Source organism: Kitasatospora sp. NPDC127035 (assembly GCF_042726075.1).
Taxonomy (GTDB): domain Bacteria; phylum Actinomycetota; class Actinomycetes; order Streptomycetales; family Streptomycetaceae; genus Kitasatospora.
Genome location: NZ_JBHXDN010000023.1, coordinates 24,068 through 81,738 on the forward strand (window position 1 = coordinate 24,068; position 57,671 = coordinate 81,738).

The window sequence follows — 57,671 nt, forward strand, 5'->3', positions numbered from 1 at the left end:
GGGCGGGGGGGGGCGCCCGCGGCGGGGGGGGGCGGGGCGGCCCGGGCGGGGGGCCCCGCCCCCGCCCGGGGTGGTCAGTGGCGGTGGTGGTTGTCGGGTTGGGCGGGATCGCCGGGGTGTTCGAGGCCGGGGACGAGGGTGAGGCGGGTGGCACGGGCGTGGTCGAGCCAGCGGACGAAGGCCGCGCGACGGACGGCCGCGAGGACGGTGGCGGCCGGATCGGGGCGGTCGGGGCGGTCGGGCTGGTCGGGGCGGTCGGTGGGCGGGTCGGGCGGCGTGGTCCGGCGGGCGGCGGTCCAGCCTCCGGCGGTGACCCACGTGTCCGGGGCCGCCGTGCGGAGGGCCTCCGCCAGGGCGAGCGGCAGGGTGGCGGGGTCGGCCTCGCACGTGCCGCCGTCGGGGAAGGCGAGGTGCCAGACGGTGGGGGTTGCCGCCGGTCGGGTCATGGCGAAGTAGTGGGCGACCTCCTCCGCGGTCGGGGCGACGGCGGCGGTGACGGCCTCGTGGACGGCCCGCACCGCCGCGCTGCCCTCGTAGGCGGCGGCGGTGACGGAGCCGAGTTCGACGGCCGCCTGCTGGTCCAGGCGGTCATGGGCGGCCTCGGGGAGGACGGACAGGCCGCGTTCGGCGGCGACCGCCTCGCAGAGCGCCTCCGTCAGCAGCACCTGCGCGACCCAGCGGGCCAGTTGGCGGTCCTCCCCGCTGCCGGGCCGCGGCAGGGCGGAGGCGCGCGGGCCGGTGCGGAGCGCCGCGAGGCGGCGGTCGAGGCCGGTGCGCGGGAGGGGCCGGCCGTCGAGGAGTCCGAGCACCGGGGCGTCGGCGGGCGCGGGCGGGATCGCGGTCACGGCCCGACCACCACCGCGACGGTCGGGGCGTACTGGCAGCGGCCGAACCACATCACCTTGGCGAGCGCCCAGTAGGCGCCGGGGTCGGCGTCCTCGGGCGCGGTGAGGGTGAACTCCTCGACCGCCGAGGCCCCGGCCGCGAGGGTGAAGCCGCGGACCGGCGCGCCGACCGCCTCCCAGGTGCCCCAGGGCGAGACGAGCTGGAGTTCGCCGCGGATCTCGCCCCGGGTGCGGTTGACGAGGCGGAGGCCGAGGGCGGCGCCGACGCCGGGGGTCAGCCGGACCGACGCGGTGGCCGCCTCGACGGTCAGGCCGGTGTCACGCCCCTCCACGGACCGGGTGCCCTGGGCGGCGGTCCAGTCCTCGGGGGTGTCGCCGGGCACCGGAAGGATCTCCGGCAGGTCGCCGACGGCCACGGTGACCACGTCCTCGACGTCCTGGCCGTCGTGCGTGAGCCGGACGGCGGCGAAGTACAGGCCGGGGGCGCTACCGGCGGGCGGGGTGAGGGTGACGGGGAAGCGGAGGTGTCCGCCGGCCTCCAGGCGGTAGGGGCGGGCGCCGAGGCTCGCCGCCCACCCGTCGGGCGCGAGGATCCGCGCCGTGCCCTCGACGGCGGCGTCCCGCAGGTGGGAGGAGAGGGCCACCGAGAGCGTGACCGGTTCGCCCGCCGTCCGCAGCAGGCCGGGCGAGGCGCCGACCGAGACCGGGAGGTAGCCGAGCGGCGCCGGGCCCCGGTTGTGCAGCCAGTAGCGGGCGTGCACGGGCTGGGCCGCCTCGGCGACCGGGCCGAGGACCGGGCCGCCGGCCGGCTCCGCCACCGCGGGCCGGGCCAGCACGGTGGCGATCCGGGATCCCGCGAGGTCCGGATCGGCCGGGCCGGTCGGCCGCTCCAGCAGGTCGGCGGCGTGCAGGTCGGTCAGCCCGAGGGCGCCGCCGAGGGTGACGGCCGCGCCGAGGCCGGTGGACTCGACCAGGCGGACGGCGAGTCGGCCGTCCCAGGGGGCGGTCGAGCCGTGCGCGATCGGGTTGCCGGCCGGCTTGAGCGCGCCGAGCAGGGTCCGGCGGGCCGGCTCGACCCGCAGCCAGGAGAGGGTGCCGGGCAGCGGGCCGTCCTGGGCGGGGGCGAGCCGGGCGTACAGCGGATGAGTGAACTCCTGCCCCTGGGCGGGGAGTTCCTGTGCCCGCCAGTCACCCGGTCCGCCGGTCAGCGCGTAGTGGAACTCGTGGGTCCAGTGCTGGAGCTGGAAGGAGGCGCCGTCGGGCAGGGTGCGCCGGGGCGGGTCGATCCAGACGCCCGAGGGCCACCCGGTGCAGGAGCGCATCAGCGAGAGGTGCAGCGCACCGGTGGCATCGACGGCGAAGCCGGGCAGACCGAAGCTCAGCAACGCCGCGGTGTGGTCCACGAGTTGTTCGGTGTCGGGGAGAGGCCCCGGGCAGGAGGCGGCGATCCGGGCGTCGGCGAGGTCGGCGGCGAGCGGGGCCGGGTCGGTGACGACCAGGGCCGGCAGGGCCCTCAGGTCACGCAGGTCCGCGCCGGGCTGCCAGACCTCGGCGAGCGGGGTGCGGGCGGGCACCCAGACGGCGCCGCGCTCCTTCAGGACGGCCGCGTACTCCGCACCCGCCCGGTCGAACAACTCCCGGGTGGCGTCGTTGGTTTCCGGTCCGCCGAGGAGGATCCGGAAGTCCGGCAGGTTGGAGTCCACGTCGAGCCAGCCGTACCGGGCCCAGTCGGCTCCGGAGGTGGTGGCGGTGACTCCGACCCGGGCGAGCGCGACCACCAGCTCCCGCGCGTCGGCGGCCGACGCGAGATCGGGGACGATCACCTCCGCGACGCCGAGCGCGCGTTCGCCCAGCACCGCGCCGGAGACCGGGTCGGCGAGCGTCACCCGGGCCGTGGCGCCGAGACCGAACCAGGTGTTGGCCGGGTTGTCCAGGGTCCAGGGCGCCTCGGCGGAGTCGACGTCGGGCAGGGCGAAGCCGCGTCCGACGACCGCGCCGGCGACCTCGCTGACCGGCAGGGCGCCGGGCAGGTCGACGGGGAAGCGGAGCCGCAACAGCCGGTCGGCGCCCGTGTAGTCGACGACCCTGGTCCGGCAGTCCACCCGGTCGAGGCCGCGCCACAGCGTGACGGTCTGCTCGTACCGGAGGCCCCGGGCCCCGGCACCGGCACCGGCACCGTCATGGGCACCGGCACCGTCATGGGGCGCGGTATCGGTGACGGTGCCGCGGACGACCAGTCGCTCGCCGAGCGGTCCGGTCTCGCGACGGACCTCGGCCGGCCGATCGCCGGAACCGGCCACCGGCCCCCTGGGGACGAGGTGCCAGGGGCCCTCGCCGAAGTCGGGGTGCTGCGGGTACTCCTCGTAGACCCGCAGCTCGTTGCCGATCCGGCCGTCCTGGATCAACTCCCTTCCGTGCAGGAGGTCCTGGACGGAGGAGAGGCCGCCGCCGCGCGCCGGGTCGGCGGTCACCCGGTAGCGGCCGTTGGCGATGGTGAGGCCCTCGGCGACGGACCAGGCCGGGTCGCCGCCGCCGGCCGCCGAAGGGACCAGCCGCCAGGTGCGCCAACCGAGCGCCGGCACGTCCTCGGCCAGGAAGCGCAGGGTGCCGCGGTCGACGGCTCCGGGCACCTCGGCCCCGGTGTCGTCCAGCACGCGGACGCCCGGGCGGCCCTCCCCGTCGACGGTTCCCGGGGGCAGCCGGACGGCCACCAGGTCGGTCCGGTCGAAGGAGAGCGTGTTGGTGACCACCACGGCGTCGCCCTCCCCCGTCGTGGCGATCCGGGCCGCCAGCGCGTCGAGCGCCCGGTCGCGGACGTCCGCCGCCAGGTCGTACGCCTCCCGCCAGCCGCCGAGCAGGTCCAGGTAGACCTGGTCGGACTCGGAGCCGGTGATCGCGTCGTGGTGCGCGCCGTAGGCGAGTTGGCGCCAGACCTTGTCCAGCGCGGCCGACGGGTACTGCCCGAGCCCCTGCACGACGGCGAGGGTGGCGAGCTTCTCGGCGTCGACGGCGGCCACCTCGGCCGCCCGCTGGGCCTGCTTGGTGTCGATGTAGGAGACGTCCTTGCCGGTGTAGACCGGGTTCATGTCGCGGGTCTGCGGGCTGGGCCGGCGACCGGTCTCCGCCAGCTCGGCGCGGACGGCGTCCAGGAAGTCACGCGGGGTCCCGCAGACGAAGCGCGGCCACAGGTACCTGCCCGCCCAGGAGCGGTGGATCTCGGTGACCCACTTGTTGGGCGGGGTGTAGTCGGTGCCGACCGGCAGCAGCAGGTTCCTGGTCGCGCCCACCGGCTTGAGCTTGCGGTACAACTCGTAGACGGCCTGCTCGGCGGTGGCGAGGTCGGCGGAGGAGTCCATCCACCAGCCGGCCGAGTAGTGGTGCGGCATGTAGTGGGTGAGCACGCCGTCGCCCGAGGGCGCGATCCACTCGAACTCGCTGGGGAACTGCATGACCCGCGCGTCGTCCTTGGCCTCGCGGAAGTTCTTCTGGATCGGGCCCCACTGGTGGAACGGGCCGCGCGCCCAGGCGCTCCCGGTGAGCCCGGCGGCGGCGAGGTGGCCGGGGAACTGCGGGTCGTGGCCGAACACGTCGAGCTGCCAGGCCGTCCGAGGGTCGCCGCCGAGGATGTCGCGCTGGTAGCCGATGCCGTGGACGATGTTGCGGATCGTCGTCTCGGCGCCGGTGAGGTTGGTGTTGGGCTCGTTGTAGGTGCCGCCGACGAGCTCGACCTGGCCGCGGTCGAGCAGCAGGCGCAGGCTCGCGCGGCGCTCCGGGTGCTGGTCGAAGTACGGCTTCAGGTAGTCGACTTCGGCGAGCACGAACGTGTAGACCGGGTCGCGCAGCGCGAGGTCCAGGTGGGCGTCGACGAGGGCGAAGCCGTTGCGCTCCCAGAGCGGCCGGGTGGTGGCGTCGGCGGAGAGGAGCTCCCAGGGCGAGGTGTAGGCGGCCTGGGTGTTCCACCACACCGGGTCGTAGTGGAAGTGCGGGACCATGAACATGGTCCAGCCGGGCTCGGCGACCTCGACGACGCCCTCGGCGCGGGCGCCACCGGTCCCGGCGCCGGCGTCGGTCCCGGCGGCGCCGGGGGTCGCGCCGAAGGCCGTGACCTCGACGGCGAGTCGGGCGCCGACGGCGGCACCGGTGATCTCCAGGGGGACTTCGACCAGCCCCGTGCCGGACGCCTCGCCGCGCACGCCCGGGCCGGTGACGGCGATCCGGGCGGGCGGGCCGTCGAGGGTGACCCGCAGCAGCTGCCGCGGGGCCTCCTCGGGTCCGACGAACAGGTCCGTGCTCTCGACGGCGGTGATGGTGACCGGCACGGGGGCGGGTCCTTTCCTCGGTGGGGCGGAGATCCGGGCGTGTCCGACGCCCTACGCGCCCCAGGCCTCGAACTCGTAGATGCGGGCGGCGGGATCGGCGCCCTGGGTCGGCCTGGTGACCACCAGCCGGACGTACCGCGCGGTGGTGCTCACCGGGTGGGTGGTGGTGCCCGCGGTGTTGCCGGTGACGGTGGTGACGGTGGTCCACGGGTCGGTGTCGGCCGAGCGGGCCTGGACCGTGAAGTCGCGGGTGTTGAAGCTCGCGCTCTCGCCGCCGGCCTGGGCGTGCCTGACCACGAACTTCGACAGCGCCTTGGCCGAACCGAGGTCCACCTCAAGCCACTTGCTGCTCCCGGTGGTGCACCACTTGTCGCCGTTGCCGCCGTTCACGGTGCCGTTGACGGCCTTGGCCGGGCCCTCGCCGGTGTTGCACTGGCCGGAGGCGGTGGCCGGGCGGTTGAGCGCGAGGTTGCCGCCGGCCGGTGGGGTGCCGGTCCACGGGACGGTGGTGGTGGCGGCGGTGGAGCGGCCGTACTCGGTGGAGACGGCCTCGACCTCGATCACGGTGTTCGCCTCGGTGCCGGCCCGGTCCAGCCGGTTGACGTAGTAGGCGTCGGAGGGGGTGGCGCCGAGGTAGCCGCGGGTGCCGTCGGCGTTGCGCCGGTACAGCTCGTAGTGGTGCACGGCGCCGCTGGTCGAGGGTGTCCAGGAGAGCCGGAGGGACTGGCTGGCGCCGGCCACCACGTCGCTCGCGCCGAGCACGGTCAGCCCGCCGGGTGCGCCGGGTGCGTCCACCGCGCCGTCGTACAAGGCGAGTTGGCCGATCCTCACGTCGTAGGAGGGGTTCGAGCCGGCCGCCTGGAGGCCGATCTGGGCGATGGTGCGGCCCGCGTAGGCGGAGAGGTCGAGGGTCTTGCGCTCCCATCCGGTACCGGAGTTGCTCCCGAGGTCGAGGGTGGTGAAGGTCGTCGGCGCGTCGGTGAAGGAGATCGCGGCCTTGAGGCCGGTGGCTCCGGCGGCCGGGGTCCTGACCACGACCGAGAGCTTGCTGTCGGCGGCGACCGGGAGCCTGGTCTGGTAGAGCCGGACGGTGTTGACGGCGTTCAGGTTGCCGGTCAGCCGCAGCGAGGAGCCGCCCTCGTAGGCGTCGGTGAAGTCGACCGACGGGGTGAGCCTGGCGCCGGTCGAGGAGACCAGCCACTGGTAGGTGGGCGGGACGTCCTGGAGCGAGAGGTTGTTCCAGCCGCCGGTGGCGACCCGGGTGCCGGCCGCGTTGTGGAAGTCGCCCTCGCCGGAGGAGAAGTTGGTGACGAAGGGCTTCGCGGTGATCGGGGTGGACTCGGCGACGTAGCTCGCGAGGCCCTTCCAGCCGGACGAGGTCGAGGTGTTGGAGGGGTCGTTGTTGGCGCCGACCCAGTAGCGGGCGTCCTTGGCGAGGAAGTCGGCGCGGTCGGCGGCGGACTTCCAGGTCCACTCGGGCCGGTAGAGGCCGAGCGAGGTGGTGTGCGGGCCGTTGGCCGGGAAGAGGCTGTTCCAGTCCACACCCGTGTTGTAGCCGTTGGCCTCGGTGTCGATGCCGGAGTAGAGCTCGTACTCGCTGCGGCCGAGGCCGCGGGCCAGGGTCCGGGAGGAACCGAGCCCTCCGGACGACCAGTTGAAGTTGAGGAACATCGAGTCGGAGGTGCGCCGGGCGCCCTCCTGGAGGAAGGCGTCGTTGGCGGAGGTCAGCGCGTTCTGCCAGTTGACGGGCCCCGACTCGGTCATGGCGTCGTACCACATGAAGTCGGTGGCGGTCTGCGCCCTGGTGTACTGCATGAGGTTGCGGATCTCACCGGCGAGGGCCGAATCGCCGCCGCCGGTCTCCTGGTTGATGAACCATCCGTCGAATCCGTAGTACTGGGCGGCCTGGGCCAGCTTGTCGGCGACGGGGTAGCGGGAGCCGGACTTCTGGACGAAGTCGCGGACCCACTGGAGCTGTCCGCCGTACGCGGCGGGCGGGAAGAAGACGGTGCCGTAGACCTTGACGCCGTTGCGGTGGGCGGCGTCGATGACGGTCGGGTTGGGTGCCAGGATCAGACCTTCGCCGGCCGAACCGCCCCAGAAGACCAGCTTGTCGACGTACTGCCAGTAGCCGAACGCGTAGTAGTGGGGGTCGGCGGACCCCTGGGAGGGGTTGTTGGAGGTGGGGCCGAAGGAGACCAGGGAGGCGATCTTCCCCTCGCCGGCCCGGGCGTTGGGGTTGGCCCTGAGCGCCGGGTCACCGGTGCGCGGCTGGAGGGGGACCCGGGAGCGGTTGAACCGGGCGTCCGGATCGGTGGCCGGGTCCCAGTTCAGCAGGGTGTTCGGGTACCAGGAGGAGGCGTAGGGCTGGGTACCGGCGGCGGCGTTCGCCGCGGCGGGGGCCGCCGGGGAGGGGGCGGCGGGGGTCGGGGCAGCCTGGGACGCGGTGGGTGCGGTGCCCAGGACGGCGGCCCCGAGAGCGGCGCTCAGCAGCAGGGATGTCCGTCGTGACATGCGGTGGCTCCGATCGCGCGGAGGAGGGTGGGGCGGACCGCCCGGAAGGGGGGCGGGCCCGGGGGTGCATGCGTGCGTGGTGATGCCGGTGGTTCCTGTGGCCGGAGGGCGCGCGGCCCTGGGGCGGCGTGAAGGACGCGCGGTTCCAGGTGCGTACGGACCGGCGGAGTGACCGTGGGCGGTTCGGCGGACGCCCGCCCACGGTGGCGCGCCGAGCGGGGGTCGCTCGGCGCAGCGAGGCTAAACCGGTTCAGAGCCGCTGTCAACGGTGCCCGCGAAGGCCACCCCGGAGGGTGAACCTGCCCCCCGCGCCGGGCCGGTCGCGGCCGACGAACCCGCCCCGGGCGGCGAGGTGGACTCGCGGACGGTCAGCCGGGGGGTCGGCATCTGCAGGTCCCGGCCGGGCCCGGCGTCGTCGATCACCGCGAGCAGGCTGCGCGCGACCTGCTCGCCGAGCGCGAAGGTGTCCCGGCTGAGCGCGGTCAGCGGCGGGTGCACGATCCGGGCGAGCACCGAGTCGTCGAACGAGACGATCGACAGCTCGCCGGGCACCGCGACGCCCATCTCGCCGGCCACCCCGAGGCCGGCCACCGCCATGACGTCGCTGTCGTAGACGATCGCGGTGGGGCGTCTGGGCCGGGAGAGCAGGGCGCGGGTGGCGGCGGCCCCCTCGGCGTCGCTGAAGTCGGTCGGCACCGAGAGCGCCTCCTCCAGACCGAGCCGCCGGGAGGCGTCGCGCAGCGCGCGGATCCGCCGCTGGGTGTGCTGGAAGTGCGGCAGCCCGGCCAGGTGGGCGATCCGCCGGTGTCCGAGGGCGGCCAGGTAGTCGACGATGGAGAGCATCGCCTCGCGGTCGTCGGCCCAGATCCGCAGGGGGCCGGCGCCCTTGCCGGGGCCGCCCAGCACGACGGCGGGCAGGCCGAGTTCCTCCAGGACCGCGAGCCGCGGGTCGCGCAGCTGGAGGTCGACCACGATGAAGCCGTCGACGCGGTGCTCGGAGGTCCAGCGCCGGTAGACCTCGATCTCGGCCGCGGTGTCCTCGACCACCATCAGGTGGAGGGCGACGGAGCGGGCGGAGAGCACGGCCTGGAGGCCGGAGAGCAGCTGGCTGAAGAACGGCTCGACGCCGATGGTCCGGGCCGGGCGGGCGATCACCAGCCCCACCGCGTCGGACCTGGCCCCGCCGAGGGCGCGGGCGGCGCTGTGCGGCCGCCAGTTCATCTCCTCGGCGACCCGGAGGATCCGGGCCCTGGTCGCCTCGCTCACCCCGGGGCGCCCGTTGAGCGCGAAGGACACCGCGCCCTTGGAGACACCGGCTTGGCGCGCGATGTCGGCGATCGTCGGTCTGCCCACGGGTTCCGACTCCTCTCTTGACATCCAAGTTTAGGCGGGAGCATAGTCCCTGGCATAGCTAGACCGGTTTAGTAAGACAGGTTCCACAATCCGGCGCAATCCCCGAACCACCCCCAGCACGATCCCCGAAGACGCATCCCCCACCCATTCCCCAGGACCGGGAGACCCTCATGCGAAGAATCTGGGCGGCAGTGACGACGGCGGCGGTGGCCGCCACCGTGCTCACCGGCTGCGGACTGAGCTCCGACGACAGGAGCGACGACACGGCGGCGAAGGTCGCCGCCGCCACCGGCGAGGTCAAGGGCAAGGTCTCGCTCCAGACCTGGGCATTGAAGCCGAAGTTCACCGCCTACGTGCAGGGCGTGATCGACGGCTTCCGGCAGAAGTACCCGGGGGTCGAGGTCGAGTGGCTGGACCAGCCGGGCGACGGCTACTCCGCCAAGGTGCTCAGCCAGGCCGCCGCCGGGACCCTTCCCGACGTGGTCAACCTCCCGCCGGACTTCGCCCTCCCGCTGGCCCGGCAGAGCCTGCTGCTCGACGTGGCCAAGGCCGATCCGAAACTCGCCGAGGAGTACGTGGCCGGCGGTGTCGACGCCTACCGGTTCGCCGGCCAGGACGGCACCTTCGGCTACCCGTGGTACCTCAACACCGATGTCAACTACTGGAATTCGGAACTGCTGAGCAAGAACGGGCTGGACCCGAAGAACCTCCCCGGCACCCTCGACGAACTGATCGCCCAGGCCCGGACCATGAAGGAGAAGTCCGGCGGCTCGACCTACCTGATGAGCCGCAAGCCGGGCCTCGGCGACCTCGTCAACGCGGGCGTCAAGGTGATGGCCGACGACGGCAGGTCGTTCACCTTCAACACCCCCGAGGCCGCCGCGCTACTGGACAAGTACCGCGCCGCGTACAAGGACGGGCTGCTGCCGAACGACGTCCTCACCAACACCTACGCCGGCAACTCCAAGCTCTTCAACGCCGGCACGGCGGCCTGGACCACCGGCGGCGGCAACTTCATCAGCAGCCTCGCCACCGACAACCCGACCCTCGCGCCGAAGATGCTCTCCTCCCCTGCGATGGGCACCCCGCCGCTCTACGTGCAGGGCCTGTCCATCCCGAAGAGCACCAAGAACCCGGCCGCCGCGGTGGCCCTGGCCCGCTGGGTCACCAGTGCGGAGAACCAGGCCAGGTTCGCCCAGCTGACCAGCATCTTCCCGTCCACCAAGGCCTCGGCCGGCGACCCGTTCTTCAGCAGGAGCGACGGCACCAACGCGGGCGACGCCAAGGTCGTCGCGTTCACCTCCCTCGCCAAGGCGAAGATCCTCCAGCCCGTCCAGGTCGACGACGCGATGAGCACCGTCATCAACCAGCAGATCGCCCTGGCGATCAGCGGGGACACGAGCTCCAAGCAGGCCCTGGACACCGCCGTGGAGCGGTGCAACCAGCTGCTCAAGGGCTGATCCCGCACCGGACCGACCAGTACCGGCGGCGCGGCGGCACCCCCGGGCCGCCGCCCGCCGGGAATGACCCGCACCGCTCGCCCCAGGAAGGCATCGGCATGACCCACCGGCGTTGGTTCACCCCCTGGCTGCTCGCCGGGCCCGCGATCATCTGGCTGGCCGTCTTCAACCTCTGGCCGGCGATCAACACGGTGATCCTCTCGTTCACCAATGCCAAGCCCCTGGGCGGCGGGCATTTCACCGGCCTCGACAACTACGAACGCGCGTTCAGCGACGACCAGTTGGCGGACGCCCTGCTCAACAGCACCGTCTACCTGCTGATCTGCCTGCCGCTGCTGACCGTGCTGCCCCTGCTGCTCGCCCTGCTGGTCCAGCGCAAGCTCCCCGGCATCACCGTCTTCCGCACCGCCTTCTACACCCCGGTCGTCGCCTCCGCCGTCGTGGTGGCCCTGATCTGGGGCTGGGTGCTGGACGACCGCGGCCTCGTCAACGGCGTGCTGCGGCAGACCGGGCTGGCCGACTCCCCGGTCCCCTTCCTCACCGACCGCTGGCTGCTGCTCTTCAGCGCGATCGCCCTGACCACCTGGAAGGGCCTCGGCTACTACATGGTGATCTACCTGTCCGCCCTGGCCAACGTCGGCCGCGAGCTGCACGAGGCCGCCGCCGTCGACGGCGCGGGCAGCGTCCGCCGGTTCTGGCACGTCACCCTGCCGGGCGTGCGGCCCACCATGATGCTGGTCTCGGTGCTCATCTCGGTCTCCGCGCTGCGCGTCTTCTCCGAGCTGTACGTGCTCTCCAACGGCACCGGCGGCCCCGGCGGCCGGGACATGTCGGTGGTCATGCTGATCCAGATGTACAGCCGCGGCTTCACCGGCCACCTCGGCTACGCGTCAGCGCTCAGCCTGCTGCTCTTCGTCATCACCCTCGGCCCGATGCTGCTCCTGACGCGCCTGAACCGGAAGGCGGCCTGAACCGTGACCCACACCGCCGCCCCCGTCCCGCCGCCCCGGCCCGCCGCCCCCGCTTCCGCCGCCGCCCCCGCCACCGCCGCCCCGCCCGGCGGGCGACCCGGACCGCGCACCGGCCGCGCGCCGCGGCCCCGCAGCCTCCACAACCCCGGCCCGGTCCGGACGGCCGGGCGCTACCTGCTCCTGCTGGCCGTCCTCCTGCTCGTCATCGGCCCCTTCCTCTGGCAGCTCTCGACCTCCCTCAAGGGCCCCGACGAGGACGTCTACACCTCGACGCCGAGCTTCTTCCCCGAGGACCTCACCTTCGCCAACTACGGCAAGGTCGCCGACACCATCCCGGTCTGGACCTACGCCGCCAACTCGCTGGTCGTCGCCGCGATCGCGATCTTCGGCAACGTGGTCGGCTGCACCCTGGCCGGCTACGCGCTGGCCAAACTGCGCTTCCGCGGCGCCGGACTGCTCTTCGGCCTCCTCCTGGCCACGCTGATCCTGCCCGGCGAGGCGACCATCGTCTCCCAGTACGTCACCGTGCGGGGGCTGGGCCTGGCCGACTCGCTGACCGGCGTGGCGCTGCCCGGCGCGATCGCGATGCTGAACGTGCTGCTGATGCGCACGGCGTTCGCCGCCGTACCGCCCGAACTGGACCAGGCCGCGCTGGTGGACGGCGCCAACGTCCGGCAGCGCCTGTGGCACGTCGGCCTGCCGAACGTCCGCGGCATGCTCAGCGTGATCGTGATCTTCACCTTCATCGGCGCCTGGGACGACTTCCTCTGGCCGCTGATCGTGCTCAACGACCCGCAGAAGTACACCCTGACCGTCGGCCTCCAGTACCTGAACGGCACGTTCAGCGCCAATCCCCGGCTGATCGCCGCCGGCACCATGATCGCGTTCCTGCCGATCGTCGTGGTGTTCGCCGTCTGCCAGCGGTTCTTCTTCAAGGGCGTGGAGGAGGGAGCCGTCAAGGGATAGCCCGCCGCCCGCCCGACCCGTCGCCGATCCGTCGCCGCCCCGACCACCCGTCGCCGCCCCGACCGCCCCGCGACGGCCGCACCCACCGAGGAAGCGCACCGAGCATGACCGCCGCCCAGCCCCCCTCCCCGGCCACCGCCCCCCACCCGCGCCCCGCCGCCTCCCGGCCGCGCGCCGCACCCCCGCGCTTCGGCGTCAACTACACCCCCACCGCCGGCTGGTTCCACCACTGGCTCGACTTCGACCTCGACGCCGTCCGCGCCGACCTCGACTCGATCGCCGCGCTCGGCCTCGACCACGTCCGGGTCTTCCCGCTCTGGCCGCTCTTCCAGCCCAACCGCACGCTGATCCGCCCGCGCGCCGTCGAGCAGCTCGTCGACCTGGCCGACGCGGCCGGTGAACGCGGACTCGACGTCGCGGTGGACGGCCTCCAGGGTCACCTCTCCAGCTTCGACTTCCAGCCCTCGTGGACCCAGACCTGGCACCGGCGGAACATCTTCACCGACCCGGACGTCCTCGACGGCCAGGCCGAGTACCTGCGCACCCTGGCCGCCGCCCTCGCCGACCGGCCCCACTTCCTCGGCATGACCGTCGGCAACGAGGTCAACCAGTTCTCCGGCGAGCCGCACCCCGACCCGGACCGGGCCACCCCCGGGCAGGTCGAGGCCTGGCTGCACCGGATGGTCGGCGCCTGCGAGCAGGGCGCGCCCGGCCGGCTCCACCTGCACGCCTCCTACGACGCCGCCTGGTACCTGGACGAGCACCCGTTCACGCCCTGGCACTCCGCCCGGATCGGCGCCGCCACCGCCGTGCACTCCTGGGTGTTCAACGGCACCGCGCAGCGCTACGGCGCCCGCTCCACCGCCGCCGACCAGCACGCGGCCTACCTGGTCGAGCTGTCGAAGGCCTGGGCGCCGGACCCGCACCGGCCGGTCTGGCTCCAGGAGGTCGGCGCCCCCGCCCCGCACATCGCCGCCGAGGACGCCGCCCGGTTCACCGGCGCCACCGTCGAGGCCGTCCTGGACTGCCCCGACCTGTGGGGCGTCACCTGGTGGTGCTCGCACGACGTGGACCGCGCGCTGGCCGACTTCCCCGAGCTGGAGTACAGCCTGGGAATCCTCACCACCGACCGGCGGGTCAAGCCGGCCGGCGCCCGGCTGGCCGCCGCCGTCACCGCCGTCCGCGAGGGCTGGCGGGCACCGGCCCCGCGCACCACCGCGGTGGTGGTCGCCACCGGCGACGAGGTCACCGCGCCCAAGCGCTCGGTCTGCGGCCCGGGCGGCAGCGTCTTCGAGGCGTTCATGCGCCTGGCCGGGGACGGCGCCCGCCCGACCGCGGTGCTCGCCGAACACGCCGGGGATCCCGCCCACCTGTCCGCCCGGGGCATCACCGAGGTCGTCCACCCGGACGACGTACGCTGACGACCCCTCCCACGTTCGTTCCCCCTCAGTCGCACAACGGAGTCCGCTGACATGCACGATGACCGCAGCCTGGTCGAAGCCCGCCTCAAGCGCGTCCTGGACGAGCGCATCCGCCCGGCGGTCCACCCCGAGTCCGTCCCGCTCTCGGTCACGATCTGGACGGCGCCCGGTGAGCCCGTCCCGGTCGCCGAGGGCCTGGCCGCGCCGCGCTCGCCGATCGCCGTCGGCGACGCCTGGGGTGCGCCGTGGCGCACCAGCTGGATCACCGTGACCGGCACCGTGCCCGAGGCGTGGGCCGGGCGCACGGTCGAGGCCCTGATCGACCTCGGTTTCGACGCCAACATGCCGGGCTTCCAGTGCGAGGGCCTGGTCTACCGGCCGGACGGCACGCCCGTGAAGGGCCTCAACCCGCAGAACCAGTGGGTGCGGATCGCCTCCCCGGCGGCCGGCGGCGAGCCGGTGCTGCTGCACGTCGAGGCGGCGTCCAACCCGGTCATCCTGGACTACCACCCCTTCCTGCCGACCGAGTTGGGCGACAAGGAGACCGCCGGGAGCACGCCGCAGTACCGGCTGGAGCGGATGGACCTGGCCGTCTTCGACGAGACGGTCTGGCAGCTGGTGATGGACCTGGAGGTGCTCGGCGAGCTGATGGCGGAACTGCCGGCCGACGGCGCCCGCCGCTGGGAGCTGCTGCGGGCGGTCGAGCGGGCACTCGACGCGATCGACCTCCAGGACGTCAACGGCACCGCGGCCGGGGCCCGTTCGCACCTCACCGAGGTGCTGGCCGCGCCCGCCGTGCCGTCCGCGCACCGGATCAGCGCGATCGGCCACGCCCACATCGACTCCGCCTGGCTGTGGCCGCTGCGCGAGACGGTCCGCAAGGTCGCCCGCACCACCGCCAACATGACCGCGCTGCTGGAGGACGAACCGGACTTCCTCTACACCATGTCCCAGGCGCAGCAGTTCGCCTGGATCAAGGAGCACCGCCCCGAGGTGTACGCCCGGGTGAAGAAGGCGGTCGCGGACGGCCGGTTCGTGCCGGCCGGCGGCATGTGGGTGGAGTCGGACACCAACATGCCGTCCTCGGAGGCGATGGCCCGTCAGTTCGTGCACGGCAAGCGGTTCTTCCTGGAGGAGTTCGGGGTCGAGAACCAGGAGGCCTGGCTGCCGGACACCTTCGGCTTCACCGGCGGCCTGCCGCAGATCATCCGCAACGCGGGCTCCAAGTGGCTGCTCACGCAGAAGATCTCGTGGAGCCAGGTCAACAAGTTCCCGCACCACACCTTCCTCTGGGAGGGCATCGACGGCACGAGGATCTTCACCCACTTCCCGCCCGTGGACACCTACAACTGCTCGATGAAGGGCAGCGAGATCGCCCACGCGGCAAGGAACTTCAAGGACAAGGGCGTCGCCCGGCACTCGCTCGCGCCGACCGGCTGGGGCGACGGCGGCGGCGGCACCACCCGCGAGATGATCGCCAAGGCGGCCCGGCTGCGCGACCTGGAGGGCTCGGCCACGGTGCGCTGGGAGCGGCCGGCCGAGTTCTTCGAGAAGGCCGAGGCCGAGTACCCGAAGCCGCCGGTCTGGGTGGGCGAGCTCTACCTGGAGCTGCACCGGGCCACGCTCACCAGCCAGGCGCGGACCAAGCAGGGCAACCGGCGCAGCGAGAACCTGTTGCGCGAGGCCGAACTCTGGTGCGCCACGGCCGCGCTGCGCACCGGCCACCCGTACCCGTACGAGCAGCTGGACCGGATCTGGAAGACGGTGCTGCTGCACCAGTTCCACGACATCCTGCCCGGCTCGTCGATCGCCTGGGTGCACCGCGAGGCCGAGGCCACGTACGCGCGTCTGGCGGCGGAGCTGGAGGAGCTGATCGGCGCGGCCCAGCAGGCCCTGGCCGGGGACGCGGCGGGCGGGCGCGAGCTGGTCTTCAACGGTGCCCCGCACGTCCGTTCGGCGGTGCCGGCGGGCGGGGCGTCCCCGGTGCCGGCGACCGGCGCGGGCGGCGGCTGCACGGTGACGGCGCGCGACGGCGGCGGCTTCGTCCTGGACAACGGCCTGCTGTCGGTGGCCGTGGACGGCGACGGGCTGGTGGTCTCGGCGGTCGACGCGGCGAGCGGCCGGGAGACGGTCGCCCCCGGGGCCCGGGCCAACCTGCTCCAGCTGCACCCCGACTTCCCCAACATGTGGGACGCCTGGGACGTGGACCAGTTCTACCGCAACACCGTGACCGACCTGACCGCGGCGGACGAGGTCGCGGTGTCCGTCTCCTCCCCCGACGAGGCGGCCGTCCGGGTGGCCCGCTCGTTCGGCTCCTCCACGGTGGTCCAGACGCTGAGCCTGCGGGCCGGGTCGCGGCGCCTGGACATCGACACCGAGGTCGACTGGCACGAGACCGAGAAGTTCCTCAAGGCGTCGTTCCCGCTGGACGTGCACACCGAGCGGTACGCGGCCGAGACCCAGTTCGGCCACCAGTTCCGCCCGACCCACACCAACACCAGCTGGGAGGCGGCCAAGTTCGAGGCCTGCAACCACCGCTTCGTCCACCTGGAGGAGCCGGGCTGGGGCGTCGCGCTGGTCACCCCCTCGACGTACGGCCACGACGTCACCCGGGCGGTCCGCGCGACGGACGGCGGGACGACCACCACGGTCCGCTTCTCCCTGCTGCGCGCGCCGCGCTTCCCCGACCCGCAGACCGACCAGGGCGTGCACCGGTTCCGGCACGCGCTGGTGCCGGGCGCGGCGATCGGCGACGCGGTCCGCGAGGGGTACGCCGTCGGCCTGCCGGAGCGCCGGGTGACCGGTTCGGCGGAGGCGGTCCGGCCGCTGGTGGAGCTGGACGAGGCGGCGCTGGTGGTCAGCGCCGTCAAGCTCGCCGACGACGGCAGCGGCGACCTCGTGGTCCGGGTCTACGAGGCCGGCGGCGGGCGGGCCCGGGGCCGGCTCCGCACGTCCTTCCGGCCGGCCGCCGCGGTGCCCTGCGACCTGCTGGAGCGCCCGTGGGACGGCACGCGCGGCGAGGTCGCGGTGGACGGCGACGGCGTCACGCTGAGCCTGCGGCCGTTCGAGCTGGTCACCCTGAGGCTGACGCCCTCGGCCTGATCCTGTTTGCTGTCCCTGTCGACGGTCCGTCCCGTCGCCGTCGCGATCGATCGCCCCCGCCCGGCCCCCGGGCGGGGGCCCGTACCCCGCCCCGGAGCCACCCGCCATGACCGCCCCCACGCCGCCCTCCTCCGCCCGGCCCTCCGCCGCGCCGGCCCCCGACGCGCAGGCGGGCGCCGGCTCCGCCGCCGGGCCGCTGTTCGCCGCACTCGACATCGGCGGGACCAAGATCGCCGGGGCGCTCGTCGACTCCGCGGGGGCCCTCGCGCACCGGGTCCGGTTCCCCACCCCGGCCCAGGACCCCGGCGCCGCCGTCCTCGCCGTCGTGCACCGGGTGCTGGACCGGCTGGCGGCCGCCCCCGGGTGGGCCGCCGTCGGCGCCGTCGGCATCGGCAGCGCCGGCCCGGTGGACCTCGGGCACGGCACCGTCAGCCCGGTCAACATCCCCGGCTGGCGCGACTTCCCGCTCACCGCCGAGGTCGCCGCGCACCCCTCCGTCGGCCCCCGCACCGTCGTACTGGCCGGGGACGGGGTGGCGATGGCCGCCGCCGAGCACTGGCGCGGCGCGGCACGCGGCGCCGACAACGCGCTCTGCCTGGTCGTCTCCACCGGCGTCGGCGCCGGTCTGGTGCTGGACGGCGCCGTCCGACCCGGCCCCAGCGGCAACGCCGGCCACCTCGGCCACATCACCGTCGACCTCGACGGCGACCCGTGCCCGTGCGGCTCGCGCGGCTGCCTGGAGGGCCTCGCCAGCGGCACCGCGATCGCCCGCCGCGCCCTCGCCGGGGGCTGGCGCCCGACCGGGGACGACCGCTCCGCCCGCGCCGTGGCCGCCGACGCGCTGGCCGGCCACCCGGTCGCGGTGGCCGCCTACGACCGGGCCGCCCAGGCACTGGCCGCCGGGATCGCCGCCACCGCCTCGCTGGTCGACCTGCACCGGGTGGTGATCGGCGGCGGGGTCGCCGCCGCCGGCCCGGCCCTGTTCGACCCGCTCGCCCGCCACCTGGACCGGTACGCCGCGCTGCCGTACGTCCGCGGGCTCGACGTCCGCCGCGCCGAACTCGGCACCGACGCGGGCCTGATCGGCGCCGCCGCGCTCTGCCGCTGACCCTCCCCCGGAGCACCCGCATGCCCACCCCGCCGTCCGCCCCGCCCGCGCACACACCTCCGTCCGCGCTGCCCCCGTTCGCCCTGCTGGCCAATCCCGTGCGCGACTACGCGTGGGGCTCCACCACCGCCATCCCCGCGCTCACCGGCACCCCGCCGACCGGCGCGCCGCAGGCGGAACTCTGGATGGGCGCACACCCGTCCGCGCCGTCGGTGCTCGACGACGGGCACGGACCGCGCCCCTTGGACCGGCTGATCGCCGAGGCCCCCGCGCAGTTGCTGGGGCCGGAGACCGTCCGGCGGTTCGGCCCACGGCTCCCCTTCCTGCTCAAGGTGCTGGCCGCCGACCGGGCGCTCTCCCTCCAGGTCCACCCGACCCGTACCCAGGCCGAGGCGGGCTGGGCCGCCGAGGAGGCCCGTGACGTCCCGCTCGACGCCCCGGACCGGGTCTACCGGGACCGCGGCCACAAGCCCGAACTCATCTGTGCTCTGGGTGACTTCGAGGCGCTCTGCGGGTTCCGCCCGGCCGCAGCGACGGCCGCGCTGTTCGACCGGCTGGCCGTGCCGCTGATCGCCCCGTGGGCCGCGGCGCTCCGCCGGCGCCCCGCCGCGGAGGTGCTGCCCGCGCTGCTGCGGCACGTCCTGGAGGTGGCCCGCCCCGGGGCCGGCGACCTCGCCGCCGTCACCGCCGCCCTGCACCGGACCGCCGCGGACGGCGGCCCGTTCGCCGAAGCCTGCGCCGGGTACGCCCGCGCCGCCGCGGACCACCCCGGCGACCCCGGGCTGGTCGCCGCCCTGCTGCTCAACCACGTCCGGCTCCGGGCCGGTCAGGCGCTCGCCCTGGACGCGGGCGTGCCGCACGCCTACCTGCGCGGGGTGGGCGTGGAGCTGATGGCCAACTCGGACAACGTGCTGCGCTGCGGCCTCACCGCCAAGCACGTCGACGTCGACGGCCTGCTCGCGGTGACCGCGTTCCGCACCGGCGAGCCGGCCGTACTGACCGCCCGCACCCCCGACGACGGGGGCACCCCGGACGGTGCACGCGCTCCGGGCGGCGGCGGGATCGAGGAGCAGTTCCCCTCGCCCGCTGCCGAGTTCCGTCTCTCACGGCTACGACCCACGGCCGTACCCGTCCGGGTCGACCTGGCGGACGCCCCGCAGATCCTCCTCTGCACCGCGGGCCGTGCCCGCCTCCGCGCCCCCGGCGGCGCCGGCCTCGACCTCCCCCCGGGCCGCTCCGCCTACCTCCGCCCCGGCGCCGGTCCCGTCCGTCTCACCGGCCCGGGCGCGGAGCTCTTCCGCGCCACCGTCGGCGGCTGAGGAGCGGTACGCGCCGGACACCGCCTCCACCCCTTGCACAGGAAGAAGCCCCAGTCGACTTCCTGTGCCCGGCGTCGGCTCACGCGGTGGTTCGGCGCGTGCGGTGGATCGGTGCGCGCGATGGTTCGGCGCGCGCGGTGTCCCGGCCTCGCGCGGCGGCTCAGCGCCCGCGGTGGCGGTACGACCCCACCGGGACGCTCCGGGTCAGCGCACCGAGACCCGGCAGGCGCCGGCGGGGCCGGTGGTGGGCCGGCACGGGCGCGGCCACCGGTCCGCGCGGCGACTTCACCGCCACGCGGGGCGGCTGCGCCGGGCCCTCGCCCGTCGATCCGTCTGCGATCGGCCCCTCGGCCGTCGGGTCCACCGGCTGGAACGCCGAGAGGAAGCTCCGCTCGGACGGGCTGAGCGTACGGGACCGGCCGGACGCCTCGTCCCGGGCCACCACCACCGTCCGCGCCCGCATATACGTCCGCGGGTCGCGGCACACATTCACCACGACATGCGCGGAACTGCGCCCCAGACGTTCAACGCTCAACCGCACCAGCAATGGTTCCGGCTGATGGTGCAGCTGCTCCAGGTAATCGATCTCGTGCCGGGCGATCAGGAATCCGGACGGAAATAGCGAATCCCGGACGGCGACCGCGTGGTGACAGAACAGGTCGTAAATTCCCTCCTGGACGTAGGAGACCAGCCGGGCGTTGTTGATGTGCCCGTTCTCGTCGACGTCGCTCCACCGGGTGGGACAGGCCAGGACGTGCGCGTTGGCGTGCGCCGCGTGCGTGTGCGGCGCGCTCACCGCTGCTTCGGCCCGGCGTCGCCCCGACCGGCGGCGGCAGCCCCGGCGGGCAGCAGCGCCCGCTGCAACCTCGCGTAGTAGACGGCGTGTTCGGACGCCATCCGGGCGGCGGTCCAGCCCTCCTCGGCGGCCTCCGCGGCGGCCTGGACGACCAGGCTGTCGAGCACCCCGTCGACGGCGCGGCAGAGCTCCGCCACCGCCGCGAAACGCTCGGGGACGTCGGCCCCGGAGGCCGCGTCACGGGCCGGGAACGCGGCGAGCGAGTCCACGGCGAGCCGCAGTTCGTCGACGGTGTCCGACCGGTTTTCCGAAAGGCAATTGCGCACAGTTTTCTCCCGAAACGGATACGGCATTGTCTGATGTTCGAACCCAGTGAGTGGTTCGAGTCCCCCCGGCGCCATGGACGCTATCCCAGCCCGGGCACCTCGCGGATGGTTTACGGAACCAGAGCGGAAACTGACCACCATTGGAGTAGTTTGCCGCTGCATAAAATCAGCCGCATCCACCGAATGCCAGCCCGGTCCCATAGTCCCACCGGTCGCTCCCCCGGGCCTTCCGCTCACGCCGCGCTCCCCCAACTGGTCCACCAGCGCGCCTTGTAGAGCCAGGCGCCGGGCAACCTCCGGACGGCGTCCGGACGGTGCAGCGAGAGCACCGAGGTGCACCAGGAACAGGGGCCCGCGTGGTCCGGGGCCGCGATGAGCAACCGCCCCGAACCCGGCTCGTCGCCGACGCTCTTGACCTCCCTCCCCGCCTGCTCGCCGCCCAGGCCGACCTTCGAGAAGCGGTCCGTCGCGGGGTCGAACCGCCAGAGGTGCCCGGCGGTGCTCACCCAGAAGCGCCCGGGCGTGGCGAGCACCGGCGCCAGGTCGTGACCTCCCGGCTCCGGCAACGGCACCGCCCGGACCGCGGTCAGGGTCGGCGCCGCCGCGGTGCCGCCCACCCGGAGCGCGGTCAGCGTGTCGTCGCCGACCGCCCAGAGCAGTCCGGTCCGCCGGTCCCAGTGCACGCCGTGCGCGCCCGGGAGCCGGAATTCGGCGTGCACCGAGCTCCGCGGCCCCTGCGAGGCCGTGTAGAGCCGGATCCACCCGCCGGTGGAGGCCGCCACCGCGACGTTCCCGTCCGGCAGCAGCTCCGCGCTGTGCGGGTTGGCGAGCGGACCGGTGTCGACCGCCCAGGCGGCGGCGCCGGTCGCGGTGTCGACCGCGGCCGCCAGCCCGCCCGAGGCGGTCGTGAGCAGGTAGCGGCGACCGTGCCGCACCCGGCTCTTCGCCTCGTCCGGCATCGACCAACTGCGTTCCGGCCGGAGGTCGTCGAGGTCCGGCGCGGTGTCCGCCGACCACGACCAGACCACCGGCAGGCGGTCCGGCCCCCGGTAGGCCATCAGCTCCTCGGCGCTCTGCAGCACCAGCACCCGCCGGGACGCCTGGTCCACCACGACGACCGCCCATCCGGGCCCCGCCGTCGCCTGCCCGGTCGGCACCGTCGCCGCGACCGCCGCGAGCACCGCCACACCCACCGCCACGCGCCACGTCCGCACCCACTTCACCTCCACCGTCCGCCCTCGCCCTCGCCCCACCGTCCGGTGTCCTTCCCCGACCCGCCAGCGGGCAGGCTCCGACCGGCCTATCCGCTCCCCCCGGGCCACCTCCCCGCCAGGGGCCCGCTACCGCCCTCCGGCGTAGCCCGCACCGGAGCACCGGTCTGCGCCCCGCCCGACACTCCGGGCCGGGACCCCGCCCGACACTCCGGCCGCCCTCGTCGGTGCGCCGCGCCTTCGGTGCGGAGGAGACGGGGCCGGGCGGCACCCCGGGTGAGGGCGACGCGTCCGGCCTCGCCGACCGTCCGCGCCCGCCCGGCCCGCGGACGCCGCCGAGGCCCCCGAGGACCGGTGCCGCGCGCCCCGGTCCGCCGGCCCTCGCCTACCGGCCGGCGACCAGGTCGCCGAGGCGGGCCAGCGGGGAGGTCGTGGGACGACCGGCGGCCTCCTGACGGTCGGCGGCGTGGTAGACCGCGTAGAGGGCGTGCACGCCGAGCCAGCGCAACGGCTCGGGCTCCCAGCGGCGGACGGTGTGGCCGACCCAGGGCAGCCGGGTCAGCTCGGTGTCGCGGCCGAGGACGAGGTCGCACAGGGTCCGCCCGGCCAGGTTGGTGGTGGTCACCCCGCTGCCGACGTACCCGCCGGCCCACCCGAGCCCGGTGCGGCGGTCCAGGTCGACGGTGGCGCACCAGTCCCGGGGCACGCCGAGCACACCCGCCCAGGCGTGGTCGATCCGGGCGGACCGGGCTGCGGGGAAGAAGGCGTCCAGGACCTCCCGCAGCTGCCGGACGGTCGCCTCCTGCGTGGTGCCGTCGGTGTCGGTCCGCGAGCCGAAGCGGTAGGGCACGCCGCGCCCGCCGAGGGCGATCCGGTCGTCGGCGGTGCGCTGCGCGTACATGTAGGCGTGGGCGAAGTCCCCGAGCACCTCGCGGCCCTCCCAGCCGGTCCCGGCCCAGAACGACGGCGGCAGCGGCTCGGTGGCGATCATCGCCGAGTTCATCGGCAGCCAGGTGCGCCGCTCCCCGGCCAGCCCGGCGGTGAACCCCTCGGTGGCGCGCAGCACGTACCGGGCGGTGACGGTGCCGTGCGGTGTGACGGCGGCCGGCCGGTCGCCACCCCGGATCTCGGTGACCGGCGTCCCCTCGTACACCGCCACGCCCAGCCGCTCCACGGCCGCCGCCAGCCCCGCAGCCAGCTTGGCGGGCTGCACGCGCGCGCCGTGCGGGCTCCACACCCCGCCGAGCGCGCCCTCGACCCGCAGTCGCTCCCGGGTCTCCGACGCGCTCAACTCCTCGACACGGCCCGGTCCGTAGGCGGCCTCCGCGTCCGCGAACGCCCGCAGCCGGGCCAGCTGGGCCGGTGTCCGGGCCACCTCCAACACCCCGCCCCGGACGAGGTCGGCGTCGACGCCCTCCGCCGCCAGGGTCCGCGAGACCTCGCCGACGGCCGCGTCCATCACCCGCTGCATCGCCGCGGCCCGCTCCCGCCCGTACCGCCGGGCGAACGCGCCGCGCCCGGCGAACCCGTTGTAGAGCCACCCGCCGTTGCGCCCCGACGCGCCGTACCCGCAGAACCGCGCCTCCAGTACGGCGATCCGCAGCCCGGGGTCGGCCTTCCTCAGGTAGTACGCCGTCCACAGCCCCGTGTACCCGCCGCCCACCACGCACACGTCGACGTCGAGGTCCCCGGGCAGCGCGGGCCGCGCCTCGGGCACCCCCGACTGCCGCCACCAGAACGACACCCCGCCGTTCACACCCGCAACGCCAGACGCCACGACCCCGACCTCCACTCACGCCGTTCCCGGATCCCCGGACGCTACGCGCGCCCCGGGCTCCCGGACCACCGCCACCGTGCAAGGAATCCGGCCGTCCGCCCCTGCACCCTGTCAGGGGCGGACGGCCGGACCGGCAGGTGCCGGCGGGCCCGCTCAGCCCGGGGTGGAGCCGGTGACCGGGTCGGAGAGGGGGATGCTCCCGCCCGCGAGGCCCGCCTTGACGAACTGCCAGGTGAGGCCGTTGATGACGCCCTGGCCGAGGGGGGCGAACGTGGCGAAGGCGGGCTGGCTGAGGTCGATGTGGGTGGCGTCGCAGGACGGACACTGGTCCTTGACGGGGACGGTCACGGTCCTGCCCTGGTAGGTGACCTTGACCGAGATGCCCTTGCAGACCGGGTCGTTGTTGGGGTTCGCCGTGGTCCACCAGGTGTGCGAGACGGCGACCAGCATCTGGGTGGCCGCGTCGATCCGGCTCCCGCAGGCGCCGTAGCCGGCGTCGTTGTAGTAGGTGGCCTTGCCCTTCACGGGCTTGTTGATCGGTATCGCGGCGCTCGCGGTGCCGGCACTCAGCGCGACGAGCGCGGCGGCGGCCAGCGGGACGCCTGCCAGGATCCGGAGGTTCGGGACAACTCGCATGTGCACCCTCCCGGTTCGGTTCGGTGGGAGGACGGTAGGCAGGCCCGGCATGACCGGTACAGACATCTGACGTGTTGTCATGAACACAAGTCAGCGAGCTTTACCAGCGCGGCCGAAGGGGGGACGATACGTGACCGCACGGTCCCCCGGCTCGTTGACCCGGCACCGTCCACGCGTCCTCGGAGGCCCCCCGTGCGCACCGCTCTCCCCACCGCCCTCCCCACCGTCCTGACCGTGCTGCTCGGCGCCGCCGCGCTCCTCGGGACGGCCGCCGGCCAGGCCGCCGCCGCGCCGGTGCGAGTGCCGGTGCCGGTGAACGCGCCCGCGAACGCGCCTGCCCCTGCGCCTGCGCACCGGGAGGTCAACCAGGGCTACAGCATCCCCGTCGGCGCCGTCACCGACCTCGGCGCACTGCCCGTGCTCGGCAGCCTCGGGCTCGACTTCGCCCGCCTGCTCGGCGCCTGACGGGGCCGGCTCCCCCGCACCGGCGGGAACCCGGTGTACAGCGGGAGGACGGCTTGACAAGATCACTGTCATGCACACCTTCTCCGCACCCGACGGCACCCTCCTCGCCTACCGCGTCGAGGGCGACGGCGACGGCGACCCCGTCGTCTGCCTGCCCGGCGGGCCCATGCAGGACTCCCGCTACCTCGGCGACCTCGGCGGGCTGGCCGCCCGCACCGGCCGCCGCCTGGTCGTCCTCGACCTGCGGGGCACCGGCGACTCCGCCGTACCCGCCGACACCGCCACCTACCGCTGCGACCGCCTGGTCGACGACGTCGAGGCGCTCCGCGTCCACCTCGGGCTCGACCGGCTCGACCTGCTCGGCCACTCGGCCGGCGTCAACCTCGCCGTCCGGTACGCGGAGCGCCACCCCGAGCGGGTGGCGCGGCTCGCGCTGATCACGCCCTCCGTGATGGCCCTCGGCGTGACGATCGACGGGGAGACCCGGCGCGAGACCGCCCGGCTCCGCCGGGGCGAGCCGTGGTTCGCCGAGGCGTACGCGGCGCTGGATGCGATCATCTCCGGGCGCGGCGGACCGGCCGACTGGCCGGCCATCACCCCGTTCACGTACGGGCGTTGGGACGACCAGGCCCGGGCCCGGGCGGCGGCCGAGGGCGATCGACGCAACAGCGAGGCGGCCGGCGTCTTCGGCTCCGAGGGCGCCTTCGACCCGCCGGCCACCCTGGCCGGGCTCGCCGCCTGCGCGGCGCGCGTCCTGGTGCTCGCCGGCGAAGTGGACGTCAGCGCTCCCCCGAAGGCGGCGGCCGAGCTGGCCGCGCTCTTCCCGGACGCCGGGTTCGCCGTGCAGCCGAAGGCCGGGCACTACCCGTGGCTCGACGACGCCGAACTGTTCACGGCCGAGGTCGCGGGCTTCCTGACGTGACACGGGGCGACGAAAGGCCCGTCCGGAGCTGCTCCGGGCGGGCCTTTCGCATGCGTGCGGGCCTCCTCCGGGGTTTCTTCCGCTGCGAAAGTTAGTAATCCCGATACTCCCCCGACAGGCGGGAACACTCCGCCGTCGCACCCCCGACATCACCCCGACATCGGCCGCAACACCGCGCCACAGCGCCGCAATACCCCTGTCCACCAGGCAGAACGGACGATTGACAGGGAGGCCGCGCCTTCAGCACCATGAGCGCCGAGCCACTCGAAACGCCCGGAAGGAGGGCCGATGAGCACCGTTGACCGTGCCGAGCACGGCCCCGTTCGCCGGGGCCCGTGTCGCCGCCGCTGTTGTCGCGGAGCGCTCGCCCGCTGACACCCGTCCGGGCCGCGCCGACCGCGTCCCCGGACCGGCGCACCCGCACCCGGACCCGCACCCGCACCCGGGGTGGCGCGCCGCCCCGCTGTGCCCGTCCGGCCGCGACCGGCCCGCACACCGCCGCACCCACGTCACCCGCTTCCCGTTCCGCCTGCCCGCGACCGGCCCTGCCGCCGCCACGCCCCGGCGCACCGCGGCACGCCGTCGAAGCGGCCTCCCACTCCCCTCCACCCCGCCTCCCCACGAGAGCTGAGGAACCGTCATGAGTGTTGCCCAGAACCAGATCACCGAGCTCGACCTCACCCCGGCCGCCGGCCGGATCGGTGCGATCGTGAACGACGTCCGCCTCGGCGGCGACCTGCCCACCGGGACCGTCGCCGCCATTGAGGCCGCGCTCCACACGCACAAGGTCCTGTTCTTCCGCGGCCAGCAGCACCTGGACGACGCCGAGCACGAGGCGTTCGCCCGCCTGCTGGGCCACCCGGTCGGCCACCCGACCGTCCCCAGCGCGGACGGCCGCTACATCTTCGAGCTGGACGCCACCAAGGGCGTGCGCGCCAACAACTGGCACACCGACGTCACCTTCGTCCCGTCCTACCCGAAGGCGTCGATCCTGCGCTCCCTGGAGCTCCCGCCGGCCGGCGGATCGACCGTGTGGGCCAACACGGTCGCCGCGTACGAGGACCTGCCGGAGCCGCTGAAGGTGCTGGCCGAGTCGCTGCGCGCCGTCCACACCAACGACTACGACTACGCGGCCAGCCTGGCCCTCCGCCCGGAGCTGGCGGACAACGCCGAGATCGCCAACCTGTTCCGTCAGGTGTTCGTCTCGACCGCGTTCAAGACCGAGCACCCGCTGGTCCGGGTGCACCCGGTGACCGGTGAGAAGAGCCTGCTCCTGGGCGCGTTCGCGCAGCGGATCCAGGGCGTCTCGGGCGCCGACAGCCGGGCCCTGATCACGCTCTTCCAGCGGTACGTGGAGCGCCTGGAGAACACCGTCCGCTGGGACTGGCAGGTCGGCGACGTCGTCATCTGGGACAACCGGGCCACCCAGCACTACGCGGTCAACGACTACGGCGACGAGCCGCGCCTGGTCCGCCGGATCACTCTGGACGGCGACCTGCCGGTCGGCGTCGACGGGGTGCCGAGCCGGCTGCTGGAGCCCGCCGACCCGCCGAAGGTGGCCGGTCTGGTGCCGGCCGAGGAACTGGAGGCCGCAGCCCGCGGCTGACCCCGCCGGCCCGCCCCGGCACCCATCGCCACATCGCCCCGACGCCCCGGCACCCATCGCCCCGACGCCCCGAAGGACCGCCGATGTTCACCGCATCCCCGCCCCCGGCCGAGAAGCCCCGCACCGGGGACGAGCGGCGGGACGTCAACGCCGCGGCCGTGCTGCGGGCGGTGCTGGACCACGGTCCGGTCGCCCGCAGCCGGGTCGCCGCGCTCACCGGACTCAGCCCGGCCGCGGTGTCCCGGCAGGTGGTCGACCTCTCCCGGTTCGGGCTGCTCCGCGAGCGGCCCGAACTGGCGGGCGGCGGCGCCGGGACGGTGGGCCGCCCGCAGCTCCCGGTGGACGTCGACACCGGCCGGCTCGCCGTCGCCGGCCTGCACATCGGTGTTCCGTACACCACCTTCGCCTTCCTCGACCTGCGCGGAAACGTGCTGTACCGCCAGGAGTTGAGCAACCGGGGCCGCACCGGCCACGCGGTGCTCCGGCCGCTGCTGGAGCGGCTGCCCCGGCTGCTGGCCGCCGTGCCGGACGGCCGGACGCCGGTCGGCCTGGGCGCGGTGACCGGCGGCGCGGTGGACCGGGAACGCGGAGTGATGGTGCGTCACGAACCCCTCGGCTGGCGGGACCTGCCGCTCGGCGAGCTGCTGGCGAAGGCCTCCGGCCTGCCCGTCCAGGTGGACAACCACGCCCGGGCGCTGGCCCAGGCGGAAATCCTGTTCGGGCACCCCGCGGCCCGCCGCTCCATGGTGCACCTGTTCGTCGGCCACGTGGTGGACGCCGCGCTCGCGGTGGCCGGCACCGTGCACGTCGGACCGCAGTCCCCGACCGGGGACGTCGCCCACCTCCCCGTGGCGGACAGCGACGAGCTCTGCCACTGCGGCCGCACCGGCTGTCTGGCGGTCGCCGCCTCGGACACCACGCTCTTCGAGGCGGCGGCCGCCGAAGGCATCACCCGCACACCGGACCGCACCGAGTTCACCGCCGCCGTACTGGCGGGCGACCCGCGCGCCGACAAGCTGGTCCGGCGCCGGGCCGCGACCGTCGGACGCGCGCTGGCACTGCTCGCCGACGTGGTCAATCCGGACCTGCTGGTCCTGACCGAGACCTTCGCCCTGCTGGACAAGGCCTACCTGGACGTGGTGCGGGAGGAGTTCGCGCTCCGCTCGCACCTTCGCCGGGACGCCGACCTGCTGATCGCCCAGCAGCGCGGGGCCGACGTGCTGGCCGTGGCGGCGGGGGCGGCGGCGCTCGCCGGCCTCTACGCCCGGCCGCTGCACGCCATGGCGGCGGCGGCCGAGGCCCCGCCGGCCGTCCCGGTCCGGCTCGGCTGACCGCCGGCGGGCCCGCACCGCCCCCCGACCGTCGCCCGCCGACCACACCCCGTCGCCCACCGCCCCGCCCGCCGACCGTCGCCCGCCGACCCTTCTTCACCGCAAAGGACTTCCGCCCATGCCCGTCTTCCCCGCTCCGTCCGCCTCCGGGCTCTCCCGCCGGACCCTGCTCCGTGGCGGCCTGGCCGGCGCCGGCCTGCTGACGCTCGCCGCCTGCCGTTCGGCGGCCGACACCGCCACCGCCCCCGCGGGCGACGCGGCGAGCCCTCGCCGGGGCGGCGTCCTCACGGTCGGCGCCGGTGTCGACTTCACCCCGGCCCTGCTCTTCGCCCAGAGCGCCAACACCCTCGTCCAGCGCCTGGTCTTCAACACCCTGACCAGGTACGACGACCGGCTCCAGCCGCAGCCCGAGCTGGCCACCTCCTGGCAGGTCTCCCCGGACGGCACCGCCGTCACGCTGAAGCTGCGCGACGACGTGCTCTTCCACAGCGGCCGCAGGTTCACCGCCGACGACGTGGTCTTCGCGGTCAAGAACCTCCAGAACCCGGTCCGTTCGGCCCAGCTGCGCTCCACCGCCGCCGCCGTCACCGACTTCCGCAAGAACGGCGACTTCGAGCTCACCCTCACCCTCGCGCACCCGGTGAGCAACATCTTCGACCTCTTCGAGTTCATGATCATCCCGGACTCGGCCAGCGTCGAGGAGGCCTTCGCCGGGACGAAGCTGATCGGCACCGGCCCGTACACCTTCACCGACCGCAAGCCGGGCAGCTCGATCACCTTCGCCCGCAACGAGAAGTACTGGAACCCGGGCCGTCCCTACCTCGACGGCGTCGAGATCAGGATCGTCCCGCAGGCCGAGTCGCTGCTCTCCTCCCTCAAGACCGGCCAGACGCACCTCTCCTACAGCATCCGCGGCAAGGACGTCGCCACCCTCAAGACCGACCCGCAGTTCCGGATCACCTCGTACGACACCGGCGCCGGCGCCTACTACATCGGCGCCAACGTGACCGGTGAGCACGTCTCCGACAAGCGGGTCCGCCAGGCCATCGCCTGGGCCGTCGACCGCGACCGGCTGGTCCAGCAGGCGCTCGGCGGCTACGGCACCGTGTCCTCCACCCCCTGGCCCAAGTCCTCCCCCGCGTACAGCGAGGCCTCCGCCGGCCGCTACCGCCACGACCCGGAAAAGGCACGCCAGTTGCTCAAGGAGGCCGGCCTGACGGGCATCACCCTGCCCTTCGCGCACTCCAACGACCCCGGCAACACGGCCATCGCGCAGATCCTGCAGTACGACCTCAAGCAGGTCGGCATCGAGACCGTGCTGCAGCCCACCGACTCGCCGACCATGCAGAAGCAGCTCATCTCGCAGACCATGCCCGCCCTCTGGACGCTGAGCCACGGCTTCGCCCAGCTCCACCCCGCCACCCTGGCGGTCAGCGCCTACCCGTTCAACGAGGCCAAGAACAGCTCGCACTTCTCCTCCCCCGCCTACACCGAGATCGTGCAGAAGGCGTGGAAGCGGCCCGACAGCGACAGCCCCGAGGCCAAGGCGCTCTACCAGCAGATCACCGACGTCCTGCTGGACGAGCAGTTCGTGATCGACCTCGCCATCGCCGGCCTGACCGAGGTCGCCGGCAGCAAGGTGCGCGGCGCCACCCTCAACAAGTTCGGCTACCTCAACCTCGACGACGCCTACCTGACGGCCTGACGGACGGCCCGACCGATGCGAACCTTCCTCCTCAAGCGGCTGCCCTCCGGGCTGCTCGTCCTGCTCCTCGCCTCCTTCCTCGTCTTCCTCATCCTCCGCCTCATCCCCGGCGACCCGGCCACCACCCTGGCCGGACCGGACGCCGGACCCCAGGCCGTCGCCGCCATCCGCGCCCAACTCGGCCTGGACGAACCGCTCGTCGGCCAGTACCTGACCTGGATCGGCAACCTGCTGAGCGGCGATCTCGGGCCCAGCTACGCGATCGGCGGCCAGGTCTCCGACCTGATCGGCAACGGCATCGCCGCCACCGTCCAACTCACCCTCGGCGCCCTCCTCCTGGTCGTCCTGCTGGCCCTGCCGCTGGGTGTCCTGGGCGCCACCGCCCGCCGCCGGCCGGTCGCCGCCGCCGTCCACGCCTTCACCACCGCCGTCCTGGCCGTCCCGCCGTTCGTCACCGGCGTGCTGCTGGTGCTGCTGTTCGCGGTCACCCTCGGCCTGCTGCCCGCCGGCGGCCACGAGTCGTTCCTCGACGCCCCCGACCTCGCCCTCCAGTACCTGCTGATGCCGGCCGTCTGCCTCGCGCTGCCGAGCGCCGCCGTCCTCGCCCGCTACCTCAAGGACGGCATCGAACGGGCCCTCGCCGAGGACTACGTCCGCACCGCCACCGCCGTCGGCGTCTCCCGGCGCCGCATCGTCTGGCTGCACGCCCTGCCCAACGCGCTGCCCTCCGCCGTCACCGTGCTCGGCCTCCAGGTCGGCCACCTCGTCGCCGGCGCGGTGCTGGTGGAGCGGATCTTCGCCTGGCCCGGACTCGGCCAGCTGATCGAGCAGGGCGTCATCCGCCGCGACTACCCCGTCGTGCAGGACCTCCTGCTGCTGATCGTCGCCGTCTACGTCGCCGTCCAGCTGCTCACCGACCTGGCGTACGCCTGGCTGGACCCCCGGATCCGGTGGGAGTAACCGATGACCGCCCTGACCGCCCCCGCCCCGTCACCGACCGCCCCGGCCCCACCGCCGGCGCGGCGCCGCAACCGCTACCTCGCCGGGCTGCTCACCGGACGCGGCCTGACCGGCCTCGCCCTGGTCGGCGTGGTCGCCCTCGCCGGCCTGCTCGCCCCGCTGCTCACCGACCTCGACCCGAACGCGCAGAGCGCCCTCGCCCTCGCCGGGCCGAGCGCCGAGCACCCGTTCGGCACCGACGACCTGGGACGGGACCTCTTCAGCCGGGTCCTGCACGGCATCACCACCGACCTGGCGCTGACCTTCGGCGCCGTCCCGGTCGGCGCGCTGCTGGGCTGCTCGCTCGCCCTGCTCGCCGCCTCCCACCGGTGGGCGGACGTCGCCGTCCAGCGCTCCTTCGACCTGGTGCTCGCCTTCCCCGGCATCATCCTGGCGCTCGCCGTCACCGCCGTGCTCGGGCCGGGCCGCTGGCCGGTGTTCATCGTCATCGCGCTCGCCGAGATCCCCGGCTTCGGGCGGCAGCTGCGCTCCGGCATCCTGGTCCAGCGGGAGCGCGAGTACGCGCTCGCCGCGCGGGTCGGCGGCGCCACCCGGCGGCGGGTGCTGCTGCGGCACGTCGTGCCCAACGCGGTCGACCCGCTGATCGTGCAGACCGCCGTCGCCCTCTCCATCGGCGTCTTCATCGAGGGTGCGATGAGCTTCCTCGGGCTCGGCGTCCGCCCGCCGGAGCCGACCCTCGGCTCCATCCTCAGCCAGTCCGTCGGCTACCTCTCCACCCATCCGACCTTCGCGGCGGCCCCGCTGGCCGCCACCACCGCGCTGGTGCTCGGCTTCACGCTGATCGCCGAGGCCCTGAACCGGGGGATCCGCCGATGAGCAGCCCTGTCCGGGACACCCGCGTCGTGCCCGGCGCCACCGACGCCCACCCGGGCGACGCGGGGCCCACCGACGCCACCGACGCCACCGACGCCACCGGGAGCACCGGAGCCGCCGGAACCACCGCCGGTTCCCCCGCTTCCGCCGCCCGCACCGTCCTCCGGGTCCGCGACCTGACGGTCACCTTCGGCCCCGGCCCCGGCGCCGGAACCGCCGGCGCGGTGACCGCCGTCGACGGGGTCGGCTTCGAGCTGGCCGCCGGGGACACCCTCGGCCTGGTCGGCGAGTCCGGCTCCGGCAAGTCCACCACCGCGCTGGCACTGCTGCGGATGCTGCCGGCCGGCGGCCGGATCACCGGCGGCTCGGTCGAGCTGGCCGGGCAGGACCTCGCCGCCCTGCCCGAACCGGCCCTGCGCGCGCTGCGCGGCCGGCGGATCGCGATGATCTTCCAGGACCCGATGTCCTCGCTCAACCCGGTACTCACCGTCGGCCGCCAGCTCGACGAGGCACTGCGCGCCCACGGCACCGCAGGCCGGGCCGAACGATCCACCCGGGCAGTCGAGTTGCTGGACCTGGTCGGCATCCCCGGTGCCGCCGACCGACTGCGCGACCACCCGCACCAGTTCTCCGGCGGCCAGCGCCAGCGCATCATGATCGCCCTCGCGCTCGCCAACGACGCCGAGGTCCTGGTCGCCGACGAGCCCACCACCGCACTCGACCCGACCGTCCAGCAGCAGATCCTCCGCCTGCTCACCCGGATCAACCGGGAGACCGGCACCGCGCTGGTGGTGATCAGCCACGACCTCGGGGTCATCGCCCAGACCTGCCGCCGGCTGCTGGTGATGCGGCACGGCCGGGTGGTGGAGTCCGGGGAGACGTCCGACGTCCTGGGCGCACCGCAACACCCGTACACCAAGCAGCTGCTGGCCGCCGTCCCGAGGCTCGACGCGCCCTCCGGGGCCGCCGCCAACAGCACCCCCGGCGCCGAGCCGCTCCTCGCCGTCAGCGGCCTGCGCAAGACGTACGGCTCCCGCAGGCGCGCCGTCACCGCCCTGGACGGCGTGGACCTGGTGCTGCACCCCGGCGAGACCCTCGGCCTGGTCGGCGAGTCCGGCTCCGGCAAGTCCACGCTGGCCCGCGCCCTGGTCCAGGTGCACGCGCCGAGCGGGGGCGAGATCCGGTTCCGGGGCCAGGAGTTCGGGCGCGGCGGCGAGCGGGCCGCCAGGCGTGAACTCCAGATGGTGTTCCAGGACCCGTACGCGTCGCTCAACCCGCGGATGACCGCCGGGCAGATCGTCGCCGAACCGCTGATCGCCCACAGCTACGGCGACCGGGCCGCGCGCGAGAAGCGGGTGACCGAACTGCTGGAGCAGGTCGGCCTCGACCCGGCCACCGCCGACCGCCACCCGCGCGCCTTCTCCGGAGGGCAGCGTCAACGCATCGGCATCGCGCGGGCGTTGGCCCCCGAACCCAGCGTGCTGATCTGCGACGAACCGGTCTCCGCGCTGGACGTCTCGGTCCAGGCCCAGGTGATCGAGCTGCTCGCCCGGCTCCAGCGCGAACTCGGCCTCGCCATCCTCTTCATCGCCCACGACCTCGCCGTGGTCCGCCAGGTGAGCCACCGGATCGCCGTGATGCACCGGGGCCGGATCGTCGAGACCGGACCGGCCGACCGCGTCGTCACCGCGCCGCAGCACCCCTACACCACCGAACTCCTCTCCGCCGTACCGCAGCTGGCGGCGCCGGCCCCCCTCACCGCCCGGAGCACCGCATGAGCAGCACGTCCGACCACCGACCCGCGGACACCACAGACACGACGGACACCGCGGACGCCACGGGCCCCGACGCCGCCGACCCCCACCACCGGGACCCGTACGCGGGCTTCCCCGGCACCGTCGGCCGCACCTTCCGCGAGTCCACCGCCGCCTGGCCCGACCGGGTCCGCCCCCGCGAGGGCGCGCCCAACATCGTCGTCGTCCTCGTCGACGACATGGGCTACAGCGACATCGGCCCGTTCGGCGCCGAGATCCCCACCCCCACCCTGGACGCCCTGGCCGAGAGCGGCGTCAAGCTGGCCAACTACCACACCATGCCGCTCTGCTCGCCCGCCCGCGCCGCCCTGCTCACGGGCCTCAACCCGCACCGGGTCGGCTACTCCTTCGTCGCCAACGCCGACCCCGGCTTCCCCGGCTACGGCATGGAGGTGGCCGGCGACATCCCCACCCTCGCCGAACTGCTGCACGACGCCGGCTACGCCACCTACGCCGTCGGCAAGTGGCACCTCACCCGGGACTCCGCCTCCAACGCCGCCGACAACCGCGCCAACTGGCCGCTTCAGAAGGGCTTCGACCAGTACTACGGCGTCCTCGAAGGGCTCACCAGCCTCTTCCACCCGCACCAACTCGTCCGCGACAACAGCCCGTTGGACATCGACGAGCTGCCGGAAGGCTACTACTACACCGACGACATCACCGACCGGGCCATCTCCATGGTCACCTCGCTGCGCGCCCACGACGCCGACAAGCCGTTCTTCCTCTACCTCGCCCACAACGCCGTGCACGGCCCGCTCCAGGCCAAGCCCGAGGACCTCGCCCGGCACCGGGGCCGCTACGACGAGGGCTGGGACGAGCTGCGCACCGCCCGGTTCGCCCGCCAGCTCGCCGCCGGCCACTTCCCGCCCGGCACCGAACTGCCCGACCGCAACTCCGAGGCCGGGTACGAGGTCGGCCCGTGGAACGAACTCACCGAGGTCCAGCAGACGTTGTACGCCCGCTACATGGAGGTGTACGCGGCGATGGTCGACAACGTCGACCAGAACCTCGGGCGACTCCTCGGCACCCTGGCCGAACTCGGCGAACTCGACAACACCATCGTGGTGTTCACCTCCGACAACGGCGGCACCGGCGAGGGCGGCGCCGAGGGCACCCGCAGCTACTTCAGCCGCTTCGTCCACCACCCGAACCTGCCGGCGGACTGGAACCCCGACGTCCGGCGCGAGATCGACCTGATCGGCGGCCCGCAGTCGCTGGTCCACTACCCGCGCGGCTGGGGCATGGCCTCCAACACGCCGTTCCGCCTCTACAAGGGCCAGACCCACGCGGGCGGCGTCCGCGTCCCGTTCGTCCTCTCCTGGCCCGCCGGCCTGCCCCGCGCCGACGGCGACAGCGGCGTCCGACCGCAGTACCAGTACGTCACCGACATCCTCCCCACCCTGCTCGAACTCGCCGGCGTGGAACGCCCGTCGGACCGCACCGGCCGTCCCGTCCAGTCCCTCGACGGCATCAGCTTCGCCCCCGTCCTGCGGGAGGCGGCCGCCGACTCCACCCACCACGAGCAGTACTGCGAGATGACCGGCAACCGCAGCTACTACCGCGACGGCTGGAAGCTCGTCACCCTGCACCGCCCCGGCACCCCCTACGACGACGGCGAGTGGGCGCTCCACGACCTGCGCACCGACCCGACCGAGATCCACGACGTCGCCGACCGCCACCCGGACGTGGTCAAGGAACTCGCCGCCGCCTGGGAGACCGCCGCCCGGCGCAACGGCGTCTTCCCGCTCGCCGACGGCAGCGGCGCCCTCGCCCTGCGGCACCCCGACGACGCCCGCCTCCGCCGCCCGGTCCGACTGCTCGCCGGCACCCCCGAACTGGAGCGCTACCGCTCCTCCCGGCTGATCTCCTTCCGCTCCTTCGCGATCGAGGTCGAGCTGGACCGCCACGGCCCCGACGACCAGGGCGTGCTCGTCTCCCACGGCGACCAGGGCGGCGGCTACAGCCTCTACGTCGAGGACGGCCGGCTGCGCCTCGCCTACAACCAGTACGGCGACCTCACCGAGGCCGACGCCGGCCCGCTCGCCCCCGGCGCCCGGCTGGTCACCGTCGAGGCCACCGCCGTCGCCGACCTCAGGTGGGAGTTCCGCGTCCTCGTCGACGGGGTGGAGACCGGCCGGCTCGGCCCGGTCCACCAGCTCATCGGCATGGCCCCGTTCCAGGGCATCAGCGTCGGCGTCGACCGCAAGTCCCCCGTCTCCTGGCCGCTGTACGAGCGCCACCGCTCGTTCCGGTACAGCGGGGGCCTGCGCGCCGTCACCTACCTGCCCGGCGAGCCCGCCCCGTACGACCCGGAGACCGTCGCCGGGGCACTGCGGGAGGCGGCCGCCGCCTTCGAGTAGCCCCGCGTTACCCTCGTCCGGCCAGCAACTTCTTGAGGGGGACCAGTGATCGGCGAACTCCTGCCCGCGTCCGTCGTCGTCGAGACGGCCTACGACGACCCGGCCGAGGCCCGGCTCGAACCGGCCGAGGCCGAGGTCGTCGCCCGCGCCGTCGACTCCCGCCGCCGCGAGTTCACCACCGTCCGTCACTGCGCCCGCCTGGCCCTCGGCCGGCTCGGCGTCCCGTACCGCCCGCTGGTCCCCGGCCTGCGCGGCGCGCCGAGCTGGCCCGACGGCGTCATCGGCTCCCTCACCCACTGCGCCGGCTTCCGCGCCGCCGCGGTGGCCAGGGCCGGTGACGTCGTCTCCGTCGGCATCGACGCCGAACCCGCCCTGCCGCTGCCCGAGGGCGTCCTCGACGCCATCGCCCTGCCCGCCGAGCAGCGCCGCAACACGGCCCTCACCGCCGCCCACCCCGACGTCCCCTGGGACCGCATCCTGTTCAGCGCCAAGGAGTCGGTCTACAAGACCTGGTTCCCCCTCACCCACCGCTTCCTCGACTTCTCCGAGGCCGAGCTCACCCTCCGCCCCGACGGCACCTTCGACGCCACCCTCCTCGTCCCCTCCCCGCTCCCCACCCTCGCGGGCCGCTGGCGCGTCGACCGGGGCCTCCTCGCCACCGCCATCACCGTCCTGCCGGAGGCGTAGGCGGGGCCCCGCCCCGGCGCCTCTGGCAGGATGGCGCGGACCGTCCCGTCCCGAACAGAGGTACCCGTGAGCAGCGAGTGGACCGTCCATGGCAGCCGCACCGTCTACTCCAGCCCCTGGGTGGAACTCGACCTGGTGGACGTCGAGCCGGAGGGGATGCCCCGCTACGAGCACCACCTGGTGAAGTGGGCGCCGGTCGCGGCAGCCGTCGTCCTGAACGAGCGCGACGAGGTCCTGATGATCTGGCGCCACCGGTTCACCACGGACGCCTGGGGCTGGGAGGTCCCCTGCGGCATCGTCGAGCCCGGCGAGAGCCCCGAGGCCGCCGCCGTCCGGGAGGCCGAGGAGGAGACCGGGTGGCGGCCGGCCTCGGTGGAGCCCCTCGGCTACACCCATCCCGTCGGCGGGATGAGCAACGCCCGGCACCACGTCTTCCTCGCCCGCGGCGCCGTCCGCACCGGGCCGCCCGTCGACACCCACGAGGCGGACCGGATCGAGTGGATCCCGCTCGACCGCGTCCAGGGGATGATCGACCGTCGCGAGATCGTCGCCGGCGTCGCCCTCGTCGGCCTCCTCCAACTCCTCGCCCGCCCCACCCCCCGCTGACCCCGGGCCGGCCGGCTCCGGCCGGCTCCGGCCGACTCCGCCGGAGCAACCCGGCGCACCCGGGCCGCCGAGCGAACCGGGGCCCGGGTGGGGCCTCGGGCTCATGCTCCCGGGACACGGACGGGACGACTGTGGAGGTAGTCGCCCGCACCCCCAGGGCGGGCCCGTCCGATGTCGAGGCGTTACGATGAGTACACAGCCAACTACCGACGCGCCCGCGGTCGCCGTCACCGTGCACCCTGCCCGACGGGGCGGCGGTGAGCTCGGCAAACCGCTGGCCCACGGGATCCTGACCAGCGCGGAGACCGTGCTGGTGCCGGATCCTCCCGAGACACTCGCCAGTCCCTGGAAGAGATACCTCGTGCGAATATCCCGGTCACCCGGAGACGGGAAGGACTCCCAGGTCGTGCTGTCCGGCGGGCTGAGCCTGTCCGCGGTCAACGGGGACGGGATCACCGCGGCGGCGGCCGTGCTCACCCTGGTCAGCCCTTCGCGGTTCGGCGTCCACGCCGAACGGGTCTCGCCGGCCCGCCTCGCCGAGAGCCTCGTCCGCCACCACGGCGACCAGTGGGCGGTCTACGCCGAGCTCGGCTTCGGCGTGGTGCGCCCGGAGGGACTCGCCCCGCCGGAGAAGTGGTGGCTCGACGCCCTCACCGCCGACGGCGGCGTCTCCTCCGGCGCCGAGGAGTACGAGGAGAGGACATGCTGCAGCAGCCGCACGTGCTCACCCTGCACCTGACCGGACCGTGGGCACGATGACCACGCCGCAGGACCGGACGGGGGACGTCCGGGGCGTGCGCTCCGTCCGGCTGCAGGACGCCGCGCTGGCGCTCGTCGCCCTGTTCCCGGAACTGTTCTACTTCGGCACCCTGATCGTCCCCTCCACGACGTGGGAGCAGCGGCTGTGGATGCTGCTGCTCGCCGCCGCCGAGGGGGCGGCGCTGGTCCTGCGCCGCCGCCGCCCGGTGGTCACGTTCGGCGCCGTGTGGGTGATCGCCACCGGCGCCAACCTGCTCTCGATCGCCCACGTCTTCGACTACACGCCGTGCTTCGGCCTGCTGATCGCCCTCTACACCGTCTCCGAGCAGTGCCGGCGGTCCGTCGCCCTGCCCGCGCTCGCCCTCGCCTTCGTGCCGCTCTCGCTGGCGATCTACTCCACCGTGGCCTTCTACGGCGGATCGTCCACGCTCCCGGTGCTGGTCGCGAACATCGCCTTCTACCTGCCGATCACCCTCGCGGTCTGGTGGCTCGCCCGGTGGAGCCGGGCGGCGAGGAGGGCTGCGGAGCGTCAACAGCAGGAGGTCGCCGAGGCCCGCCGGCGGGTCACCCAGGAACGGGTGCGGATCGCCCGGGAGCTGCACGACATCGTCGCCAACGCCGTCGCGGTGATGGTGATGCGGGCCGAGACGGCCCGGGTCACGGCGTTCGAGGACCCGGCGCGCGGTGAGGCCTTCGAGCACATCGAGGACCTCGGGAGGTCCACGATGGCCGAGCTCCGGCACATGCTGCGGCTGCTCCGCACCTCGGAGACCCCGGCCGAGGAGGGCAACACCCACGGCCTGGGGGACCTGGACCGGCTCCTGGCGGACATCCGCAGGGCCGGCGTCCAGATCTCCCTGGAGACGCGGGGTACGCCGCTGCGGATCGACGACAGCGTCGGCCAGACCGCCTACCGCCTCGTCCAGGAGGCGGCCACCAACATCACCAAGCACGCCGGACCGGGCACCCGGGCGGTCGTGCGGATCACCTGGGACGAGTCGCTGATCATCGAGGTCGTCGACGACGGCGCCGGGCGGCCCCCGGGCGCGCAGCGGGAGCTGTCGACCGGGCACGGGCTGCTCGGGCTGCGCGAGCGGGTCGCCCTCTTCGGCGGCCTGCTGAGTGCGGCCCCGTACGGTCCGGGCTTCCGGGTGGCCGCGGCCCTCCCGGTCTCCACCGCCCGCGCCACCGGGGCGGCGGCCGTCGGCGAGAGCCGACCGGCCTGAGCACGCCGGATCTCGACACCCCGAGCGCGAAACCTCACGCACCGGACGACAGCAGCGCCCCGGTGGAGGCGCGCGCCCGGCCCTTCCTCACACGCGTACGAGCGGTTCGAACCGCCGACATCCGCCGTGTCAGAGCAGCGCTCGGTGGAATCAGTGGAAGGCGTCGGAGAGGCGGGTGAAGGTCCGGCCAGTGGCGAGGAGGGTGGGGAGGGCGGTGGCGAGGCCGCGGGCGGTGCCGGCGGCGGGGTGGTTCATGTGGGCGATGACGATGGCGCCGGGCGGGGCGTCGAGGAGTTCGCGGTGGACCTGGGTGGCGGTGAGGGTGGCTCCGCCGTCCGCGTTGGTGGTGAAGCCCGCGACGGGCTGGGCGAGGTCGGCGGCGATGCGGGTGGCGACGTCGTCGTAGTGGGCGGTGCCCGCGCGGAAGTAGCGGGGTGGCCGGCCGAGCAGCGCGGTGAGCTTTTCGAGGTTCCCGGAGATCTCGTCGTAGACCTCGCCCGCGTCGCCGGTGCCGAGGATGCCGTAGGCGGAGCGGCCGGTGACGGACAGGGGGCGGTGGGCGGTGCCGTGGTTGGCGATCTCGAAGAGGGGGTCGGCGGCGAGGTCCTCGAAGGTCGCCGGGTTGGCGTCGATCCAGCGGGCGTTGAGGAAGAGGGTGGCGGGAACGTCGTGGGTGCGGAGGGTCTCGATCAGCCCGGCGTCGTAGCCGGAGCCGCCGGGTCCGCCGCAGGCATCGAAGGTGAGGGCGATGGCGCGCTCGCCGTCGGGGAGCGCGCTCAGGACGCCGGGGACGTCGAGGCCCCAGTCGGTGGGGGCGGCCTCGGCGTAGCGGGTGGTGACGGTGGTGCGGGTGGGGAGCGGGACGGGGATGGCTGCCGGGGCGGAGGTGGGAGCGGGCGTGGGGGCGACCGTGGGCGTCTCTGCGGGCGCGGATGCGGGCGAGGGCGCGGGCGTGGGGGTGGGTGAGGCGGTCGGTGGAGGGGTGGGAGGGCCGGGCGGGGTCGGCGGACGCGCGGTGGAGGGCCGGCACGCGGCCAGCGCGCTGCCGGCCGCGACCGCCAGGAGGGTCCGCCGGCTGAGTGACATGGGGAGCCTCCCGGGCTGTCTGATGTTCAGATGATCCACGTCCCATGAAGAGACTGATCGTCAGTCCGCGCAACCCGGGCGACCTTCACGGGGCTGCCGCGTGAACGTGAGGTCCGGCTCACCCGTGGTTCACCGGGGCGGGCGGGAGCGCGGGTAGGAGGCGGAAAACGTCCCGGGCGAGTCGGAGGATCTGATGGCGGACGATGTGCACGGCGAGAAGGGGTTACTGGGCCGGCGCGGGCTGCTCGCGGCCGGGGCGGCCGGCGCGGCCGGGGCACTCGGTGCGGCGGGTGCCGGCGCCGCCCGCGCGGAGGAGGGAACGCCCGGAGCTGCGGACCGGACGATCACGCTCACCGGACGGCTGCCGACCGGAGCCCCCGACTTCGTCTACCTGCCGTTCGACGTGCCGGCGGGGGTCCGGGAGGTCGCCGTCACCTACCGGTACGACAAGCCGACCGTTCCAGCCGGCACTCCGGGGAACTCCTGCGACATCGGGCTCTTCGACGAGCGCGGCACGGACCTCGGCGGGCGCGGCTTCCGCGGCTGGTCGGGCGGGTTCCGGACGGAGTTCTCGGTGAGCCGCGAGCAGGCGACCCCCGGCTACCTGCCGGGACCGGTCCGGCCCGGGCGCTGGCACGTCGTGCTCGGCCCGTACCAGGTGGCACCCCAGGGGCTGGAGTACCGGGTCGACGTGACCCTCCGCTCCGGGGCGCCGGGGGGCGTCTTCACCCCCTCGTACCCGCCGGAGCGGGCGCGGGGGCGCGGGCGCGCCTGGTACCGGGGCGACTGCCACCTGCACACCGTGCACTCCGACGGACGGCGGCTGCCCGCCGAGGTGGCGGCCGGTGCCCGGGCCGCCGGGCTGGACTTCCTCGTCTCCACCGACCACAACACCACCTCCGCCCACGGTGTCTGGGGTCCGCTCGCCGGGCCGGACCTGCTGATCATGCTCGGCGAGGAGGTCACCACCAGGAACGGCCACTGGCTGGCCCTGGGTCTGCAACCGGGCCAGTTCGTCGACTGGCGGTACCGCTCCCGCGACGAGGCGTTCCCCCGCTTCGCCCGGCAGGTGCGGCGGCAGGGCGGCCTCGTGGTGCCGGCGCACCCGTTCTGCCCGTACGTCGCCTGCCAGTGGAAGTTCGGGTACGAGGACGCCGACGCCGTCGAGGTGTGGAACGGCCCGTGGACGTACGACGACGAGTCGGCGGTGGACGGCTGGGACGCCCGGCTGGCGGTGGCGCTGCGGCAGGGCCGGTCCTGGCTTCCCGCGGTCGGCAACAGCGACGCGCACAGCGCGCCGCAGGTGATCGGCTCGCCCCACACGGTCGTCCTGGCCGAGGACCTGACCCGGGACGACGTCCTCGACGGGATCCGGTCCGGGCGCAGCTGGCTGGCCGAATCGGCAACCGTCCAGTTGGAGTTCACCGCCACGGGGAACGGCCGGCAGGCGGGCATCGGCGAGGAGCTGACCGTCCCGGCGGACGCGCCGGTGGACGTCCGGCTCGCGGTCGCGGGAGTGCCGAACGGCACGGTGCGGTTCCTGACCGACGAGGGCCAGCTGCACCAGGAGTCGTTGCCGGCCGACGGCGCGGGCACGGTGGTCTGGCGGACGACGGCCTCGCTGGCGGCGTTCGTCCGGGCGGAGGTCCGGCGCCCCAGGGCCGACGGGACCCCGGGGAAGGGCAATTCCATGGGGCCGGACCTGCCGTGGGGCCCGATGGCGGCGCTGACCAACCCGATCGTCCTTCAGGTGGCGGAGTAGCGCGAAGGGCCCCGGAGGCGAGGTCCGGAAGGGCAGGCGTGAGGAGCGCGGGGAGGACCGGCGGGAGGTATCGGGAGGGGGAGGACTCGGGGCCGCGCGGTGGACTAGGTTGATCTCCGACAGCAGTCACTCGTGGGGACGAGGCGGTCGGCTGTCCGCTTTGCCGGGTTCGGCCCGCCTGTGTTCCGCGTCGGGCCGGCCCGCGCGCTCCGGCCGTCCCGCCCCGGCTCCCCGTCCTTCCCCGCCCGTGAAGGGATCAGCAGCTGTGAACCGTACGACCGTAGGTGGGCCCGAGCTCGGAGGCGGACGGGGAGCGGGCAGCGTGGTCGTCCTCTCCGACCCGGCCGCCGGGGCCGGGATCGGTGCGGTCGCCCCGCTGGTCGCGGACGCGCTGTACCCGAGCGTCCACCTGCGCGCGGAGGACTTCCAGCGGGCGGTCCGGCAGGGGTACGTCGCGCCGCACCTGCCGGAGGCCCGGCGGCAGAACGTGACCGCACTCGCGGCGGCCGCGCAGGCCGCCTTCGCCTTCGCCTCGGGCGGCTACCAGGTGGTGGTGGAGGGCTCGGTCGCGCCGACGGCGCTGGACTCCTTCCGCCGGGAGAGCCGGGCGACGGGGGCGGCGCTGCACTACGTGGTGCTGAACGGGGGCGCGAGCGCGCACCGGAGCGAGGGTGGCAGGGGGACGGCGGAGGAGACGGCCGGAGCCGTGCTGGCCGGCCTGCGGCGGGGGGCCTACCTCCTCGGGTGGTGACCCCCCGGGGTCCCCGGGGTCCCCGCGGGGCGGTGGCCGCCCGGCGTCGGTCGGCGACCAGAACGGCCGCCGGCCCCGTCCGGCGCTCCCGGGACGACGGGAGCGCCGGACGGGGCCGGTGCGGTGTGGCGTCAGGCGGCCGAGGGCGGGGTCGGGCCGCCGGCCGGAGTGCCCTCGGGATCGCGGCGACGGGTTCCGACCAGACCGATGGCGCCGCCGAGGAACAGCAGCGCCCCCGAAGTGGTGAGCAGGGTGTCGGTGACGCCGCTCGCGCCGGTGGCGGCGAGCGAGCCGCCCGGGGCGGGGGCCGGAGCGGGTGCGGCCACGGCCACCGGGCCCGGGGTGTCGGCGCCGGCACCGGGCACCGGGGCGGCGACGGTGGTGGCCGGCGGGACCGCCGGGGGGACGGCCGAGCCGGGTAGCGGGGCCGCGGACGTCGGGCTCGCGGACGTCGGACTCGCGCTCGGCGTGCCGGACGGGGACCCGCCGGACGTGGGCGTCGAGGTCGCCGTGGGCGTCGGCGTCGGCGTCGGCGTCACGGTGGCGGTCGGGGTCGGGCAGACCGACCGTCCGGCGGCCGGTGAATTCGACGCCGAACCGGACGCCGAACCGGACGGGACGGCCAGCGGCGGGATCGACGGCAGGGGGATGCGGCAGGGGCCGCCCACGTCCCCGGGTACCGAGTCCGTGTGGTACCCGGCGACCACGCGCGTGAAGTCGTACGCCGACTGCTTCACACCGCTGCAGGTCGGACCGGCGGGGGCGTCGGCCGGGCAGGGCCGGTCACGGTTGACCGCCCAGAGGCCGAGGCGGGCCAGGTGGTGGGTGGCGGCGAACTCCCGGACGGTGCGGAGGCCGGCCACCGTGAGCTGCTCCCCCTGCTGGTCGGTGCGGCCGTTCATCGCGACCAGGCCGACGTGTCGCCAGGCCTGGTCGTCCGCCCACCCGTACGCGGTGGCGACGGCGCGCTGGAGGCCGGTGACGGACTGCCGGACCACGGCGGGCAGGTCACTCTCCCGACCGGCGAAGTCGAACGGCAGCGCGGTCCAGCCGTCCACCACCAGACCGGACTTGGCGGCGAGCGCGATCAGGTCGGCGCCGTCCGCGTCGGGGCCCTTCTGCTCGGTCTGGAAGGTGACGTAGACGAGCAGGCCGGGGTTCTTCGCCTTGAGCGTCCGCAGCGCCTCGACGATCCGCCGCCGCACCGCCGGGTCGGTCAGCTCGGTGGACTCCACGTCGATGTCGACCGCCTTGAGCGCGTAGGCGTCGACCACCTTCTGGTAGGCGGCGGCGAGTTCGGCGGCGGTGCCGCAGCGTTCGCCCAGCTTCGCGCCGTCCCAGCCGCCGAACGCGGCGAGCACCTCGCCGCCGGCGGCGCGGATGCGCTTGATCGCGGCCTCGTCGGAGCCGCCGGTGAGCGGTCGGGAGCCGTCCCAGCGCGGCTCGCAGCCGGAACCTCCGGCGAGCACGTAGGAGAGGGCGAACTGGCGCAGACCGGTGGCCTTCATGACCGCGACCGGGTCCGGCGCGTCGCCCCAACCGAGGTAGGCGTGGGCGGCGTTGAGGCCGACCGGGTCGGTGGCGGTGGCCGCGGCGGGCGCGTCGCGCGGCGCGAGGATCAGCGCGCTGCCGGCGGCGAGGGCCGTCGCGGCTAACGTGATCCGCCGGCGGCGGCTGAGCCGGTGTCTGGCCATCGGGACTCTCCTGGGCTCGGACGGGCACGGACGGCCGGAGCTCTCCATCGCCGGGAACGGCCCGGTCGGCGGGCCCGAGGACCGGCGGCCCGGTGTCCGCCCTCCCACAAGGGGGAACACCGGGCCGCCGCAGGGGCCCGACACCCGCCGGGGCGCGGGAGCCGGGAGTTCGGCCGCTCAGCAGTGACTACGGACGGTCCGTCACACCCGGTTCACCCGCCGGCGGACCGGTCGGGACGGGCGGGAGCAGACCTGACGGTCCCCCGGGCGGGGCAGCAGTCCCGCGCAAGGGACTGCTGCCCCGCCGGAGCGGTGGCTACCGGTGCCCGCACGGGGGGAACGAGCTCCGGTGGCGGTGCCGCCACTGTGATCAACGGGCGGCGGGGGCCGGACGGTTCACCGGCCTCCGCCCGACTTCTCCGCCGAACCGCCCGGAGGGGCCGCACGGAGGAACCGCACGGGTCCGGAGAGGACCGCAGAGGACCGCAGAGAACCGGCCGACGCCCACAGGCCGGGGCCGGTCCCACCCTGCGGGACGGGCCAACGGCGCGACGGGTCAGCCGGCCGTCGCCATGCCGTGTGCCTCCAGGATCGGCCGCAGGGCGCGGACGGCGTAGAAGTTGCGGGACTTGACCGTCCCGACCGGCACCCCCAGCACCACCGCCGCCTCGGCCATCGAGCGGCCCCTCATGTGCAGCTCGACGAGCACGTCCCGGTGGTGGGGCTGGAGCTCGGCCATGGCGACCGCGATGTCCCGGGCGGCGAGCACCTCGTCGTACGGGTCGTGGGCGCCGGCGTGCTCCTCGGGCGCCTCGTCGGCGACCTCCTGGGCCCGGGCGGCCTGCATCCGGTAGTGGTCGATGGCGATCCGGCGGGCCACGGTGAACAGCCAGGGGCGGCTGTGCTCGGGGCCTCGGTGGATGGCGGCCGGGTTCTGCCAGGCGCGCAGCAGGGCCTCCTGCACGATGTCCTCGGCCTTGCCGCGGTCGCCGCTGGTGACGCGGAGCATCGCGCGCAGCAGGTAGCCGCCGTGCAGGCGGAAGAGCTCGGCCAGGGTGTCCTGGTCCAGGGTGGGCCGGGCGGCCGGCGGCACGGTCACCGGGGCGACGGACTTCCCGGCCCCGGCCGTCGGTTCGGCCGCCGGCACGGTGGTCGCGTCCGCCGTCGGCCCGCCGTCCGTCGCCCCCTCGGGCGCGGGCAGGTCAGGGCTGCGCCGGGCGGGCTCCGACCCTCTCCGCTCGCCCCCCAGGGTGCTCTCCGGGCTCGGCGACCCGGAGTCCTGGATGGTCGTTCCGTCGTGGGCGGTAGCGTCGATGGCCACGGCTTTTGGGTCCCTTACCACATTCGTCGGTGCATCGGCCGATCGCTCGACCGCTGACTCGGTGCGCCGGGTGTACCGCTCCCTTCGGACCGCTCCCCCCGGCGGTGCCACGCTCGCAGCCGTCGCCAACGACGGGCCAACGTCACGCCAATGCCACCGGCACCGGGCCGTTGGCCCGGCGTTGGCGGCCGTCGGCGATCACCCCGCGCGCCAGCCCCGTCGGCGCCCCGCACGCACCGCGGCGGCGGCCAGGCCGACCAGCGCGGCCCCGCCGAGGATCGCGCCGGCCAGCGCCGAAGCCCGCCGGACGGCCGAGCGGTCGGCGGGCGGAGGGACGACGACCGGGTCCGTCGGTGAGAGCGGAGCGTGTGCGGCGGCCGGTGCGACGGTGACGGCCGTCACCGGGTCCACCACCCCCCAGCCGACGACCGGATCGGGCACCGCGGAGCCGGGCCGGTAGGCGGTCTCCCGCAGCCGGTCGGCGAGCTGCTCGACGGTCAGCTCGGGCGACCGGCCGAGCACCAGCGCCGCCGCCCCGGCGACCAGGGCCGCGGCGTAGCTCGGACCCGAGGCGGTGAAGTGGCCCCCGCCCGGGCCGGCGGCCTGCACGGCCTCGCCCGGCGCCGCCAGGTCCACCCGCGAGGCCCGCCCGGCGGGAGCTCCGGCGGCCCCGGACGCGGCGGCACCGCCACCGGAGGCCCCTCCGCCCGCGGCTCCGACGGGCACGGATCCGTCAGGGGCGAGGCCCGTCACCGCGAGCACGCCGGGGTAGCCGGCCGGGTACACCGGCGCGGCGGCCGTCTGCCCGTCCGGCCCGGCGGGCGCGACCAGCAGCACGCCCTTGGCGGCGGCGTAACCGACCGCCTCGGCCAGCGCCGGCGCGGGTTCCGCCACCGGCGCCGCGACGACGGCGATCCGGGCGCCGCCGTCGACCGCCGCGCGGATGCCCTTGGCGAGCAGGTCGGACGTGGTGCTGCCGGCGTCGTCGGTGGCGGCCACGGCCAGCACGGTCGCCCCGGGGGCGAGTCCGGACGGTCCGCCGTCGGGCATCCGGCGGCCGGCGACCAGGCCCGCGAGGAACGTGCCGTGGCCGACGCAGTCCTGGCCCGAGTCGCCCGACCCGTACTGCCGGGGGCCGAGCTTCAGACGCCCGGCCAGTGCACCGGACGCCGACCCCGCCGAGGCGTCCACCCCCGAGCCGATCACGGCCACCGTCACGCCGGCGCCCCGGCTGAGCGGCCACACGGCGTCGGACCGCAGGTACGCCTGGGCCCACCCGGGCCGGTCCAGGGTCCGGGCGGAGGGCTTGCGGCAGCCGTTCTGCTTGACGTCGGGCAGCGTCTGCGCCACCCCGGGCAGCTCCGCCGCGCCCGGCGACGCCCCGGGGGCCGCGGGCGCCGACGCCGCGCCCGGTGCGACGGGCACGCCGGGTGTGACGGGGACCGCGGGAGCGGCGGGCACGGCGGCAGTCGGCCCCGCCCCGGGCGCCGCCGGCAGGACGGCCGGCACGGCAGCCACCGCCGCAGGCCCGGCCGCCACCGACGGGGCGACCGCGGCGAGCAGGGTGAGACCGCACACCGCGACGGTCGCCCGCCCGGCCCGGGTGGCCCGTCCGCTCACACCGCGCTGCCGAGGCGGTCCGCCGCGATGTCGCCGGGCAGCAGCAGGCTGAGCTCGGAGAGGTCGGCGACGTCCAGTCGGCTGAGCCGGCCCGCCTGGCGGGTGATCATGCCCTCCAGGGTCTGCCGGGCGAAGCGACCGTTGCCGAAGGTCCGGTCGCGCGGCACCGAGGCGAACAGTCGCCCGAGCGCCTCCAGCGTCTCCGGCGCGCAGCTGTACCCGGCCGACTCGGCATGGTTCGTCACGATGGTGACCAGCTCGTCGTCCGTGTAGTGGCCGAAGTCGATCTGGCGCGAGAACCGGGACGCCAGGCCGGGGTTGGAGGAGAGGAAGTGCCGCATCTCGTCGTCGTAGCCGGCCACGATCACCACCACCTCGTCCCGGTGGTCCTCCATGAGCTTCATCAGGGTGTCCACCGCCTCCTGCCCGAAGTCGCCGCCGCCCCCGTGCCGGGGCGTCAGGGTGTACGCCTCGTCGACGAAGAGGACTCCGCCGCGCGCCCGCTCGAAGGCCTCCTTGGTGAGCTGCGCGGTGTGGCCGACGTAGCGGCCGACCAGGTCGGCGCGTGCGGTCTCGATCAGCTGCCCCTTGGGCAGCACGCCGAGTTCGGCCAGCAGCCGCCCGTAGAGGCGGGCGACGGTGGTCTTGCCGGTGCCGGGCGGCCCGGCGAAGACCAGGTGGTGGCTGATGGTCGCGGTCGGCAGCCCGGCCTCCTCCCGGCGGCGGGCCTGACGGAGCAGGTTGACCAGGTCCTCGACCTGCTCCTTGGCCGCCGGCAGCCCGACCAGGGCGGCCAGTTCGGCGAGCGGCTCGGTGCCGTCGGCCGCCGACACGGGGGCCGCGAGCTCGACGCCGACGTCCTCGGGGACGAGCAGCGCGAGGTCCTCGTCGCTGATCTCGGGCTGGGCGGCGAGACGGGTGGCCTGCCGGTCGACCATCTCCTCGAAGACCTTGCGGGCCGCCCGCCCGTTGCCGAAGTCCGCGCCGCGCGGCATCTGTTCGAAGAGGAGCGCCAGGGCCTCGACGCTGCCGTCGGCGAGCTCGTAGCCGTGGGCCCCGGCGGCCTTCTCCACGATGGTGACCAGCTCGTCCACCTCGTAGTTGGCGAACTCGACGGTCCGGCTGAACCGGGAGGCGAGGCCGGGGTTGCTGGCCATGAAGTCGGTCATCTCGGCCGAGTAGCCGGCCACGATGACCACGATGTCGTCGCGGTGGTCCTCCATCAGCTTGACCAGGGCGTCGATCGCCTCCCGGCCGAAGTCCGGCCCACTGCCGCCGGAGCCCGCCGAGAGCGTGTACGCCTCGTCGATGAAGAGCACCCCGCCGAGCGCCGACTGGAACACCTCGGTGGTCTTGAGCGCCGTGCCGCCGATGATCGACGCGACCAGGTCGGCCCGGGCCACCTCGGTCAGGTGCCCGCTGCGCAGCACGCCCAGCTCGGCGAGGATGGCGCCGTAGAGCCGGGCGACGGTCGTCTTGCCGGTGCCGGGCGGGCCCGCGAAGACCAGGTGGCGGCTCATCGGGAGGCTCGGCATGCCGGCCAGCTCCCGGCGCCGGGCCAGCTTGTTGAGGTTGACCAGGGTGGCCACCTGCTCCTTGACGCCCGCCAGGCCGACCAGTGACTCCAGCACCTCCAGCGGACCGGGCGCGACGACCGGACCCGCCTCACCGGCGGGCCGGCCCCCCGCCTCGGCCGCGGACGCCCCGCCGGGGTCGGCGCTCTCCGCGCCGGTGGCGGGCCGGGCGGTGGCCGCGGTCGCGGTGCCGTGCGCGTCGGGCAGGCCGTTCTCCTCGCTGGCCAGCTGTTCGACGGCGAGCCGCTCGCTCGGCGCGGTCTGCCGCAGGCCGGAGCCCCGGTTGCGGGCCAGCGTGCAGCCGGTCAGCCGGACCGCCTCGGCGGAGTCGAGGCGCACTCCGTCGCCGATGTTCTCCACCGCGTCGACCTGGGTCAGCACGGCTCGCGCCCCGGCCCCGATCCGCACGCCGTGCCGGCGGTTGCCGTGGGTGCGGACCCGGGTGCAGGTCAGCTCGCCACCGTCCTCGACCGCGAGGCCGTCGTCCCCGGAAGCGGAGGTCTCGCAGTCCCGCAGCGCGGCCCGGCCGACCTTGCCGACCAGGACGCCCGCCCCCTTGGCCCCGCGCACCACCGCGTTGCCGACGAAGGTGTCGGCGCCGTCGGCGATCCGCAGCCCGGACCGGCCTGCGTCCACCACCTCGACGCCCTCCAGCCGGCCCCGGCCGTCCCGGACCACCTCGACGCCGTCGGCGCCCGCGCCGGTGACGGTCAGGTGGCGCAGCCTGGGGTTGGCGCCGTCGGTGATCGACACACCGGCGCCGGTGGCGTCCCGGACCTCCAGTCGGTCGATGTCCGCGGTGCTGCCCCCGGTCAGTTCGACGCCCACCGCGCCGCAGTCCTTGACGACGGTGCGGGTCAGGACCGGGCCGGCGGACTCGCCCACCCAGATGCCGGTGCCCTCGGCGCCGTCCACCTCGCAGTCCTCGAAGACGCCGCGCGAACGGGCGGTGACGTGGATGCCGTGGCCCGCCGTGCGGGTGGCCCGGCAGCGGCGCAGCTCGGGATCGGTACCGCCGGCGAGCGCGATGCCGTGGCCGGAGGTGCCGGTCACCGTGCAGTCCTCCAGCAGGACGCGCGCCTCGGAGCTGATGTACACGCCGATGGTGGTGTCGTGGACGGTCGTGCGCAGCAGTCGCGTGGTGGAGCGCTCCTCCAGCGCGACGGCGGGCTTGTCGGTGACGGAGATCTCGCAGTCCTCCAGGGTGCCGCGGGCCTCGCCGTTCGCGCAGACGCCGTTGCCGCGCGCGTCACGCAGGACGCAGTTGCGCAGCAGCGGGTTGGCCCGTTCGCCGATCACCACGGCCGACGTCCCGAGGTGCTCGATGACGCAGTCCTCGATCACGCTGGTGCCGGTGGACGTCTCGACGATGCCGGCGCCGGCCGGGTTGGTGACCCGGCAGTCGCGCATCGCGAGCGAGCCCTGCTGGCGGGTGAGCACCGCGGTCCAGGAGCTGCCCACCACCTCGCAGTCGGACAGCGCCGCCTGCCCGCGCGGCACGTCGACCGCGGGCAGCTCCTCGTCCTGCCCCTGCACGATCAGGCCGGTGAGCTGGACGGCCTCGGCCACCACCTGGACGACGCACCCTCGCCGGGCGGTGATCCGGACGCTGCCGCGCGGCTCCTCGGCGGTGATGGTGACCATCTTGGTGATGACGAGGTTCTCCTCGTAGCGGCCGGGGCGCACGGAGATCACCGCCCCGTTGCGGGCCGCCGCGAGCGCGTCGCCGATCGTGCGGTACGGGCCGCCGCGCTGCTCCGGGCACACCGTCAGCACATGGCGCGACATGGCCTTCATCTCCTGGGGTTCTTCGCCGTATAGCGGTCGTCGTGGTGCGGTGGTGGTGCTGCGGTCGTCGTGGTGCGGTGGTGGTGCTGCGGTGGGTCGTGGGCGGTGGGTCGAGCTCCGGCGGGCAGGCGGGCGCGGTGCCCGGGGTGGCGGTGTCAGGCGGCCGTGCAGTCGGCACTCACGGCGGACGCGGCGATGTGCGCCTTGTCGTTCCAGTCGATGCCGCGCGAGTGCAGCTTCACGGCGATCTTCCCGCCGCTCACCGCGAACGTCCCCCCGGTGACCCAACTTCCCCGGTTGGTCCTCTGGTTGACCGGGAAGTCGCCGATCGTGCCGCCCGAGGCGTTCTGGACGGTGTAGTACGCGGGCGCGGCACCGACCGCCTTGACGTCCGAGTTGTTCGGCACGTAGACGGCGATCTTGCAACTGCCATTGGTCACCGGCGCCGTGGAGAACGTCCAGAGCACCCAGTTGTCGGTGTCGTCCTTGGCCTCCGCGCCGGACATCGGCATCGACACGTACTTGCCGTTGCAGCCCGAACCGGTGTACCCGCCGGCCGAGTTGTTCAGCCAGCCCTTGGTGTCCTGCTCGTACCAGCCGTGCTGGGCGTAGGTGGCGGAGGAGGTCGAGCACCCGGTGCCGCCCACGGCCTTGTAGGTCGCCTTCGCCGCGGCGGGCGGCTGGGCCGGGACCGGGGGCACGGGCTGCTGGGTCGCGGGCGGCGGCGCGGGCTGCTGGGCCACGGGCGGCTGCCCGGCCGCCGGTGGCGCGGGCTGCTGCGCGGCGGGCGGCTGCCCGGCGGCGGGGGGCGCGGGCTGCTGCCCCGCGGGCGGCTGGCCCTGGGCGGGCTGCGAGCCCGAACCGCCACCGCTCCCCTGCTGCTGCGTCCCACCGCCTCCCGGCGCCTTGGCCACCGGGGCGGAACCGTTGGAGGGCCGGGTGTTCTGCGGGTTCGGGGCCGCGCCGGGGACGGCGGCGGTCACCGGCTGGCCGGCCGGCACGCCGTCGATGACGGGCGTCTCGGGGGTGCCCGGGATCGGTCCCTGGACGGGCGCCGCCTCGGTGGGCGCCGCGGTCGGGTCGCCGGTGACGGGCGGGTCGACGGGTGCGGGCGGCACCGGGGCGTCGTCGATCTGCGGACCGTCGACGAGCTGGAGGTCGGGCTGGTTCACCCCGAGGTCGTCGCCCCGCCCGCCGTGGCCGTCCCGGCGGTCGGCGCCGTCGGTGATCAGGAACGGCAGGCCCATCAGCACGACCCCCGCCGTGGCGGCGGCGACCAGTGCGGGCCGCTTGAACCTGGCGCGCCGCCCGGGAAGAGCGCCGTCGGGCGCGCCGCCCTCCGGCTCGGGAGCGACGGGCTCCAGCGCTCCCGGCTCCTCCGGGAAGCTGCCGGAGGAGCCGGGGTCCGGAGCGGGCACGGCCGCCGGCGTCGGCGACGCCTCCGGCGTGGGCGGCCCGTACTGCGGCACCGCGGGAGGCGCCGCCGCCGCCACGGCGGCAGCCCCGGCGGCAGCGGACGCGGCGCCCGCGCCCGCTCCGGAGGAGGGCGAGGGACCGGAGGAGGGCACCGGTCCCGCCGACGGGGCCGTGGTTGCCCCGTCGCCCTCCTCCTCCATCTCCCAGGCCACCGACGGCAGCTGTATGCCCGTCGTTCCGTTCCCGCCCGTGCTCGTCCCCACCGCAGCTCCTCGGCTCCGCATGCAGTCCCTGTCGGTGGGACCACCCGGCCGACAGGACCTCGGGTGCTCCCACTCCCTCTCTACGGCCGGGCACCGCCGGGCGGTTCACCCGCCGCCCCGCCGTTGTTGTACATCTGTGTCAGGGCGGTGAAGATGCTGTCCTCCAGGGTCTCCTGGGGAGCGGGTTCCTCGATCCGCGGCGGCCCGCCGGCCTCGTGCGGCGGCAACGGCGGCAACGGCAGCGACTCGACCACCGGGGGCGTCTCGTTCCCCAGCGGCACGTTCGAGCCCTGCTGGTAGAACCGGGGCGGCTGGACCTCCACCCACGAGTCCTCCGACTGCTCGCTCCGGGAATCCAGCAGGTCCGAATCGACCGACGCGTTGTCCGAGTCGTCCCCCAACCGCGCACCCGCGTGCTGGTAGAAGTCCTCCTCACCCTCGTACAACCGTGCCGTCCGCCACGAGGTGCCCGACGCGTCGCGCTCGTGCGGCAGGTCCGGCAGGTCCGAATCGACCGACGCGTTGTCCGAGTCGTCCCCCAACCGCGCGCCCTCGTGCTGGTAGAAGGTCGCGGCGTCGACCGGCCAGAGCGGGGCCGTCACCATCGAGTCGCCCGACTCCGTGCGCTCGTGCTGTGGCCCCTCCGACCGCTCGATCGGCGACGACGAACCCGACGTCAGCGAATCCGACGTCAGCGAGTCGTCCGACTCGTCGTGCCGCGAACTCGCCGTCGGCACGGTCGGACGCCGACGCGGGTCGTCCGGGGACGGCACCGGCCGCGGCACGAACGCACCGGCGTCCAGCAGCGGAACCTCCCGGTTCTCCGGCGACCGCTCCTCCTGCGGCCGGTTCTCCTGCGAGCGGCTCTCCTGCGGCCGGTTCTCCTGCGGCTGGCTCTCCTGCGGCCGGTTCTCCTGCGGCTGGCTCTCCGACAGGCCCGGCACGATCAGGCCGGCGTCCTGCTCCTCGTCCAGCGTGTCGCGCCGCACGGACGGCTCCTGCTCCTCGTCCGACTCGTCGTCCCGCCGTCGCGTCAGCGGTACGTTCGAGCCCTGGCCCGGACCCGACCCGTTCAACGACAGCGGACCGCCCGGGACCTCCCGCACGTCCTCCGTCTGCTCGTCCGCCCAATTGCCGACCTGGTCGTCGACCTGATCGTCCGCGTGGTCGTCGGCCCGGTTGTCGGCCTGCTCGTCCGCCCGGTTGTCCGCATGGCCATCGGCCTGGTCGTCCGCCCGGTTGCCGGCCTGATCGTCCGCGTGGTCGTCCGCCTGGTCGTCGACCTGATCGTCCGCCCGGTTGTCCGCGTGGCCATCGGCCTGATCGTCCGCGTGGTCTTCCGCCCCGTCCTCCTGCGAGGGACGCCGCACCTGCGGAACGTTCGGCAAGGATCCGCCCGACAGGGCGCCCGATGCCTCCTCCGACTGCCGGATCACCCCGTCCTCCGCGTCCGGCGTCTCCGGTCCGATCCGGAAGGAGCGGACGGCGCCCGCGGGTTCGCCCGGGGCTGCCGCTCGCGGCACCGGAGACTCCACAGTCCGGATGACCACGTCCACCTCGTACGTCAGTCCCCGGGACAGCGTGCGCAGCCGCCGCTCCAGCGCGTCGGCCTCCCGCTGGGCCCGATTGACCGGTCCGTCCAGGGTGACCTCGACCACCGGCGGCCTGGTGTCCCCCTCCGCCCTCGGAGCGTTCCCCCGGAGGGCGGCCTCCTGGAGGACGGTCGCCCGGAACCGGTCGAGCAGTCGGGACATGGACCTCGTGTCGGCGGCGTCGGCGGTCCACCGGACGTCCGGGACGGTCGGCTCGCGCAGACTCAGGTCCGGCTGCCGCTGCCCGCCCTGCTGCGGTTGCTGCGGCTGTTCCTGCCCCGCCCCCAGGACCTCCCAGTGGCCGTTCGCGGCTCCCGCCGCCAGATCGAGGTCCGCGCCGACGTGCTCGACGAGGTCCTGGAGGCGACGTCGATCCTGGACCGGCACCGGCCGGCCCGCCATCGCGTCGCGCAGGCGGTCGAAGGGAGCCCCGGCCTCCTCGTTCGCGGCGAGGTCGAGCAGCCGGTCGAGGCCGCGCAACCACCGCTCGCCCCTGGGGCCCTCGACGGTGAGCGACTCGGGGAGCAGCCTCCGGGCGATGTGGCCGACGCGCAGGATCCGCTCGTGGTCGGAGGGCGCGCCGACGTCGAGCCCCAGCGCACCCGCCACCGACTTCAGCGCGTCCGGCGGCGCGCCGTGCAGGCGGAGTTCGCCGCTCTGCGCCTCTTCGTGGAAGCGCAGGAAGCCGTTGTGCGGTACCGGTGTCGGCGTGGTGTCACCGGCGGGGATGTCGATCTCGATCGCCATGAGCTCCATGCGGGGCATGGTCAGCTCGCCCTTGTGGTAGATCACCTCCACCTCGGCGAAGCCCCGGTACCGCGCGGTCGGGGTGGAGATCTTGGCGTTGTTGACGATCTGGCCGCCCTCGACCGTCTCGACGTCGGTCCGGCGCTCGTAGGCGGTGTCGACGTAGATGCCGCCACGGAGGCTGGCGTGGCCCATCCCGAAGGTATCGGGGGTGACGACGCCCCCCGTGATGCGGTTGGCCACGCGGAACGCGCGCTGGGCCCGGACGCCGTCGGTGACCGACGACGTGTTGGTCGGGTTGGAGTCGGTCCTGGTGTCGGTCTTGACGAACTCCAGCTCCTTGATCTTCATCCGCACCTCCACCTGGACGTCGCCGGCCAGATCGGTCCGTCCCAGGAGGAGGGTGGAGTTGCCCGGGCCGTCCGTGAGGGTCGGTCGGACGGAGCCCGGGGGCGTGGGAGCGCCTTCCGGTGCGGGGTCCGAGGCGTCGTTCCGGGTGTCCCCCGCCGAGGCGTCCGGGGTGTGCGGGGTGACGAGGCGGCTGGCCAGCGCCACCGGGTCGATCATCCGCTCCACCATGCCCCGGACGCGGTCCCAGTTGTCCGATCCCAGGAACTCCTCGGCGCCGTCCGTCAGCTGCTTCCGCGCGTCCGGGGACATGCCGGCGTCGCGCACCACATCGGTGTCGACCAGCCCGTGCGTCCACACCCTGGGGGGAGGGATCTGGGCGGGCGGGGCCGGGGTGGCCTCGGCGACCGGCCGGTCGTCGTTCAGTCCTCTGCGCAGGGCGGCGCCGCGCGGCGCGGTCGCGGCCACGAAGTCCTTGGTCGGTTCGTTCGGCGGGTTGCCCGGCACGGTCTCCCGGGTCTCCGCGACGTCGATGACCACGTCCATGCCGACCTCGCGCCGGAAGTAGGCCCGCTTGGTGACCATGACGAACCGGCCCTCGGTGCTGACCAGGTCCTTCCACTCGACCGAGAAGTGCAGGTTGGCCTCGCCGGTGAAGACGTTGCCCACGGGCTTCACCTTGGTGGTGTTGCCCGAGCCGGTGCGGTTCGACCACGTCTCGCGCGTGCTGTTGCTGGAGGACGCGGCCAGCGTGTCGCCCGCGTAGAACAGGCCGGTCGAGACGGCCACCCCGGCCCGCAGCTGGTGGCTGGAGCCGCTGCCGCCGCCGGTCGCCCCGTCGGCCGCCGAGTGGGTGTGCTCGACGTTCGTCCCGGTGTTGAACTCGGTGGTCGTGGTGTTCCCCTCGTGGGCCAGCCGCTTGACGGACGCGCCGATCCTGACGGTCACACCGCCGTCGGAGACCACCAGTTCCCGGCCCGACATCATGGTCTTGAGCTGGTCGTGCAGGTTGTTCGGGCTGAGCGCGTCGTACAGCTTGTGGCGGAGGCCGGACCTGCCGAGCCCGTGCAGCCATTCCTGTACGTTGCGCCCGCCGAACTCCCCCGGGTCGTTGCTCCCCCGCAGGACGGCCTTGCCGAAGTCGGCCGGCGCCACCGTGGCCGCCGGGCCGCTGGGCCTGAACACGTTGGTGACGACGTCGGAGGAGCCGAGCACGTGGTCCTGCCAGATGCGGTCCGGAACCGCGCGCACATCGGCCGGTGCCAACGCGCCGTACTGCGGGGTGACGACCTCCGCCGGCATCGTGATCGGGTCGAGCTTCGTCGTGCTGGGGACCAGCCCGCCCGTCCAGCCGCGGATCTCCACCTGGTACTGGACGTCGACGTCGGACACGACGGCGGTCGAGACGTTCTTCGCCCGGTTGACGGCGGTGCCGGAGCTCTGCAGGTTGCCACCGGTCGACGACTCGTGACGGTAGGAGTAGTCGCCCGTCACCGTCAGCCCGGGCCCGCCGCCCTGCTCCTTCTGCGCCCTGCCGGTCAGCCCGAGGACCCCCGTCACCCGGTCCCGGATGTCCCGCATGACGCCGTGCCCCGTCCGGTTCTGGGTCCCGACCTCGAACTCGGCGTCGTTCACGGTGTACTTCGTGACGGGCGCCGCCCTCAATACGGCCCGGACGACCACTTCGGCCGACCAGCCCGGACCGGCGACCGGCACCTTGAGCACCCCGCCCCGGGTGAGCTCGGACAGCTTGGCCTGCATCGCGACCGCGCCGAGATCCGACCGGAGGGTGCGCTCCAGGGAGTCGGAGACGCCCCCGCGCCACTGGAAGCGGTCCTTCAGCGCGTTCCGGACGTCCTGGAACAACCGGTCACCGCCCGGTGTCCCCGGCTCGTTCCTGAACGACACCACGGAGGCGGCACTGAGTTCGTTGCGCGGCAGCGGGCCCGGCCCGCCCGTTGCCGGCGCGTCGGTGCGGGACTTCACGCTGAACTCGGTGTCGATCCCCGCGGAGACTTCACGGGTTCCGAACCCGCCGCCTTCCAGGACCACCGTCAGGTTCATCCTCCCGCCGTGGATCTCCTGCGCCTCCCGGATCTTGCTGTTCGAGTAGAGCTTGTCGTTGACGTCGTCCCGGACACCGCCGCGGACCCTGATCTCCTGGCTGAGCTGTACCTGGCCGGAGGGCATCTCGCTGACCGGGGCGTATCCGACGGCCCCCTGCTTGAGATCGAACTTACTGGTGTACCGCTGCTCGGTCCTGAAGCTGCT

General features: G+C 74.6%; 37 protein-coding genes and 1 pseudogene (1 of these 38 cut by a window edge). 22 read left to right on the top strand and 16 right to left on the bottom strand.

Annotation, left to right across the window (positions count from 1 at the left end):
- Window positions 1–74: 74 nt before the first annotated feature.
- The 4 genes from ACFWIC_RS18105 to ACFWIC_RS18120 all read right to left on the bottom strand — a co-directional run bounded on the left by ACFWIC_RS18105 (window position 75) and on the right by ACFWIC_RS18120 (window position 9,031).
- The gene (locus ACFWIC_RS18105; protein WP_380519367.1) at window positions 75–845 is read right to left on the bottom strand and encodes a hypothetical protein; all 771 of its coding nucleotides are present in this window, start codon (window positions 843–845) and stop codon (window positions 75–77) included.
- Window positions 842–5,164: an NEW3 domain-containing protein gene (locus ACFWIC_RS18110; protein ID WP_380519368.1), complete on the bottom strand. Its 4,323-nt coding sequence runs from the start codon at window positions 5,162–5,164 to the stop codon at window positions 842–844. The genes ACFWIC_RS18105 and ACFWIC_RS18110 overlap by 4 nt, the downstream gene beginning before the upstream one ends.
- A gap of 51 nt (window positions 5,165–5,215) precedes the next feature.
- On the bottom strand, window positions 5,216–7,678 hold the full coding sequence (locus ACFWIC_RS18115; RefSeq protein ID WP_380355695.1) for a discoidin domain-containing protein: 2,463 nt from the start codon (window positions 7,676–7,678) through the stop codon (window positions 5,216–5,218).
- A gap of 240 nt (window positions 7,679–7,918) precedes the next feature.
- Window positions 7,919–9,031: a LacI family DNA-binding transcriptional regulator gene (locus tag ACFWIC_RS18120; RefSeq protein ID WP_329880943.1), complete on the bottom strand. Its 1,113-nt coding sequence runs from the start codon at window positions 9,029–9,031 to the stop codon at window positions 7,919–7,921.
- Window positions 9,032–9,201: 170 nt separating this feature from the next.
- Between ACFWIC_RS18120 and ACFWIC_RS18125 the strand changes: the two genes are divergently transcribed.
- The 7 genes from ACFWIC_RS18125 (at window position 9,202) to manA (ending at window position 19,378) form a co-directional block, all read left to right on the top strand.
- A complete protein-coding gene (locus tag ACFWIC_RS18125) occupies window positions 9,202–10,491 on the top strand; it encodes an ABC transporter substrate-binding protein (protein WP_380519370.1) in 1,290 nt (429 codons plus the stop codon).
- A 98-nt stretch (window positions 10,492–10,589) separates the two neighbouring features.
- The gene (locus tag ACFWIC_RS18130; RefSeq protein WP_329950083.1) at window positions 10,590–11,462 is read left to right on the top strand and encodes a sugar ABC transporter permease; all 873 of its coding nucleotides are present in this window, start codon (window positions 10,590–10,592) and stop codon (window positions 11,460–11,462) included.
- 3 nt (window positions 11,463–11,465) lie between these two features.
- Window positions 11,466–12,428 (top strand): carbohydrate ABC transporter permease, encoded by a 963-nt coding sequence (locus ACFWIC_RS18135; protein WP_329950082.1) that lies wholly within the window; start codon window positions 11,466–11,468, stop codon window positions 12,426–12,428.
- Between the two features lie 104 nt (window positions 12,429–12,532).
- On the top strand, window positions 12,533–13,849 hold the full coding sequence (locus ACFWIC_RS18140) for a glycosyl hydrolase (RefSeq protein WP_380519372.1): 1,317 nt from the start codon (window positions 12,533–12,535) through the stop codon (window positions 13,847–13,849).
- A 51-nt stretch (window positions 13,850–13,900) separates the two neighbouring features.
- Complete coding sequence (locus ACFWIC_RS18145) at window positions 13,901–16,951, top strand: alpha-mannosidase (RefSeq protein WP_380519373.1); 3,051 nt, start codon at window positions 13,901–13,903, stop codon at window positions 16,949–16,951.
- Between the two features lie 106 nt (window positions 16,952–17,057).
- On the top strand, window positions 17,058–18,059 hold the full coding sequence (locus ACFWIC_RS18150; RefSeq protein ID WP_380519375.1) for an ROK family protein: 1,002 nt from the start codon (window positions 17,058–17,060) through the stop codon (window positions 18,057–18,059).
- Window positions 18,060–18,079: 20 nt separating this feature from the next.
- Window positions 18,080–19,378, top strand: coding sequence for a mannose-6-phosphate isomerase, class I (manA, locus tag ACFWIC_RS18155; RefSeq protein WP_380355714.1), 1,299 nt, complete (start codon window positions 18,080–18,082; stop codon window positions 19,376–19,378).
- Between the two features lie 160 nt (window positions 19,379–19,538).
- On the opposite strand, the gene ACFWIC_RS18160 is transcribed toward manA, so the two are convergent.
- The 5 genes from ACFWIC_RS18160 to ACFWIC_RS18180 form a co-directional block, all read right to left on the bottom strand.
- Entirely contained in the window at window positions 19,539–20,174 is a 636-nt protein-coding gene (locus ACFWIC_RS18160) for a thioesterase family protein (RefSeq protein WP_329880928.1), read from the bottom strand.
- Window positions 20,171–20,500, bottom strand: coding sequence for a hypothetical protein (locus ACFWIC_RS18165; RefSeq protein WP_329880926.1), 330 nt, complete (start codon window positions 20,498–20,500; stop codon window positions 20,171–20,173). The genes ACFWIC_RS18160 and ACFWIC_RS18165 overlap by 4 nt, the downstream gene beginning before the upstream one ends.
- A gap of 233 nt (window positions 20,501–20,733) precedes the next feature.
- On the bottom strand, window positions 20,734–21,714 hold the full coding sequence (locus ACFWIC_RS18170) for a DUF6528 family protein (RefSeq protein ID WP_329950076.1): 981 nt from the start codon (window positions 21,712–21,714) through the stop codon (window positions 20,734–20,736).
- 382 nt (window positions 21,715–22,096) lie between these two features.
- A complete protein-coding gene (locus ACFWIC_RS18175; RefSeq protein WP_380519377.1) occupies window positions 22,097–23,488 on the bottom strand; it encodes an NAD(P)/FAD-dependent oxidoreductase in 1,392 nt (463 codons plus the stop codon).
- Between the two features lie 153 nt (window positions 23,489–23,641).
- Window positions 23,642–24,124: a cysteine/serine endopeptidase inhibitor gene (locus ACFWIC_RS18180; protein WP_329950074.1), complete on the bottom strand. Its 483-nt coding sequence runs from the start codon at window positions 24,122–24,124 to the stop codon at window positions 23,642–23,644.
- 192 nt (window positions 24,125–24,316) lie between these two features.
- Between ACFWIC_RS18180 and ACFWIC_RS18185 the strand changes: the two genes are divergently transcribed.
- From ACFWIC_RS18185 to ACFWIC_RS18245, 13 genes are all read left to right on the top strand, one after another.
- Window positions 24,317–24,589 (top strand): hypothetical protein, encoded by a 273-nt coding sequence (locus tag ACFWIC_RS18185; protein ID WP_380519378.1) that lies wholly within the window; start codon window positions 24,317–24,319, stop codon window positions 24,587–24,589.
- 70 nt (window positions 24,590–24,659) lie between these two features.
- Window positions 24,660–25,511, top strand: coding sequence for an alpha/beta fold hydrolase (locus ACFWIC_RS18190; RefSeq protein ID WP_380519379.1), 852 nt, complete (start codon window positions 24,660–24,662; stop codon window positions 25,509–25,511).
- Between the two features lie 640 nt (window positions 25,512–26,151).
- Entirely contained in the window at window positions 26,152–27,117 is a 966-nt protein-coding gene (locus tag ACFWIC_RS18195; RefSeq protein WP_380355729.1) for a TauD/TfdA dioxygenase family protein, read from the top strand.
- A gap of 83 nt (window positions 27,118–27,200) precedes the next feature.
- Window positions 27,201–28,448, top strand: a complete 1,248-nt coding sequence (locus ACFWIC_RS18200) for an ROK family protein (RefSeq protein ID WP_329950070.1) — start codon at window positions 27,201–27,203, stop codon at window positions 28,446–28,448.
- 118 nt (window positions 28,449–28,566) lie between these two features.
- Window positions 28,567–30,153 (top strand): ABC transporter substrate-binding protein, encoded by a 1,587-nt coding sequence (locus ACFWIC_RS18205; protein ID WP_380519380.1) that lies wholly within the window; start codon window positions 28,567–28,569, stop codon window positions 30,151–30,153.
- A gap of 15 nt (window positions 30,154–30,168) precedes the next feature.
- Entirely contained in the window at window positions 30,169–31,113 is a 945-nt protein-coding gene (locus ACFWIC_RS18210; protein ID WP_329880916.1) for an ABC transporter permease, read from the top strand.
- 3 nt (window positions 31,114–31,116) lie between these two features.
- Entirely contained in the window at window positions 31,117–31,989 is an 873-nt protein-coding gene (locus ACFWIC_RS18215; RefSeq protein WP_329880915.1) for an ABC transporter permease, read from the top strand.
- Window positions 31,986–33,764 carry an ABC transporter ATP-binding protein gene (locus ACFWIC_RS18220; protein ID WP_380519382.1) on the top strand — a complete coding sequence of 593 codons (1,779 nt, stop codon included), beginning with the start codon at window positions 31,986–31,988 and terminating at the stop codon, window positions 33,762–33,764. Before ACFWIC_RS18215 ends, ACFWIC_RS18220 begins: the two co-directional genes overlap by 4 nt.
- Window positions 33,761–36,160 (top strand): arylsulfatase, encoded by a 2,400-nt coding sequence (locus tag ACFWIC_RS18225; protein WP_380519383.1) that lies wholly within the window; start codon window positions 33,761–33,763, stop codon window positions 36,158–36,160. The genes ACFWIC_RS18220 and ACFWIC_RS18225 overlap by 4 nt, the downstream gene beginning before the upstream one ends.
- A gap of 45 nt (window positions 36,161–36,205) precedes the next feature.
- Entirely contained in the window at window positions 36,206–36,847 is a 642-nt protein-coding gene (locus ACFWIC_RS18230) for a 4'-phosphopantetheinyl transferase superfamily protein (protein ID WP_329880909.1), read from the top strand.
- A 66-nt stretch (window positions 36,848–36,913) separates the two neighbouring features.
- Entirely contained in the window at window positions 36,914–37,453 is a 540-nt protein-coding gene (locus ACFWIC_RS18235; protein WP_329950065.1) for an NUDIX hydrolase, read from the top strand.
- 187 nt (window positions 37,454–37,640) lie between these two features.
- Window positions 37,641–38,192: a hypothetical protein gene (locus ACFWIC_RS18240; RefSeq protein ID WP_380519384.1), complete on the top strand. Its 552-nt coding sequence runs from the start codon at window positions 37,641–37,643 to the stop codon at window positions 38,190–38,192.
- A 16-nt stretch (window positions 38,193–38,208) separates the two neighbouring features.
- The gene (locus tag ACFWIC_RS18245) at window positions 38,209–39,438 is read left to right on the top strand and encodes a sensor histidine kinase (protein WP_380519386.1); all 1,230 of its coding nucleotides are present in this window, start codon (window positions 38,209–38,211) and stop codon (window positions 39,436–39,438) included.
- 150 nt (window positions 39,439–39,588) lie between these two features.
- Here the strand turns inward: ACFWIC_RS18245 and ACFWIC_RS18250 are convergent, their stop codons facing one another.
- Window positions 39,589–40,524 (bottom strand): polysaccharide deacetylase family protein, encoded by a 936-nt coding sequence (locus tag ACFWIC_RS18250; protein WP_380519387.1) that lies wholly within the window; start codon window positions 40,522–40,524, stop codon window positions 39,589–39,591.
- A gap of 193 nt (window positions 40,525–40,717) precedes the next feature.
- Between ACFWIC_RS18250 and ACFWIC_RS18255 the strand changes: the two genes are divergently transcribed.
- Both ACFWIC_RS18255 and ACFWIC_RS18260 read left to right on the top strand, forming a co-directional pair.
- Window positions 40,718–42,286 carry a CehA/McbA family metallohydrolase gene (locus ACFWIC_RS18255; RefSeq protein WP_329951979.1) on the top strand — a complete coding sequence of 523 codons (1,569 nt, stop codon included), beginning with the start codon at window positions 40,718–40,720 and terminating at the stop codon, window positions 42,284–42,286.
- A gap of 265 nt (window positions 42,287–42,551) precedes the next feature.
- On the top strand, window positions 42,552–43,037 hold the full coding sequence (locus ACFWIC_RS18260; RefSeq protein WP_329880898.1) for a hypothetical protein: 486 nt from the start codon (window positions 42,552–42,554) through the stop codon (window positions 43,035–43,037).
- Between the two features lie 131 nt (window positions 43,038–43,168).
- Here the strand turns inward: ACFWIC_RS18260 and ACFWIC_RS18265 are convergent, their stop codons facing one another.
- The 6 genes and pseudogenes from ACFWIC_RS18265 to ACFWIC_RS18290 all read right to left on the bottom strand — a co-directional run.
- Window positions 43,169–44,731 (bottom strand): hypothetical protein, encoded by a 1,563-nt coding sequence (locus ACFWIC_RS18265; protein WP_380519388.1) that lies wholly within the window; start codon window positions 44,729–44,731, stop codon window positions 43,169–43,171.
- A 556-nt stretch (window positions 44,732–45,287) separates the two neighbouring features.
- Window positions 45,288–46,052 carry a sigma-70 family RNA polymerase sigma factor gene (locus tag ACFWIC_RS18270; RefSeq protein ID WP_380519390.1) on the bottom strand — a complete coding sequence of 255 codons (765 nt, stop codon included), beginning with the start codon at window positions 46,050–46,052 and terminating at the stop codon, window positions 45,288–45,290.
- Window positions 46,053–46,250: 198 nt separating this feature from the next.
- Window positions 46,251–47,672, bottom strand: a complete 1,422-nt coding sequence (locus tag ACFWIC_RS18275) for a S8 family serine peptidase (protein WP_380519391.1) — start codon at window positions 47,670–47,672, stop codon at window positions 46,251–46,253.
- Entirely contained in the window at window positions 47,669–51,034 is a 3,366-nt protein-coding gene (locus ACFWIC_RS18280; RefSeq protein WP_380519392.1) for a right-handed parallel beta-helix repeat-containing protein, read from the bottom strand. The genes ACFWIC_RS18275 and ACFWIC_RS18280 overlap by 4 nt, the downstream gene beginning before the upstream one ends.
- A gap of 155 nt (window positions 51,035–51,189) precedes the next feature.
- The gene (locus ACFWIC_RS18285; RefSeq protein ID WP_380519393.1) at window positions 51,190–52,713 is read right to left on the bottom strand and encodes a hypothetical protein; all 1,524 of its coding nucleotides are present in this window, start codon (window positions 52,711–52,713) and stop codon (window positions 51,190–51,192) included.
- Window positions 52,714–52,793: 80 nt separating this feature from the next.
- Window positions 52,794–57,671: pseudogene (locus ACFWIC_RS18290) on the bottom strand (hypothetical protein) (its annotated part continues 2,367 nt past the right edge of the window); the annotation flags it as partial.

Excerpts from the sequence above, each read along its gene's own strand:
- ACFWIC_RS18280 (WP_380519392.1), bottom strand. The coding sequence starts at position 51,034 with ATGTCGCGCCATGTGCTGACGGTGTGCCCGGAGCAGCGCGGCGGCCCG.
- ACFWIC_RS18115 (WP_380355695.1), bottom strand. The coding sequence starts at position 7,678 with ATGTCACGACGGACATCCCTGCTGCTGAGCGCCGCTCTCGGGGCCGCC.
- ACFWIC_RS18205 (WP_380519380.1), top strand. The coding sequence starts at position 28,567 with ATGCCCGTCTTCCCCGCTCCGTCCGCCTCCGGGCTCTCCCGCCGGACC.
- ACFWIC_RS18220 (WP_380519382.1), top strand. The coding sequence starts at position 31,986 with ATGAGCAGCCCTGTCCGGGACACCCGCGTCGTGCCCGGCGCCACCGAC.
- manA (WP_380355714.1), top strand. The coding sequence starts at position 18,080 with ATGCCCACCCCGCCGTCCGCCCCGCCCGCGCACACACCTCCGTCCGCG.
- ACFWIC_RS18190 (WP_380519379.1), top strand. The coding sequence starts at position 24,660 with ATGCACACCTTCTCCGCACCCGACGGCACCCTCCTCGCCTACCGCGTC.
- ACFWIC_RS18210 (WP_329880916.1), top strand. The coding sequence starts at position 30,169 with ATGCGAACCTTCCTCCTCAAGCGGCTGCCCTCCGGGCTGCTCGTCCTG.
- ACFWIC_RS18240 (WP_380519384.1), top strand. The coding sequence starts at position 37,641 with ATGAGTACACAGCCAACTACCGACGCGCCCGCGGTCGCCGTCACCGTG.
- ACFWIC_RS18215 (WP_329880915.1), top strand. The coding sequence starts at position 31,117 with ATGACCGCCCTGACCGCCCCCGCCCCGTCACCGACCGCCCCGGCCCCA.
- ACFWIC_RS18250 (WP_380519387.1), bottom strand. The coding sequence starts at position 40,524 with ATGTCACTCAGCCGGCGGACCCTCCTGGCGGTCGCGGCCGGCAGCGCG.
- ACFWIC_RS18145 (WP_380519373.1), top strand. The coding sequence starts at position 13,901 with ATGCACGATGACCGCAGCCTGGTCGAAGCCCGCCTCAAGCGCGTCCTG.
- ACFWIC_RS18140 (WP_380519372.1), top strand. The coding sequence starts at position 12,533 with ATGACCGCCGCCCAGCCCCCCTCCCCGGCCACCGCCCCCCACCCGCGC.
- ACFWIC_RS18265 (WP_380519388.1), bottom strand. The coding sequence starts at position 44,731 with ATGGCCAGACACCGGCTCAGCCGCCGCCGGCGGATCACGTTAGCCGCG.
- ACFWIC_RS18255 (WP_329951979.1), top strand. The coding sequence starts at position 40,718 with ATGGCGGACGATGTGCACGGCGAGAAGGGGTTACTGGGCCGGCGCGGG.
- ACFWIC_RS18195 (WP_380355729.1), top strand. The coding sequence starts at position 26,152 with ATGAGTGTTGCCCAGAACCAGATCACCGAGCTCGACCTCACCCCGGCC.
- ACFWIC_RS18180 (WP_329950074.1), bottom strand. The coding sequence starts at position 24,124 with ATGCGAGTTGTCCCGAACCTCCGGATCCTGGCAGGCGTCCCGCTGGCC.
- ACFWIC_RS18130 (WP_329950083.1), top strand. The coding sequence starts at position 10,590 with ATGACCCACCGGCGTTGGTTCACCCCCTGGCTGCTCGCCGGGCCCGCG.
- ACFWIC_RS18200 (WP_329950070.1), top strand. The coding sequence starts at position 27,201 with ATGTTCACCGCATCCCCGCCCCCGGCCGAGAAGCCCCGCACCGGGGAC.
- ACFWIC_RS18150 (WP_380519375.1), top strand. The coding sequence starts at position 17,058 with ATGACCGCCCCCACGCCGCCCTCCTCCGCCCGGCCCTCCGCCGCGCCG.
- ACFWIC_RS18245 (WP_380519386.1), top strand. The coding sequence starts at position 38,209 with ATGACCACGCCGCAGGACCGGACGGGGGACGTCCGGGGCGTGCGCTCC.
- ACFWIC_RS18125 (WP_380519370.1), top strand. The coding sequence starts at position 9,202 with ATGCGAAGAATCTGGGCGGCAGTGACGACGGCGGCGGTGGCCGCCACC.
- ACFWIC_RS18225 (WP_380519383.1), top strand. The coding sequence starts at position 33,761 with ATGAGCAGCACGTCCGACCACCGACCCGCGGACACCACAGACACGACG.